69 protein-coding genes and 7 tRNA genes (2 of these 76 running past the window's edge) are annotated in these 56133 nt (G+C 40.0%); 19 read left to right on the forward strand and 57 right to left on the reverse strand.

Annotation, left to right across the window (positions count from 1 at the left end):
• On the reverse strand, positions 1-2251 hold the 5' portion of the coding sequence (locus DPC56_RS02060) for a cobaltochelatase subunit CobN (RefSeq protein WP_281267916.1). It extends 2861 nt beyond the left edge of the window; the window shows 2251 of its 5112 coding nt (coding positions 1-2251); the start codon lies at positions 2249-2251; its stop codon lies beyond the left edge, outside the window.
• Positions 2252-2426: 175 nt separating this feature from the next.
• On the opposite strand from DPC56_RS02060, the gene DPC56_RS02065 reads away from it, so the two are divergent.
• Positions 2427-3263: an MBL fold metallo-hydrolase gene (locus DPC56_RS02065; protein WP_112093416.1), complete on the forward strand. Its 837-nt coding sequence runs from the start codon at positions 2427-2429 to the stop codon at positions 3261-3263.
• A 7-nt stretch (positions 3264-3270) separates the two neighbouring features.
• Here DPC56_RS02065 and DPC56_RS02070 read toward each other — a convergent pair whose 3' ends face one another.
• From DPC56_RS02070 to DPC56_RS02080, 3 genes are read right to left on the reverse strand one after another with little or no spacing between them, the layout of a single operon-like run.
• Positions 3271-4290: an AI-2E family transporter gene (locus DPC56_RS02070; RefSeq protein WP_112093417.1), complete on the reverse strand. Its 1020-nt coding sequence runs from the start codon at positions 4288-4290 to the stop codon at positions 3271-3273.
• A 6-nt stretch (positions 4291-4296) separates the two neighbouring features.
• A complete protein-coding gene (locus tag DPC56_RS02075) occupies positions 4297-5088 on the reverse strand; it encodes a dihydroorotate dehydrogenase electron transfer subunit (protein ID WP_112093418.1) in 792 nt (263 codons plus the stop codon).
• A gap of 15 nt (positions 5089-5103) precedes the next feature.
• Positions 5104-6006 (reverse strand): dihydroorotate dehydrogenase, encoded by a 903-nt coding sequence (locus DPC56_RS02080; protein ID WP_112093419.1) that lies wholly within the window; start codon positions 6004-6006, stop codon positions 5104-5106.
• A 52-nt stretch (positions 6007-6058) separates the two neighbouring features.
• On the opposite strand from DPC56_RS02080, the gene DPC56_RS02085 reads away from it, so the two are divergent.
• Together DPC56_RS02085 and DPC56_RS02090 are read left to right on the forward strand one after the other, a co-directional pair.
• Complete coding sequence (locus DPC56_RS02085) at positions 6059-7153, forward strand: NOP5/NOP56 family protein (protein ID WP_112093529.1); 1095 nt, start codon at positions 6059-6061, stop codon at positions 7151-7153.
• Positions 7154-7189: 36 nt separating this feature from the next.
• On the forward strand, positions 7190-7855 hold the full coding sequence (locus DPC56_RS02090; protein WP_112093420.1) for a fibrillarin-like rRNA/tRNA 2'-O-methyltransferase: 666 nt from the start codon (positions 7190-7192) through the stop codon (positions 7853-7855).
• Here the strand turns inward: DPC56_RS02090 and DPC56_RS02095 are convergent.
• The 3 genes from DPC56_RS02095 to DPC56_RS02105 form a co-directional block, all read right to left on the reverse strand.
• Positions 7852-8244, reverse strand: a complete 393-nt coding sequence (locus DPC56_RS02095) for a helix-turn-helix domain-containing protein (RefSeq protein ID WP_112093421.1) — start codon at positions 8242-8244, stop codon at positions 7852-7854. The two genes, DPC56_RS02090 and DPC56_RS02095, sit on opposite strands and share 4 nt — an antisense overlap.
• Before the next feature lie 115 nt (positions 8245-8359).
• Positions 8360-9496, reverse strand: a complete 1137-nt coding sequence (coaBC, locus tag DPC56_RS02100) for a bifunctional phosphopantothenoylcysteine decarboxylase/phosphopantothenate--cysteine ligase CoaBC (RefSeq protein ID WP_112093530.1) — start codon at positions 9494-9496, stop codon at positions 8360-8362.
• A gap of 10 nt (positions 9497-9506) precedes the next feature.
• Complete coding sequence (locus tag DPC56_RS02105) at positions 9507-10007, reverse strand: KH domain-containing protein (protein ID WP_348638829.1); 501 nt, start codon at positions 10005-10007, stop codon at positions 9507-9509.
• Positions 10008-11028: 1021 nt separating this feature from the next.
• Here DPC56_RS02105 and DPC56_RS02110 point away from each other — a divergent pair.
• The gene (locus tag DPC56_RS02110; RefSeq protein ID WP_220084804.1) at positions 11029-11223 is read left to right on the forward strand and encodes a hypothetical protein; all 195 of its coding nucleotides are present in this window, start codon (positions 11029-11031) and stop codon (positions 11221-11223) included.
• Positions 11224-11422: 199 nt separating this feature from the next.
• Here DPC56_RS02110 and DPC56_RS02115 read toward each other — a convergent pair whose 3' ends face one another.
• From DPC56_RS02115 to DPC56_RS02175, 13 genes are all read right to left on the reverse strand, one after another.
• Entirely contained in the window at positions 11423-11947 is a 525-nt protein-coding gene (locus tag DPC56_RS02115) for a PsbP-related protein (RefSeq protein WP_112093423.1), read from the reverse strand.
• 29 nt (positions 11948-11976) lie between these two features.
• A complete protein-coding gene (locus DPC56_RS02120) occupies positions 11977-12558 on the reverse strand; it encodes a hypothetical protein (protein ID WP_245923827.1) in 582 nt (193 codons plus the stop codon).
• A gap of 61 nt (positions 12559-12619) precedes the next feature.
• Positions 12620-13444, reverse strand: a complete 825-nt coding sequence (gene pheA, locus DPC56_RS02125; protein WP_112093532.1) for a prephenate dehydratase — start codon at positions 13442-13444, stop codon at positions 12620-12622.
• A gap of 11 nt (positions 13445-13455) precedes the next feature.
• A complete protein-coding gene (locus DPC56_RS02130) occupies positions 13456-14664 on the reverse strand; it encodes an RNA ligase (protein ID WP_112093425.1) in 1209 nt (402 codons plus the stop codon).
• Positions 14665-14715: 51 nt separating this feature from the next.
• Complete coding sequence (locus DPC56_RS02135; RefSeq protein WP_112093426.1) at positions 14716-15537, reverse strand: CBS domain-containing protein; 822 nt, start codon at positions 15535-15537, stop codon at positions 14716-14718.
• 16 nt (positions 15538-15553) lie between these two features.
• A complete protein-coding gene (locus DPC56_RS02140) occupies positions 15554-16393 on the reverse strand; it encodes a CBS domain-containing protein (RefSeq protein WP_112093427.1) in 840 nt (279 codons plus the stop codon).
• 25 nt (positions 16394-16418) lie between these two features.
• The gene (locus DPC56_RS02145) at positions 16419-17360 is read right to left on the reverse strand and encodes a CBS domain-containing protein (protein ID WP_112093428.1); all 942 of its coding nucleotides are present in this window, start codon (positions 17358-17360) and stop codon (positions 16419-16421) included.
• Between the two features lie 100 nt (positions 17361-17460).
• The gene (locus tag DPC56_RS02150) at positions 17461-18267 is read right to left on the reverse strand and encodes a CBS domain-containing protein (RefSeq protein WP_348638831.1); all 807 of its coding nucleotides are present in this window, start codon (positions 18265-18267) and stop codon (positions 17461-17463) included.
• 7 nt (positions 18268-18274) lie between these two features.
• Positions 18275-18838: a CBS domain-containing protein gene (locus DPC56_RS02155; RefSeq protein WP_112093430.1), complete on the reverse strand. Its 564-nt coding sequence runs from the start codon at positions 18836-18838 to the stop codon at positions 18275-18277.
• A 12-nt stretch (positions 18839-18850) separates the two neighbouring features.
• Positions 18851-19543, reverse strand: a complete 693-nt coding sequence (locus DPC56_RS02160; protein WP_112093431.1) for a 7-carboxy-7-deazaguanine synthase QueE — start codon at positions 19541-19543, stop codon at positions 18851-18853.
• A complete protein-coding gene (locus DPC56_RS02165; protein WP_112093432.1) occupies positions 19540-20031 on the reverse strand; it encodes a 6-carboxytetrahydropterin synthase in 492 nt (163 codons plus the stop codon). Before DPC56_RS02165 ends, DPC56_RS02160 begins: the two co-directional genes overlap by 4 nt.
• A 6-nt stretch (positions 20032-20037) precedes the next feature.
• Positions 20038-20601, reverse strand: coding sequence for a DUF366 family protein (locus DPC56_RS02170; protein ID WP_112093433.1), 564 nt, complete (start codon positions 20599-20601; stop codon positions 20038-20040).
• On the reverse strand, positions 20601-20969 hold the full coding sequence (locus tag DPC56_RS02175) for a PPC domain-containing DNA-binding protein (RefSeq protein ID WP_112093434.1): 369 nt from the start codon (positions 20967-20969) through the stop codon (positions 20601-20603). The genes DPC56_RS02170 and DPC56_RS02175 overlap by 1 nt, the downstream gene beginning before the upstream one ends.
• A gap of 59 nt (positions 20970-21028) precedes the next feature.
• Here DPC56_RS02175 and DPC56_RS02180 point away from each other — a divergent pair, with 59 nt between their 5' ends.
• From DPC56_RS02180 to DPC56_RS02190, 3 genes are all read left to right on the forward strand, one after another.
• Entirely contained in the window at positions 21029-22045 is a 1017-nt protein-coding gene (locus DPC56_RS02180) for a DNA polymerase subunit beta (protein ID WP_112093435.1), read from the forward strand.
• Positions 22046-22114: 69 nt separating this feature from the next.
• Positions 22115-22852 (forward strand): CRISPR-associated protein Cas4, encoded by a 738-nt coding sequence (locus DPC56_RS02185; protein ID WP_181454361.1) that lies wholly within the window; start codon positions 22115-22117, stop codon positions 22850-22852.
• 46 nt (positions 22853-22898) lie between these two features.
• A complete protein-coding gene (locus DPC56_RS02190) occupies positions 22899-23168 on the forward strand; it encodes a hypothetical protein (protein WP_112093437.1) in 270 nt (89 codons plus the stop codon).
• On the opposite strand, the gene DPC56_RS02195 is transcribed toward DPC56_RS02190, so the two are convergent.
• The 21 genes from DPC56_RS02195 to DPC56_RS02290 all read right to left on the reverse strand — a co-directional run bounded on the left by DPC56_RS02195 (position 23165) and on the right by DPC56_RS02290 (position 36155).
• Complete coding sequence (locus DPC56_RS02195; RefSeq protein ID WP_112093438.1) at positions 23165-23821, reverse strand: DUF5612 domain-containing protein; 657 nt, start codon at positions 23819-23821, stop codon at positions 23165-23167. The genes DPC56_RS02190 and DPC56_RS02195 overlap by 4 nt on opposite strands.
• 7 nt (positions 23822-23828) lie before the next feature.
• Positions 23829-24071, reverse strand: coding sequence for an energy-converting hydrogenase B subunit P (locus DPC56_RS02200; RefSeq protein WP_112093439.1), 243 nt, complete (start codon positions 24069-24071; stop codon positions 23829-23831).
• Positions 24072-24094: 23 nt separating this feature from the next.
• Complete coding sequence (locus tag DPC56_RS02205) at positions 24095-25078, reverse strand: respiratory chain complex I subunit 1 family protein (protein ID WP_245923830.1); 984 nt, start codon at positions 25076-25078, stop codon at positions 24095-24097.
• A 5-nt stretch (positions 25079-25083) separates the two neighbouring features.
• On the reverse strand, positions 25084-26169 hold the full coding sequence (locus DPC56_RS02210) for a hydrogenase large subunit (RefSeq protein ID WP_112093534.1): 1086 nt from the start codon (positions 26167-26169) through the stop codon (positions 25084-25086).
• A 52-nt stretch (positions 26170-26221) separates the two neighbouring features.
• A complete protein-coding gene (locus DPC56_RS02215) occupies positions 26222-26668 on the reverse strand; it encodes an NADH-quinone oxidoreductase subunit B family protein (protein WP_112093440.1) in 447 nt (148 codons plus the stop codon).
• Between the two features lie 11 nt (positions 26669-26679).
• Positions 26680-27174 carry a 4Fe-4S binding protein gene (locus DPC56_RS02220; RefSeq protein ID WP_112093441.1) on the reverse strand — a complete coding sequence of 165 codons (495 nt, stop codon included), beginning with the start codon at positions 27172-27174 and terminating at the stop codon, positions 26680-26682.
• Between the two features lie 15 nt (positions 27175-27189).
• Positions 27190-28539 (reverse strand): 4Fe-4S binding protein, encoded by a 1350-nt coding sequence (locus DPC56_RS02225; RefSeq protein WP_112093442.1) that lies wholly within the window; start codon positions 28537-28539, stop codon positions 27190-27192.
• A gap of 15 nt (positions 28540-28554) precedes the next feature.
• A complete protein-coding gene (locus DPC56_RS02230; RefSeq protein ID WP_112093443.1) occupies positions 28555-28791 on the reverse strand; it encodes an energy-converting hydrogenase B subunit J in 237 nt (78 codons plus the stop codon).
• Between the two features lie 11 nt (positions 28792-28802).
• Positions 28803-29252 carry an MnhB domain-containing protein gene (locus tag DPC56_RS02235; RefSeq protein WP_112093444.1) on the reverse strand — a complete coding sequence of 150 codons (450 nt, stop codon included), beginning with the start codon at positions 29250-29252 and terminating at the stop codon, positions 28803-28805.
• A gap of 2 nt (positions 29253-29254) precedes the next feature.
• The gene (locus tag DPC56_RS02240) at positions 29255-29533 is read right to left on the reverse strand and encodes an EhbH (RefSeq protein ID WP_112093445.1); all 279 of its coding nucleotides are present in this window, start codon (positions 29531-29533) and stop codon (positions 29255-29257) included.
• Positions 29526-29864, reverse strand: a complete 339-nt coding sequence (locus DPC56_RS02245; RefSeq protein WP_112093446.1) for an energy-converting hydrogenase B subunit G, EhbG — start codon at positions 29862-29864, stop codon at positions 29526-29528. Before DPC56_RS02245 ends, DPC56_RS02240 begins: the two co-directional genes overlap by 8 nt.
• A 15-nt stretch (positions 29865-29879) precedes the next feature.
• On the reverse strand, positions 29880-31376 hold the full coding sequence (ehbF, locus tag DPC56_RS02250) for an energy conserving hydrogenase EhbF (protein WP_112093447.1): 1497 nt from the start codon (positions 31374-31376) through the stop codon (positions 29880-29882).
• A gap of 17 nt (positions 31377-31393) precedes the next feature.
• Positions 31394-31750 carry a cation:proton antiporter subunit C gene (locus DPC56_RS02255; protein WP_112093448.1) on the reverse strand — a complete coding sequence of 119 codons (357 nt, stop codon included), beginning with the start codon at positions 31748-31750 and terminating at the stop codon, positions 31394-31396.
• Positions 31747-31980, reverse strand: a complete 234-nt coding sequence (locus DPC56_RS02260; RefSeq protein WP_112093449.1) for a DUF4040 domain-containing protein — start codon at positions 31978-31980, stop codon at positions 31747-31749. The genes DPC56_RS02255 and DPC56_RS02260 overlap by 4 nt, the downstream gene beginning before the upstream one ends.
• Positions 31973-32245, reverse strand: coding sequence for a monovalent cation/H(+) antiporter subunit G (locus tag DPC56_RS02265; protein ID WP_112093450.1), 273 nt, complete (start codon positions 32243-32245; stop codon positions 31973-31975). Before DPC56_RS02265 ends, DPC56_RS02260 begins: the two co-directional genes overlap by 8 nt.
• A 6-nt stretch (positions 32246-32251) precedes the next feature.
• A complete protein-coding gene (locus DPC56_RS02270; protein WP_112093451.1) occupies positions 32252-32509 on the reverse strand; it encodes a monovalent cation/H+ antiporter complex subunit F in 258 nt (85 codons plus the stop codon).
• A 12-nt stretch (positions 32510-32521) separates the two neighbouring features.
• Entirely contained in the window at positions 32522-32833 is a 312-nt protein-coding gene (locus DPC56_RS02275; RefSeq protein WP_112093452.1) for a Na+/H+ antiporter subunit E, read from the reverse strand.
• A gap of 400 nt (positions 32834-33233) precedes the next feature.
• Positions 33234-34394, reverse strand: coding sequence for a GMC family oxidoreductase N-terminal domain-containing protein (locus DPC56_RS02280; protein ID WP_245923833.1), 1161 nt, complete (start codon positions 34392-34394; stop codon positions 33234-33236).
• Positions 34391-34591, reverse strand: coding sequence for an NAD(P)-binding protein (locus DPC56_RS08390; RefSeq protein WP_245923834.1), 201 nt, complete (start codon positions 34589-34591; stop codon positions 34391-34393). The genes DPC56_RS02280 and DPC56_RS08390 overlap by 4 nt, the downstream gene beginning before the upstream one ends.
• Before the next feature lie 143 nt (positions 34592-34734).
• A complete protein-coding gene (locus DPC56_RS02285) occupies positions 34735-35373 on the reverse strand; it encodes a metal-dependent hydrolase (RefSeq protein ID WP_245923836.1) in 639 nt (212 codons plus the stop codon).
• Positions 35374-35417: 44 nt separating this feature from the next.
• Positions 35418-36155 (reverse strand): succinylglutamate desuccinylase/aspartoacylase family protein, encoded by a 738-nt coding sequence (locus DPC56_RS02290; protein WP_348638830.1) that lies wholly within the window; start codon positions 36153-36155, stop codon positions 35418-35420.
• An 80-nt stretch (positions 36156-36235) separates the two neighbouring features.
• On the opposite strand from DPC56_RS02290, the gene DPC56_RS02295 reads away from it, so the two are divergent.
• Positions 36236-37414, forward strand: a complete 1179-nt coding sequence (locus DPC56_RS02295) for an argininosuccinate synthase (protein WP_112093455.1) — start codon at positions 36236-36238, stop codon at positions 37412-37414.
• Here DPC56_RS02295 and DPC56_RS02300 read toward each other — a convergent pair.
• Positions 37383-38930: an NAD(P)H-hydrate dehydratase gene (locus DPC56_RS02300; protein WP_245923837.1), complete on the reverse strand. Its 1548-nt coding sequence runs from the start codon at positions 38928-38930 to the stop codon at positions 37383-37385. The two genes, DPC56_RS02295 and DPC56_RS02300, sit on opposite strands and share 32 nt — an antisense overlap.
• Positions 38931-38987: 57 nt before the next feature.
• Between DPC56_RS02300 and DPC56_RS02305 the strand changes: the two genes are divergently transcribed.
• Complete coding sequence (locus tag DPC56_RS02305) at positions 38988-40937, forward strand: 3H domain-containing protein (RefSeq protein ID WP_112093456.1); 1950 nt, start codon at positions 38988-38990, stop codon at positions 40935-40937.
• On the opposite strand, the gene fhcD is transcribed toward DPC56_RS02305, so the two are convergent.
• Genes fhcD through DPC56_RS02320 form a run of 3 tightly spaced genes read right to left on the reverse strand, consistent with a single transcriptional unit; the run spans position 40934 to position 43384 of the window.
• Complete coding sequence (gene fhcD / locus DPC56_RS02310) at positions 40934-41827, reverse strand: formylmethanofuran--tetrahydromethanopterin N-formyltransferase (RefSeq protein ID WP_112093457.1); 894 nt, start codon at positions 41825-41827, stop codon at positions 40934-40936. The genes DPC56_RS02305 and fhcD overlap by 4 nt on opposite strands.
• Positions 41828-41882: 55 nt before the next feature.
• Positions 41883-42896 (reverse strand): UPF0104 family protein, encoded by a 1014-nt coding sequence (locus DPC56_RS02315; RefSeq protein ID WP_112093536.1) that lies wholly within the window; start codon positions 42894-42896, stop codon positions 41883-41885.
• A gap of 5 nt (positions 42897-42901) precedes the next feature.
• Positions 42902-43384 (reverse strand): metallophosphoesterase, encoded by a 483-nt coding sequence (locus DPC56_RS02320; RefSeq protein WP_112093458.1) that lies wholly within the window; start codon positions 43382-43384, stop codon positions 42902-42904.
• A 158-nt stretch (positions 43385-43542) separates the two neighbouring features.
• Here DPC56_RS02320 and DPC56_RS02325 point away from each other — a divergent pair, with 158 nt between their 5' ends.
• The 3 genes from DPC56_RS02325 to DPC56_RS02335 all read left to right on the forward strand — a co-directional run bounded on the left by DPC56_RS02325 (position 43543) and on the right by DPC56_RS02335 (position 46005).
• Positions 43543-43761 carry a TRAM domain-containing protein gene (locus tag DPC56_RS02325; protein ID WP_112093459.1) on the forward strand — a complete coding sequence of 73 codons (219 nt, stop codon included), beginning with the start codon at positions 43543-43545 and terminating at the stop codon, positions 43759-43761.
• A gap of 91 nt (positions 43762-43852) precedes the next feature.
• A complete protein-coding gene (locus DPC56_RS02330; protein ID WP_112093460.1) occupies positions 43853-45295 on the forward strand; it encodes a TrkH family potassium uptake protein in 1443 nt (480 codons plus the stop codon).
• Positions 45296-45354: 59 nt separating this feature from the next.
• Complete coding sequence (locus DPC56_RS02335) at positions 45355-46005, forward strand: potassium channel family protein (protein WP_112093461.1); 651 nt, start codon at positions 45355-45357, stop codon at positions 46003-46005.
• On the opposite strand, the gene DPC56_RS02340 is transcribed toward DPC56_RS02335, so the two are convergent.
• The 10 genes from DPC56_RS02340 to DPC56_RS02380 form a co-directional block, all read right to left on the reverse strand.
• Complete coding sequence (locus tag DPC56_RS02340; RefSeq protein WP_112093537.1) at positions 46002-46613, reverse strand: MBL fold metallo-hydrolase; 612 nt, start codon at positions 46611-46613, stop codon at positions 46002-46004. The genes DPC56_RS02335 and DPC56_RS02340 overlap by 4 nt on opposite strands.
• A 36-nt stretch (positions 46614-46649) precedes the next feature.
• Positions 46650-46791, reverse strand: a tRNA-Trp gene (locus DPC56_RS08160).
• Positions 46792-46819: 28 nt separating this feature from the next.
• Positions 46820-46893: transfer RNA gene (locus tag DPC56_RS02345), tRNA-Cys, on the reverse strand.
• A 116-nt stretch (positions 46894-47009) separates the two neighbouring features.
• On the reverse strand, positions 47010-47417 hold the full coding sequence (gene hjc / locus DPC56_RS02350) for a Holliday junction resolvase Hjc (protein ID WP_112093462.1): 408 nt from the start codon (positions 47415-47417) through the stop codon (positions 47010-47012).
• Between the two features lie 45 nt (positions 47418-47462).
• Positions 47463-47538, reverse strand: a tRNA-His gene (locus tag DPC56_RS02355).
• Between the two features lie 24 nt (positions 47539-47562).
• Positions 47563-47646: transfer RNA gene (locus DPC56_RS02360), tRNA-Leu, on the reverse strand.
• 44 nt (positions 47647-47690) lie between these two features.
• Positions 47691-47765, reverse strand: a tRNA-Glu gene (locus tag DPC56_RS02365).
• Between the two features lie 5 nt (positions 47766-47770).
• Positions 47771-47844: transfer RNA gene (locus DPC56_RS02370), tRNA-Ile, on the reverse strand.
• Between the two features lie 4 nt (positions 47845-47848).
• A tRNA-Asn gene (locus DPC56_RS02375) sits at positions 47849-47921 on the reverse strand.
• Between the two features lie 161 nt (positions 47922-48082).
• On the reverse strand, positions 48083-48451 hold the full coding sequence (locus DPC56_RS02380) for a zinc ribbon domain-containing protein (protein WP_112093463.1): 369 nt from the start codon (positions 48449-48451) through the stop codon (positions 48083-48085).
• 81 nt (positions 48452-48532) lie between these two features.
• Between DPC56_RS02380 and DPC56_RS02385 the strand changes: the two genes are divergently transcribed.
• The 5 genes from DPC56_RS02385 to hisE are packed head-to-tail and all read left to right on the forward strand — an operon-like array spanning position 48533 to position 52277.
• The gene (locus DPC56_RS02385; RefSeq protein WP_112093464.1) at positions 48533-49540 is read left to right on the forward strand and encodes a radical SAM protein; all 1008 of its coding nucleotides are present in this window, start codon (positions 48533-48535) and stop codon (positions 49538-49540) included.
• A gap of 36 nt (positions 49541-49576) precedes the next feature.
• Positions 49577-50926 carry an Asp-tRNA(Asn)/Glu-tRNA(Gln) amidotransferase subunit GatB gene (gene gatB, locus DPC56_RS02390; protein ID WP_112093465.1) on the forward strand — a complete coding sequence of 450 codons (1350 nt, stop codon included), beginning with the start codon at positions 49577-49579 and terminating at the stop codon, positions 50924-50926.
• Positions 50927-50942: 16 nt separating this feature from the next.
• On the forward strand, positions 50943-51182 hold the full coding sequence (locus DPC56_RS02395; protein WP_112093466.1) for a DUF504 domain-containing protein: 240 nt from the start codon (positions 50943-50945) through the stop codon (positions 51180-51182).
• Position 51183: 1 nt separating this feature from the next.
• Positions 51184-51987, forward strand: coding sequence for a CBS domain-containing ParB/RepB/Spo0J family partition protein (locus tag DPC56_RS02400; protein ID WP_112093467.1), 804 nt, complete (start codon positions 51184-51186; stop codon positions 51985-51987).
• Positions 51984-52277, forward strand: coding sequence for a phosphoribosyl-ATP diphosphatase (gene hisE / locus DPC56_RS02405; RefSeq protein ID WP_112093468.1), 294 nt, complete (start codon positions 51984-51986; stop codon positions 52275-52277). Before DPC56_RS02400 ends, hisE begins: the two co-directional genes overlap by 4 nt.
• Here the strand turns inward: hisE and larB are convergent, their stop codons facing one another.
• Positions 52278-53039 (reverse strand): nickel pincer cofactor biosynthesis protein LarB, encoded by a 762-nt coding sequence (gene larB / locus DPC56_RS02410; protein ID WP_112093538.1) that lies wholly within the window; start codon positions 53037-53039, stop codon positions 52278-52280.
• A gap of 75 nt (positions 53040-53114) precedes the next feature.
• Between larB and hypF the strand changes: the two genes are divergently transcribed.
• Positions 53115-55412, forward strand: coding sequence for a carbamoyltransferase HypF (gene hypF, locus DPC56_RS02415; protein WP_112093469.1), 2298 nt, complete (start codon positions 53115-53117; stop codon positions 55410-55412).
• Here the strand turns inward: hypF and DPC56_RS02420 are convergent.
• Positions 55407-55874, reverse strand: coding sequence for an ArsR/SmtB family transcription factor (locus DPC56_RS02420; RefSeq protein WP_245923838.1), 468 nt, complete (start codon positions 55872-55874; stop codon positions 55407-55409). The genes hypF and DPC56_RS02420 overlap by 6 nt on opposite strands.
• A 99-nt stretch (positions 55875-55973) precedes the next feature.
• Here DPC56_RS02420 and DPC56_RS02425 point away from each other — a divergent pair, with 99 nt between their 5' ends.
• A protein-coding gene (locus DPC56_RS02425) for a nucleotide exchange factor GrpE (RefSeq protein WP_112093470.1) crosses the window boundary here: on the forward strand, positions 55974-56133 show its start. 356 nt of this gene lie beyond the right edge of the window; 160 of the gene's 516 nt are visible here — the first part of the coding sequence; the start codon lies at positions 55974-55976; its stop codon lies off the right edge, out of view.

Genomic DNA, 56133 nt, shown 5'->3' on the forward strand with positions numbered 1-56133 from the left:
TGTATTTTTTACCATTTTTTTCTATTGTCATGATGTTTCCTGGTGGTTCACCCCAGCCTGTCATCCCTGAAAGGTTGAGTGCAAGGAATTGTCCCTTGTAATTGTAGAATAGGTTCCATAGACTGTCATTTAATGGATCGTCGAGTATCTTTTGGAGTGTATTGCTCATTTCTTGTATTAGTTCCTTTGCCCTGTCTGCCACTGTTGGGTAAGTGTTTGCATTTGATATCATTTCTTGGGTCCATCGGGTTAGTGTTTTGAGCATTTCATCTTTTACGCGTGGATCGCCCTTTTTAATGTATTCTATTGCAGCCTTTGTCAATTCTTCGATGTAGCCTACTGGCCCTTCTATCACTTCTTTTTTGGCTATTGGATCTAGGTTGTTGAACCATGCAATGTACTCTTCGACCGGCCATAGGATAACATTTGTGTTGTTAACGAGTTTTTCTAGTTCTCCAGGGGCCCAGTTTGCCACGTTTATGCCCCTTTCGATCATGAGTTGGATTAATGTAGTATTTGTTGGGATTTCACCGACATTATAGCCTTCAGTTTTGAGTCTCTTGAGTATTTCTAGTATGGTTTCCGGGACATTCAAGTAGCTTGCTCCTATGTTTTGTTTACCTGGTGGATAATTGTAGTATACTATGGCTATTTTTTTGTCCCTGTTTTGGAGTGTTTGGAGTTGAGCCCAATTGTGTGCGCGATCTGCAAGCCTTTGGATCCTGTCCGGTAATGTCACTGTTGTATCCCATTGCGCCCCTGTTTCTGGGTCATATCCGATGTCCCCGACACCTACTGCTATAGGTTCTATTTGGCCTTGCATTTCTGGTTGTGCGCACTGCCAGTAGACTGCCATCCAACTGAATCCTTCCTCTGACACTAGCCATTGGCCTGGCGTTCTATAAGTGGAGCTTGTTATCATCGCCCTTAAAACTGGGACATTAGCTTGGTCGAAGAATCTGTTAACTTGTGCACCTGAAACTGTTGAACCTGTGGTGAATGTTAGAAGGTCTATTATAACATTAACTTTACATGGATACCTTTGAGGGTCTGCCTCGTATTGTACTATGTTTTTTGCGTCTGTAAAGAATTTTACCATGGCAGAGTAGACATTAGCTGGTTGTGACGAGCTTATATTGACAGTCTTTATGGTTTTCCCGTTTTCGATGATTGCAATCTCATATACTAGAGCTTTTGAATTGCTTGTGACGCCGAGTATAGAACTCGTGTCTGTGTAGTTGCCTATGCCCTTAATTGATAGTATTTGGATTGCTTGGTTTGGTTGGCATAATGTCATGGCAAGTTCAATTACTTGATCCTTTTTTAGGTCGATATAATTTGACCATGTGCCCACTGCTGGTATGACGTTCATCCCTTTTGCTACCAGTGCATCGATAATTTCCTGAAAAGCGTCAGCATAGGATACTTCACCAGTACTTCCTACATAGGTGAGCACGCCAACTGTTGGTTTCGCCGGGTCGAGAGGATATTTTTCAAAGTATTGCTCCTTTGTGAATCTTTGACCGTCACGGTACAAGAATTCCATTGATAATGGCGATGCGGGTTCTGGAGGCGCTGGATCCCATTGGCTTGGCCATGTTTTCCCTGTGAGTTCCGCATATTTTTTAAGGGCCCATTTGAATTGGTTTTTGAGGTTGGTTTTTCCACCAGCTGCATAATAGATTGCACAGTCTATCCAGTCGTGTAATGCCTTGTTACTGGGATATTTTTGTTTGTATGATAGTAGTGTGTTTATGTCCCCGTCATGGCAGGCCCCTATGATTGTCCCTGGTCTGTCCCATGTACCTATGTCATTTTCATCCACGCCATCGAATACGTTCCTGTTGCCTATTTTGCTCAATTTTACGAGTGTTGGCCCACTTTCGAAGACGAAAAATATCTTGTTTTCGATAATTGATGGGTTTGCCTTTATTACTCCTTCGAGTGAACCATTACCTGCAAGTTGCGTCCCCCATTCTGCCAGTATTATATCGGAGCTATTCACAAGACTTTTTATCTCGTCACTGGTCATGTTTCCGATCTGGCTCGTTGACCTTATCTGAAATTTAACTACTGTATCTTGGTTGTTCAATTCATCCATCACTTCATGTGCAACCTTGTTGTAATCTTTGACAGCAGCAGACGACCCAATAACCAATATGGAAGTCGAATTCGTTTCGGCAGCTGATACTGTTCCTGTGATCATCAGCAAGAGGAGAACCAATAGAACACCGAAAATTTTTTTAATCAATATTTCCCCCCTATTAACCTTTTTTTCTACAATTTAAGATCAATCAAAACTGTAATATAAAAGTAATTATTTTATTACTAATTCTTCGATAAGATAAGGTATGGTAATAATATATTGTTATATGTTAAATTCATATAAAGGCAGATTCATTAAAAAATGATGGGATGGTAACCCTATGAAGATTATCCCACTTGCATCTGAAAGTTTAGGCGTGAGAAGTTTAGCAGTATACATAAAAACCGAAGAAAATAATATACTAATAGATCCAGGAGCTGCCCTAGGCCCTAAAAGATATTCATTACCCCCGGCAAAGGTCGAAATAGAAAGATTAAAACATGCACGGAAAAAAATTTTAGAATTTTTAGCAATAACAGATACAATAATCATATCCCATTATCATTACGACCATTATATTCCCGGGGCAAACTATGATGGGAAACATTTATTTCTAAAGGATCCTATCAAGAATATTAATAAAAGCCAAAAGAGTAGAGCATCAAAATTCCTAAAGGACAAAAGAGAGTATGAATATGCTGATGGGAAGATAATAACCAAAGATTTTAGGATGGAATTTTCACCAGCATTACCCCATGGAGAAAAAGGAACCAAACTAGGATTTGTCATAATGACCTTGATAGACCACAAAAAGAGGATGATACATGCCAGCGACACCCAACTATTAAATAAAGAAAGCGTAAAATGGATAATAGAGAAGATGCCAGATCTTATAATCACAAGCGGCCCCCCAACCTATATAGGATACATGAAAGACTCTTGGAAAACCGGGACAAAGAACATCAACCAGATAATCAGAGAAACAGACGCGAAGATAATATTAGACCATCACATAATAAGGGATAAAAGATATCCTAGATTCTTCGAAGGATTAGAAAAAGAGCCACTAACCTTCGCAGGATATCTAGGAGTGGATGAAACGCCACTTGAAGCCTACAGAAGAGAATTACATAAAATAGAAAATGGTGAGAGAATCAGACTACCATTCAACATATAATAATCTCTCAAGCCGCTTTTTCTTCCCTGTAAACATTTAAAGCCGCATATGCAACCCCCAAGATCAAGGGTCCTATTATGAAACCTGCCAATCCCCAGACTAAAGGCCCTCCCAGGAATCCCACTAGGAAAAGCAATGGGTGTATATCAGCATATTTACCCGACAATTTCGGGCGTAGATAAACATCAATACTACTTAAGAAAGCGCCGAATATTAGGACTATCACACCCCGGACTATATTACCAGAGATGAAGTCATATATGGCAAGTATAGTATACGTGGGCCATGGTCCTATCACTGGTATTAATTGGAAGAATCCGGCGAGCAAGCCTAAGAATATCGCATATGGGTATCCAAGGATTTGAAATCCTATTATCGCCATTAAACCTATTATAAATGCTGTTAGAAAATGGCCATAGAATATGCCCTTTATAACCTTTTCTGTTTCAATGATCAGATGCCCCATAAAATCCTTTCTTTCTTCTGGTATAAATGAAGACACATAGGATACTATCTGTTCACCATCCCTTGTAAAATAGAATGCTGAAGCGAACAATATGAATAATTGGAGGGCTATCATAGGCACGCTCTTGATAAGATCCAAAAAATAATCTACTATCATCTTTAGAAGATTGTTGATAAGATCCTTTAAAGCATTGAATAGAATATCCGCCGATGGCATGAACTCAGACGGTACATAAGATCTTAATATTTTATCCATCGAATCCAAGTTTATCTTCTGGGCCGTGGAAAGTAATGCGGGAGCTGAATGGAATAAAGTGTCAACTAGCATGGCCAAGACCCCGATTAATGGTAGAAGAATTACTATCATTACAATGCATATGGAGACTGACTTATAAGGTACATATTTAGTGAGTTTATCTGCTATTGGACGTATACCATAGGCAAATATAGCCCCAAGAAATAGCATAGTCCAAATGGGATAAAGTACTATAACTGATAATATCAAAAGGACAAGTATGATGAAAAATGATGATGTTATAGTACCCTTTATCTTATATAACAATGCATTTCACCCTAATGGTCTTATTGCACCTGTCGCATCCCTCTTGTATTCTCCAAATTCTTTCACCATTTTAAGCTCATGACTCCAGAATACCGGCCCTTCTACACAGACTCTCCAACCAGTATCGTCAAGACAACAATGTCCACAGAGGCCCATGGCACATTTCATATACCTCTCAAGAGAGAATTGGCCTGGTATACCCCTCTTTTCTAATTCTAGGAATATGCCCTTCATCATCGCCTCAGGACCGCAAACCATGGCCATATCATATGATTCGTTGAGAGTTTTTAGACGGTCGATGGCCAATCCCTTGAATCCGCAACTTCCATCATCGGTACATGTGAATATCCTGGCACCAGTCTTTTTGAGACGATCCAAGAATAGTAGCTCATCATAGGTTCTGGCGGCGACTATAACATCGACTTCAAAATCCCTTGCCCTAGCTTCTTCTACCAGGGCTACTATTGGAGCCATGCCAACACCTCCACCTATGGCTAATATCCTATAACCTTCAATGCTGAATCCTCGCCCATATGGTCCCCTTACTCCGAGCTGATCCCCTTTTCCGAGTTTGTGGACTCTTGAAGTGAATGGACCGACTTTCCTTATTGAAATTCCAATTTCATTGTTTGTTTTGTCGATTAATGAAACTGACATGGGTTTTTCATCCTTGAAGTCCCAGATCATCATGAATTGTCCAGGTACTGGGGATCTCCCATCCCATGGGAATATAAATGTCTTGACATCTGGCGATTCTTTGATGATCCTTTTGATTTTCAAAATTTTTGGAACATGCAATCTTATGCCCCCATATTATTCGTGGGCTAATCCAACCATTTCATTTATACTTTTGAACCCTTCTCTTTTCATGAAAACTTTAAGATCATCACAGATTCTCTTGAATACTCCAAGGCCCTTGTAGAATATGGCGCTGCCTATTTGGGTTGCGCTGGCCCCTGCATATAAGAACTCCACAACATCCTTGTAATCTGTTATTCCACCAACACCGATCAAGGGAACCTCAACTACTTCATATACTTCATATACGCATCTGATGGCTATTGGTTTTATCGCGGGGCCTGAGAGTCCTCCGAATTTATTGGAGAGTATTGGTTTGCCTGTTTTCAAGTCTATTTTCATGGCGGGTCCTAGGGAATTTATGAGGGTTATGGCGTCGCATCCTGCTTCTTCAGCTTTTAAAGCTATCTCCTTGATATCTGTAACATTCGGTGTTAATTTAGCGGCTACAGGCACTTTACATGCTTTTTTAACGGCTTCAACCACTTTGAATGTTAATTGTGGGTCTTGTCCTATTGTCGCCCCATATCCCTCCATTGCATGGGGGCATGAAACGTTCAATTCGATCATGTCCACTATGTCCTGGACTTCTAGTGCGACTTTCACAAATTCCTCAGGAGAAGAACCATAGATAGACGCAACTACAGGTATCCTATCCTCTATTTTATATAATTCTTTTTTGAACGATTTAACACCCGGGTTGGATAGGCCCATAGCATTTATCAACCCATAGGGGGCCTCCACTATAGTTGGGTTTTTGTAGCCCATATTGGGTTCAAGAGAGAAGGATTTTGTGACAACAGCCCCTGCTCCATGATGGTAAACGCGATTTAATGATGATGCTGTTATCCCGAGAACGCCTGCTGCAAGCATTGTAGGGTTTCGCATTTTAACCCCGCAGAGATTAACATCTAACAAATTGATTTCCCTCCATAAGATTATAATAATGGCCGAATACAAACCTACCCATATGAAGTGTTATCTCGTACCATGTGTTGCTGGTTTCATAGCATTTAATGAAAATTTGGATATTGTAGATTATGAACTTTTCCCCAGAAGATCTATAATTTCAAAATTGCTAGAATTCGAAAAAGGATTAACCGCTGAAGAGGAGAAGATCATAAAAAGACTCCTTAAAGATTATGGGAAGATCTCCATAGAATCAGTGCATAGATGGAAGTATGGGAAATTTAAAGGAGTTATTTTAGAGTCTCCGAACATTGGGGGTGAATATCTCCGAGAAAATTTGAGGGAAATCCTTAAGGAGATTGGATTCATCAAGGATGGTGAATTCCAGGAGATCATATATGAGATACACATGGGAATGACCATAAAAAGATTGGAAGAATCATTCAGAGAACAGGATAAATTGATTATACAAGCTGTGAGTACATTAGATGATCTTGATGAAAGCATAGGCAAGTTTGTTGAAAGGATAAGGGAATGGTACTCTATATATTTCCCAGAATTGGAGTCTGTAAAAGATCATGAACATTATGTTAAACTCATAACAGAACATCCAAGAAGAGAGGATATAATAAAATTGAAAAAATTGCCAAGAGAGAGTATGGGGGCGGAACTCGAAGAAGAGGACATAGAGATTATAAGAGAATTTGCAAGGGCCATCAGATCATTACAGTTGCTGAGAAAATCCATAGAAGGGTATATAGAATCAAAAATGGGGTATTTAGCCCCTAATTTGCGGGATGTTGCCGGAACGACACTGGGGGCGAAATTAATAGCACATGCAGGAAGTATGAAAAAATTAGCACTTTTACCTTCTTCAACCATCCAAGTGATGGGAGCTGAAAAAGCCCTATTCAGACACCTTAGAAGGGGCTCTAAACCCCCAAAACATGGGCTAATATATCAACACCCCCTTGTTAGAGGATCAAATTGGCGAGTTCGTGGCAAAATCGCGCGTGTACTAGCCTCAAAGATCTCCCTTGCAGTAAGGAAGGATGTATTCACGGGAGAATATGATCCTAATATAAAGGAAGATTTATATAAACGTGTAAGTATCATAAGAGAAAAGCCAAAGAAAAAGGGAAAAAAGAGAAGATAATCCCCCCACAATATTGTATTTTGGAGAGTGTAATCCATGAAGAAGATCAAAGGGATAGAAGGTGTATATCTCCATGAAAATTTTCTTTTAACAATTAACCTTACAAAGCGCATGCAAGTTTATGGTGAAAAATTATTCAAGTGGGGTGGACGAGAATATCGTGTATGGGATCCTTATAGGTCTAAGCTAGCGGCTGCCATAGTTAACGGTCTTAAAAGCCTCAAGATTAAGAAAGATTCTAGAATATTATACTTGGGGGCATCAGCGGGTACTACTGCTTCGCATTTCTCTGATATGGTCCCTGATGGTATCATATATTGTGTAGAATTTTCCCCAAGGATGATGAGGGAACTAGTAAAGGTGTGTGAAACCCGGAAAAATATGATACCATTGCTTAAGGATGCTACTCGTCCAAGGGATTACCTACATCTTATAGAAAAGGTGGATTTTCTCTATTGTGACGTGGCACAACCAATACAAAGTCAACTTTTCATAGAAAACATGAAATTATTCCTTAAGAAGGAGGGTCAGGGTTTGTTGATGATAAAAGCAAGAAGCATAGATGTTACAAGAAAACCTTCTATAATCTTTAAAGAGGAAGAAGAGAGGATAAAAGGTTCTGGTTTCAAGGTTAGAGAGAGGATTAGATTAGAACCTTATGAGAAGGATCATATGGCTTTACTTGTTGAATTTAGTGACTAGGAATGGCTTGCTATTCTACCTTTATCTGTTATTTTGATGAAGTCCTCGTCTAGTTTCCCTATTAATTTGTACAATTCTGTTGGTGGCATTTCTTTTATTTCAGAGGTTTTTATTCCCTTTTCTTTGGATAAGCCCCTGAGGAAGTATTTGAAATAATTGCCTAGGAAGTCTTTTATCCTGTAGCCTCTTCCAATGGCTTCAAGTTCTTTTTCGTCCAATCCCCTTGTAAGTCTTTTGATCTTTGAAAGCAGTGTAGGAGTGGGGTGTTTGATTTCACCACTTTCAAGACCCTCTACAACCGTCTTAGGTACTTCTAGTTCTTTTGCAAGTTCATCAAGGCTTTTTCCCGTGATTTTTCTATAACCTAGTATAAGGTTTTTTAATGCCATTTTACCACCTGTAATATTTTTGTGGGTAATATTATGTAGTAGGATATATAAATAATTTGTTATTAACATGTGGAAATAGTGTTTAAAAAATATAATACAAATTTTCCTAAGATTATTATAAACTTTGGGATACAATTTGTATTATTATCTTTGAAAGTTCCCTTTTATCCATACGAGGAAGTTTTTCAACCTTATCAGAAACTAATATTGGTTTTATTTTATCTGAGCCGAAACTTTCAACTGCAAGATCATTAGCAACAACCAAATCTGCACCTGACCTTTCTCTCTGTTCCCTAGCCAATTCTATAAGCTCATCCTCACTAACATTATATTCAGCCTTAAAACCAACGAGATAAACATTAGGATTTAAAGTCTTCACAGTATCAATTATCTTAGGATTAGGCTCCAATTTTAAAGTATGCTCCCTAGAAGATGATATCTTATTTCTGGTATACTCTGGTCTGAAATCTGCCACAGCAGCAGCTGAAATAAAAACATCAAAATCTCCAATTAAATCCTGAACCTTATCAAACATTTCAGCAGCTGATACAACATTAACCATACCTATACATGAAGGCACATCCAAGGATAAATTAGCCCCAAGGAGTGTGACATCTGCCCCTTGTATAAAAGCTTCCTTGGCTAATTCCAAACCCATTTTACCAGAACTCAGATTACAAACACCCCTCACAGGATCTATAGCCTCATAGGTTCCACCAGCGCTTACAAGAACCCTCTTACCCTTCAGAGTGCCAAAAGATGTTCCTCTTAAAACCGTAAGCACTATATCATCAAGATGAGGGAACTTAGCTTTCCCCTCCTCCACCTTTGGGGGTACGAAGATCACTCCCTCCCGGGCAAGTTTTTCTATATTATCTTTTATCGCCCGATACATTGAAAAGTTCATCGAAGGTACCATTACAATAGGGGTTCCATAACCCATGGCTGCGATTAAAAGCGCGTTTATCGGATTATCAGCTATTTTACATGCAAACTTGCTTATAACGTTAGCCGTGGCCGGGGCAACAAGGATTAGATCGGCGTCGGCATATTTAACATGTTCTATTTCGCCTGTGAGCTCTAATATAACATCATTTCCTGTTGCAAATTCCATGGCATAGGGATGGATAATATTACAAGCGCCATCACTCATGAAACACTTTATAGTCGCTCCGTGCCTTCTAAGCTCTCGCGCAAGTTTAACAGCTTCTATAGCCGCGACACTACCAGTTACACATAATATAATATCCATGGAAACCCCATTAATACTCATCAACTACTATAGTTGTATCCTCACCAGTTAATCGCTTTATTATCTTATTAAGAACATCAAGGCTGGCTGGTATTCTTCTAGCATCCTCTTTGATAACCCTTATCTTGAACTTTTCTTTACCATCCTTACCATAAACAATATTTATACCAGAAATCCTAGCAGGTGCAAGAACATCCTCTGCAACTGATTTAAGATCAGAATCCTCACCAACAACTCTTACACGTTTACCTATAGCCCTTGAAATGGTCCTCACAATCTTACCACCTTTACCTATAAGTTTACCCACCTGATCCCTATCGGTGATGATAATAACAACATCACCCATATCTATCGCCCTCTTGAACCCTAGCTTGCCCTCAGCTAACTTGTAGAGAACTTTTGAAATTTCCAATTCTAATTCCGTCACCTCACCACTTTTAAGTTTATCCTCACAACCTTGACATAAAATTCCACTCTTTAAACAAACATCACATATCGGTAATCCCATCATTAACTCCTCCTCTCGTTATATGATAAACTGATAAGCATTATAGGCCACAATAAGGAACAATTAGCACTTTTTACCAGCAAGTGCAAAAATAAAAAATCCCCTTTGATTACCGTGAACATATTCCTATTGTGACCCTTAATCATAGATTTTAATTATTATAATATAAATTTATAGCCTCTAAAACTTCAATAATCATATTCTAATAGAAATTATTATCAACAGGTTTACATGATAATTAGAAATCCCCACATACCATATACATGATGGGGGGTTGTCTCCCATTTTTACAAGCTTAGGATGGATATAATGGATCAGTCCATAGGAAGAGAAGCAAGGTGCAAAGTTTGTGGCGGAACTGCTGCTCGGATCTTAAACCATATTTGTGGAAATTGTCTGAAAAAGGGAACCTGAAAAGATAATCCAAGATATTATGAGAAAGGCTTATAGTGAAAGTCGCATTATACCACCAAGTCTACCCTCAAAGGATCCTAAAGGCGTCACTTGCCATGAATGCGCCAACCTATGCGGGATAAAAGAATGAGAATATGGTTTCTACCGCTTGCGCAAAGCGAAAAAAGATAAGATACACTCCAAGTTAGACACAAGTCAAGAAGCTGTCGGTATTTTCCATTTTGACCCCTTACCCACCAATTGCGTGGCTGATTGGGTCTGTCCAGTGGGGTGGAGGAGCCGGTTATCTACGATATGCCTATTCACCAAGGCCAGAATATGGTTATAATCTTGCCATATTTTTTGGGGGGGGTTGTTCATTTGATTGCTTATTCTGTCAAAACAGTTCATATCGTGAAACGGCCCTTAGACTAGAGTCTTTTTTTACAGTTGAAGATATCAAAATCCTAGATGATAAAAGCGCTTGTATATGTTTTTTTGGGGTGACCCGTCACTGCAGATGTCATTCGCATTATCAGCTGATAGAGGGGCTTTGAAGGAAAAAAGGGCGAGATTTTGAGGATTTGTTGGGGAGACTAATGGTAATGTTCACCCAAAGTATTTAGATGAAATGGCAATGACAAGCTTATCATCTGGTGGTATAATAAAATTTGACCTTAAAGCATGGGATGAAAAACTTCACAGACAAGTTGTAAGTAACCGGCAAACCTTTAAAATCTTAAATTACATTTACGAAGGCTATTTTGATAAGAGGAGTGAACCACCCTTACTTGTTGCAAGCACCCTCTTAATACAGGGTATGTAGGTGAAAATGAAGTGAAGAATATAGCCAATTTTCTAGTGAAACTTGACCCCCCCGGATAACCCTATATACTCGCATTTTTCCCCTCAACACATATAAAAGATCTTCCACTATTGGCTTGGAAAGAAGCAAATGTTTAGAAGCGGCCCAAGAAGCTGGATTAAAGAGGGTGCGATTAGGGAACACCCACCTACTCATTTGTTTATCCTATGAATTTGAAACTGTTGAGTATAATATCAAAATTTGATTTTTCCTTGTCGAATTCGCTGGCTAGGGCGCTGCAGAGTATCACATACACTTCATCCCCCTTTTGTATCCATATTGCCATCTGTTTCTTTTTCACATCACCTTCCGTTACAATGTAAGTGTTTTCAAGCGCCTGAAGGGATCCTATTGTTATGTTACCTTCAGAAATCCTCTGATAACTTGAATTATTAAATAAGGTTGCATAATTTTCATTATACATTTGATAAAAGTCACCTTCTAATCCCCTCTTCTGTATTACCACAACGGTCTGAGCATAACCTGTTTGTGGATTTACAGATTTAGGATCTGCTACAGCCACTATAGTATCATTTGCCTGCGAATTTGCTATAACCCAATCTGGGGGATACTCAAATGTTATATTATCCCCTTTGAATATTTTATTCTCTACATTTGATTGGGAAGTGCAACCCGCAACACTTACAATGGCCATGATAAATAGAATAACTAGACTCTTTTTCATGATGGAGCTACCCCCCAATAAACTTGATTTTATCCTGAAGTATTTGTTGGTGTTGATGGTGTAGTTGGTGTGGTTGGTGTGGTTGGTGTTGTCGGTTCATAATATCTTGTGGTGTTCTCATAAGTCTGGGGCACATAATTAGGAGTTGTAGTAGTGGTATTGTTGATTGTGAATGTCGGGAAGGCGCTCTCATTAACAAGAACCGTACCTGTCTGATCCTGGCTTAAATTTAATAAGTAGAGGCCAAAACCACTACCTATAAAGAATGCTAATGCCAATAATATGATCCCCACCACTTTGAAAACGGCTTGTGGCTTTTCTGTCTTTTTCACAGTGGCTGGTTTTTTAACATATTTCTTCACGAGCTCCTCTTTTTCACGGGCTTCCTCTTCCTCCTTGGCCTTTTCAATCCAATGGTCCAAAGGTTTTTCAGAAGTGGAACGGCCCTGCATCCTCTTTATCCTCTCAGCAACTTCTATAGCCTCCAGTTCCCTCTGATATTCTTTTTTTAGCATTCTATATTTGCTCTCGGATATTCTGCCTTCTTGCCAATCTTTTTCCAAGTCCCTTAGACGACGGAGGAGCTCTTTTCCCCTTTTGATCATCTCCATCTCCCTTATAATTTTATTCATCTGTTGGAAAGCAATTCTCTTTTCATATTTAAATAATTACCTATCTTTTCTTGTACCATTCATCCATTGGATATGAACCTAGGATCTTCATGAATGGTGTCCTATCTTTAATCTCCTTTAATATTATACTTATATTCTTTTCTTTTCTATGTCCCTCAAAATCTAGGAAGAATATGTACCTTCCAAGACCCATCTTTGAAGGTCTAGATTCTATCTTGGTCAAATTTACATTTGCATATGCAAATAATCCTAAGATCTCATATAAGCCTCCTGGCCTATCCTCTGCAAGTGTGAATAATATTGAAGTCTTATCAGAGCCTGTGAACTCATGGTCGTGTAAGGCTATAACGATGAATCGTGTCATATTGGGAGTATAATCTTGAATAGCCTCAGCCACAATCTCTAGGTCATATAATCTGGCTGCTCTTAGGGTGCCTATAGCGCAAGCTCCACTTTTACCTTTTATAATCTTCGCCGCAGCAGCAGTACTAGATGTTGAATGTGCCCTAAGACCCATCTTCTCTATGAATTTGTGGCATTGGGCGAGTGATTGGGGATGTGAATAAACATCTGTGAGTTCCTCTAATCTGACGCCTTTATTAGCGAGAAGATAATGATCAACTTTTAATACTATCTCCCTTTCTATGCAAAGGTCGTACTCATGGGCCAGAAGATCTAATGTGGCGCCTACAGGACCCTCAATCGAATTTTCGATAGGTACAACACCCTTATCGACCTTCCCATTTTTCACAGCATCTAAGATATCTATAATGGAATCGAATGGTATTAACTTCTTTGATAATCTATGGGCCGCTTCTTCTGTAAAAGTTCCTTCTGGTCCAAGATATGCTATAACATCCAAAATGGGCACCCCCACTAGTATAGGCCACCTTCTAGGAAATTTTTTGTCCTATCAGTAGTTGCTTGGTGGAAACGTCTTATAACGGCTTTACCATCTTTATATTCCAGAATGGTTGCTGATACGCCTAATGCGTGCAAGTGTTTTATGAATTCCATGGCCTCTTTTCTACTTGACACGTTAATGGTGGTGTCTTCGTGTGCTACTCCACCTTCAGCTATCTCTTTTATCGTCTTTACCATAGGGTAGATTATGGCCTCACCGAGTCTGTGGGCTCTTTCACGCAGTTCATCTTCGGATTCTTTCATCTCATATGCTTGAAATCCTTCTCTTATCACTCTACTGAAGAAGAACGCTCTCCCAAAATCGAATGGATAATTGAAGGCGTATTTTATTTCGTTTGCGTGTGCTTGAGATGCTGTATATTTTATGGGTGGCAATTCCATCTGCGGATCCTTTATTACAACCCCTTCTCTCCCTTCTTCTCCCAATCTTTTCACGATCTTTTTTATTTTTTCAGCGGCTTTCTCCACTGGGAAAGTTCCAAGTAGACGGACCATTGGAAGATCATAATCTTTAAGTAATTTTCTCTTCTCTTTAATAGGTAATGGCCTATTCGTGGTTTTTTCTCTCACATCGAATATTCTGAATCCTAGTTTTCCTATCTCAGGATAATAGTGTGAAACGTATGGGTTGGCCGTGCCTAACATTTCCCCGCAGATTACAAAGTTTGGGTTGTCCTTGAAAAACCTCTCTAAGTCCATGAATTCTTGGACTTTGCGTGTTGTGAAAGGACAAAGGTATCCACCCCTTGTAAGGGCTATTATCTTTGAGTCGACTGATGCTATTCTTACATTGTAGCCGTTCATTTTTTCCTCGACTGCTACCTTGTCCTTGAAGTGTTTTTCTATGGTTGGGGATAAAATTAGGGTTCTTCGAATTTTTGGGAAGCCCCTTATAATTTCTAGTTTATCATCTGTGATATAAACTACTGTACCAGATTCTATGTGCATGAGATCCTTTTTGAATAGTAGAACCGGTCTTATTGACTTGTAGAATTTAACTCCACGTCTTCTAATGGCCCTTTCTAGTCTTTCATGGCTTATTCCTAGGGCTTTTGCTATCTTCTTTTCTAGGAAGTTTTCGACGTATAATCTCCCTGTGAAAGCGCATTTTTCGCAAGTGAAAAAGAAATTTTTGAGGGAGTTGTTCCTTCTCCAGTCCACCTCAAGGCTTGATCCGCATTTAGGACATTTTATGGTGGGTAAAATTATTAGTTAACCCCCCTCCATTTCAACTATAAGATCTAATATGTCGCTTTTGGTTATTATGCCCACTACTGTGCCATTATCATCTAATACTGGGAAGCCTCCGTATCCTGTTTCTATCATCTTTGATGCTGTTTTTGATATGGTATCTGTTGTTTTCACTGTTTTAACGTTTTGTGTCATGAGATCCTCCACGAGTAGGTTTCTTATCCTCGCACTTTTGTATTTGTCAGGGACTATTTTTCTAAAGGCTATCATTGAACGTGCTATATCCTTTGATGTGATGATTCCTACTAGTTCTCCGTCTTCCATGACTGGTAGTCTTCCTATGTTCGCGTCTATCATTAATCTCCTGGCGTGTATCATCCTCTCTGTTGGTTCTATGGTTATGAGCTCTGAACTCATCACATCTTCCACTAGCGGTTTTTCATAGGGTTTGCCTTTGCATATTTCGAGTATGTCTGTTTTGGTGAGTATGCCAACTAATTTATCATCTTCTATGACGGGTAGGCTCCCTATATGATTTTCTAGCATTATATCAGCTGCTGTGCTCACGTCCATGTTAACATCTGCTGTTATGAGATTTGAGCTCATGACAGTTGATACATGGAAATGTGATGGGGCTAGGTTCCCATATCTTGAAGATCCAAGTTTTTCGGCTATATCCTTCTCAGTTATTATCCCAACAACCTCTTTTATATGCTCATTGTTGGTGTTTATGACCACGAGGCGTGAAATATTATTCTTTTTCATTATCCTTAGAGCATCGCAAATGTTTTGATCCTTATCAATACAAGTGACGTTCTGATTCATGAGATATTTTATTTTCATATGATCCCCCCAGAGTTTATTGTATGCCCTTTATGATGTCTGTCTTTGTTATTATACCCTTAAGTTGGTTTTTTTCGTCCACTATGGGTATTCCGCTAATTTTCTCCTTTAACATTATGTTAGCGGCTTTGGCAGCATCAGCATTCTCTTCTAATTTTATAAGATCCTCTGTCATGATATCTCCAGCTGTTAACATGGAAACTAATCTGACCTTCTTTTTCTTTTTTGAGGCTCTCCCTATGAAATAGATCTTCTCAAGGGGCACCCCAGTCTCAGGATCTTCAAGTTGGGCAAATGATATGTTCTCTGATGTTATGATACCCACTGGTTCCCCGTCTTTAATTACAATAATCCTCCCTATCCTATTTTCTTCCATTAAGCTTGTTACATGGGCTATCGTGTGATTTTCTGTGACCGTGATAACATTCTTTGTCATGAGATCAGAAACTTTCCATCTGCCTTTACATTTTTCATTATAAACTCTGAGAAGGTCTGTTTTTGTTATTATACCGACAAGTTTCCCATCCTCCACTACAGGTAGGGAGCTTATATTATTCCTCAGCATGATATCTACAGCCTCTCTTATGTCTGCAGTGGCCGGTACACTTATAAGGTCTTTACTCATCACCCTCTTTATGGATATTTTATCTATCGGCCTTCTTCGCCATGTTGGCCCGGCCACTCTCAATTTGCGGGTTATGTCCTTTTCTGTTACTATCCCGACTGGTTTTCTTTCGCTGTCTACCACGACTATGTGACTTATTCCATGTTTCAGCATTAGGTTTCTGGCATAGGAAACCTGTTGAGTGTCTGGCATTACCTTTACTGTTGTGGTCATCACATCTTCGACTTTCATATTCTCTCACCTGGTAAAAAATAGTTTAGCGGGCTATGGCCTTTAATAGGTCGCTTTCGGTTATTATACCTAGAAGTTCATCGTAGTCAACTACTGGCACTCCCCCGATACCGTTTTTGGCCATTATCTCGTATAATTGTCCTAGTGTGCTTGTTGAGTTTATCGTGACTACTTTTTTCTCCATTATTTCACTTACTGGGGTGTTAAGGGCTTCTTCTGCGCTATTTGTTTTTATGGTGTCGAATACTTTGTTGGATCCTAAAAATTCTAGTATGTCGGTGGATGTTACAATCCCTACAAGTTTTTCTTTTTCTGGGTGGGGTGTTTTTCTTTCTTCTCCAACTATTGGTAATCTTCTGAATTTGTTTCTTACCATTATCTTGGAAGCTCCCTCTATTGGGGTGCCTGGGGTTGTTGTTATGAGATTTTCTGTCATGTGATCTGCTACTATTTCATCATTTAGGATTCCTGCCATTAGAAATACGAAGTCTCTTTCTGAGACTATCCCTACTAGTTTTTTTTCATGGTTGACAACTGGTAATGCTCCAATATTATATTTGAGCATCTTTTCAACCGCGTCTGTTATTGAATCCTTTAGGGTTATGTATTTAACGTTACGGGTCATTATTTTCCTTACGGGTTCGTTTATGGCTGCGAGAAAGTTATCATCATATTTTTCTTCGAGTATTTTGGATTTGTCTCCTCCTCCTAAAAAGTCTAGGATGTCCATTGATGTTATTATCCCCAAGAGTTTCCCTGTGCCCGGGTCCGTTATTGGAAGCCTTCTGAACTTGTTTTTAACCATTATTTCAGCGGCCTCTTTAATATTTATAGTGGGTGGTATTGAGACCACTTCTTTTTGGGCGACGCTCATAACATCGCCTTCATGTTCAAAATTTCTGCTTTCAAACTCCACTGGACCCCGGTCCAAGGATTTTACTATGTTTATGGTGTCTTTTTTCCTCATCAACACACCTCACAGTTTTATTAATAATCGTGAAAATTTTATTAAAAAATTGTTTGGGTGGGTAGAAACCCTAAAATCCCAAGGTAGCATCGCCACACCTTTAAGAATAAATATAAGCCTTCAATATATCCTCTCTTGAAACTATGCCGACGAGTTTTCCCTCTTTAGCCCTTTGAGGGTCGCTTTTAACATATATTGGGTCTTCAACTACTGGGAGTCTCCCCACATCCCTATTTACCATTATCGTGGCCGCTTCATCAATGGGCATGTCCCTTGTAGCCACTATGGGTGGGGTTTGCATTATCTTCTCCACGGGCACGGCTCTAACGTCCCCTGATTCTTTCACTATACGAGCATGACCATATTTTATAAGATCTTTTCTCGTTATTATGCCAATTAGTTTACCCTCTTTCATTACAGGTAATCCTGAATAGCCTGATTCATCCATCTTGTTCCAAACCTTGGAGAGTGGGTCCTTTATATCACATACTACGACCTTTTCTGTTAAAACTTCACCCACTTTTTCCTTTTTTGGTGGGATCCTCCTTTCAATAAAACCTGCCAATATATCATAGACGCTTAATATCCCTATTAGTTTCATATTATCAGTGGATTCCACTACAGGGGCTTGTATCTCCTTGGCCCTTATTAGGAGGTCGGCAGCTTTGTATACATCCATTTCTGGGAGGAGTATGACATCTGGCTTCTCCATCATCCCCCTTGCTTCAATGTTGGATTTTGTGGATGAAATATGGAGTACATCACCTCTTGTGATTAATCCTTCAAGGTGTTCTCCGTTTACAACAGGAACGCATCTAAAATCCTCATCGCGGAGTATGGATCTCACACGGGTAATTGTCATGTCAACTGGGACAGTCACTGGATTGGGGGTCATTAAATCTTTCACTTTCAAATTATTCACCCTCTAATTCCTCTTTACACTCCTCACATACATACTTACCGTCATATTCTTCTAAATATTCGGCGAAAGTTCCGCAAATTTCACAGATACCTGGTAGGGGTCTTTCTTCTTCAGTGTATGTTGTTGTATTCTCTTCAAAACGTGCGCTTTCAACTAATATCTCGGTGAGTTCAGGTGATACTGCCATCACATCTGTGGATGTTAATATGCCTACTAATGAGCCGTCCTTCACGACTAGTAGTCTTCTTATATTGTTTCTGGCCATTAATCTGGCGGCTTCATTCAATTCTTTTTCAGGTTCTATGGTGATAAGGTCTTTGGTCATGACTTCCCCTATGGTAACCTTGCTTGCCTTCAAATCCTTGGAGACAACCTTTTGGATTATGTCGCTTTCTGTTATTAACCCTTCTGGTTCTGCATTACTCTTCACGATTAGGCTCCCTACCTTTTCCTTTGTCATTATATATGCTGCCTCGGCGACACTGATACTCGGATCTACAGTTACCACGTTTGTTGTCATGGCATCATGGACAGTCATCTTTGTTTCTACATCCATCACCTAAACCTCCTATCTTAGATCTAAAATTTTGTGAACCTGGGGTATTAACCGTACTTTAAAGTGCTTTCCAATTTCCTCCGAAATCCTTAACAGTCGATGAGCGCTCCCAATCCAATAATCTAACGGGCTGATTGGCTGGATCACTATGGGAGTCTTAGAGGGTTCTGAAATCTCTTCTCGAAGTTTTTGGGCTAATTGTCCCATGTAGAGTGGGGAGATAGTTGGTAAGATCACTACCTTGAGATATGTATTTACACCTCTTTTTATTAATATGTTTATGGACTTGATTTCTTTTTCTATAATTTCCTCAGTATCAACATGTTCTGGTAATTTTATATCAACAGATGCATAATCTATGAGATGGGCTATTTTTTTGATCTCACTTGGTAAAGATCCGTTAGTTTCTAACAGCGACTTATAATTGGTTTCATGCAAGAGATTTTTTATAAAATCGGCGTAAAGTAGGGGTTCGCCCCCTGTTAAACTGATTGAATGGAGATCAGGAGTTTCAAGTCCTTTTATTTTAAATTTAAGATCATTTATGGTGATTAATTCTCCCCTTTGAGGGTCTCTGCTCTCGGGAGTGTCACAGTATCTGCAGTTGAGGTTACATCCTGCGAATCGTATGAATATTTGCCTGCACCCAACTAGGAGCCCCTCTCCTTGGATGCTGGAAAAGACCTCCATTATAGGGGCTCTCATATCCTATCAACTCCAGGGTAGGTGAAGATAGCACCTTGTCCTATTCCCTCATTCACACAAACTTTGACATTCTTTATCATCTTATTATATTCTTTCAGCTCCTTATAGAGTTTCTTGGCGAAGTATTTTGCAAGTCCTTCTGCAGAAGTGGATTCTATGGGTAATAGGCAGCAATCTTCCTTTGGGATTTTATATTTTTTATCTGCAACTTGAAATTCTACCTCCTCGTCACTTACTTGCACGTCCATTAGCGGACTTTTCAATGGCACTAGTAGACGGTGATCCAATCTTTTACAGATTCTCCGCATTATACCCTTAACATCTTTGAAGTCGACTATGAAACCATGTTTTCCTGTTGGTTCGCCTTCCACTTCTACATTAACTATATAGGAATGTCCATGGATGACGCCACATGTTTCATGCTCAGGTATCATATGTGCTGCTGAAAATCTCAAATTAGCATGTATCCCCTCTATTATTATCTTCAACGCATATCACCCTGTTCTCGTCTTTGTAATGTCCTCTTCTATTAATCTGATCTCTTGGATGTACTTCTTGGCCACATTACTCACGATTTTTATTATATCATCTTCCCCCAAGCTCTTATAATCTAGTATCCCCACTGTTTCAACATCCTCTGGGGTCCCCTTGCTTGTTATGTTCATTCCAAGGTGTATTTTCATGCTTGAGACCGCTGCCGTGGCCACTGACACGGTAAGTTTACCAGTGCCTATGTAGAGGTCGTCACCTTCCCTCTTTGTGGGTATGTCATGTTCCCATAATTCTTCTTGGAGTATCATCACAAGTATCCTCTGACGATGATAACATAACCTTAGATTCGCTGGTTGTTCATCAAAATGTTCTACTATGAAATGGGCCATCTTCTCGGCCTTTATCTCGAGGTTTTTGTCCTCGTAGTCTATGATATCTTTTATGTTCATGGGCCCGATCCAAGTTATTATACTTGGGCCTTTGATATTGAGTTCATTAAGGGCCCAGTTGGGTCTTATTTGGGTGCCATCATATAATATTCTATCCTTGAGGTGTTCATGTATCATCAGAATCCTCCTATGTCTAATTCCATGAAACCAGTTTTTTCATCCTTTGATCTTTTTAGAGTCCCATTGTATGGTAAAATTGCGATTTCTACGGTTGTGTGGACCTTGCATCCCCCTTTTAGGTGTCCTCCTATTATTTTCCCGTCTTTGTTGGCTATTGCTATGTGTACATGTATGCCATCTGCTGTGATTGTACCTTGCATGGATATTATCTCAAGGGGGCCTTCGATTTCCACTATTTTTTCATCTGCTAACCTTAAAGTGGCTCTTTTAAGACTCCCAATACCTGATATTATTATGCCACTCTCTTCTATTTTTAAAAGCTCTTCTTTCAGGTCCTTGGATGGTTTTATTCTTTTGACTATCATGGCATTAAGACTCAATTTTTGGGTAAATTATTTATTAGTTTTCGCATTTATTTTATCCTATGATGTCAAGGCCAAGGGATTTTGTATATACTGTGGATGATCTTTTCTTCGCAACTACTTCTTATTTGCACCCTGAGGATCGTATAATTGCATTTTTAAGATACATACCTGATCCAGAGGGTGAAAGGTCAAGGGATGGTAGAAGATATTCTAAGGTGGATTCAAAAGGGGCCTACCATTTCCTTGAAGAGAATTATCCAACCTATTTATATGAAGCTGAAAATCTTAGGAAGATCATTTTAGCGGTTCCTGATGAGCTTATAGAAGAGATTCTAACACCAACAAGGCGATTAAGGGAAATTATGGAAGAAGGTCCTTCTGATGAGCTTCTCGAGAAGGTTCTGATAATAGCTGACGCTTTCCATGAGGAAGCATCAATATCATATAATGATATGGGGGTTTCTGGTTCTATTCTACCATCACTACATGATCCTAAAAATTCGGATATTGATTTCGTTATTTATGGCCTTGAGAATCATAGGAAGGCGCTTGAAACATTCGCCCAACTTAAAGATCAAGGACCATTTAAGAGTCTGAGTGGAGATTATTGGTTAAAGGTTTATAAAAAGCGTATCAAGGATGATAGTTTGAGTTTCGAGGAGTTTTGTTGGTATGAGGAGCGTAAAAATAATAGGGGCCTTGTTAACGGCACATTATTCGATATACTTGCGACTCGCAGCTGGGATGAAATAGAGGGCTCATGGGCTGACACAGTATATGAGCCCATTGGTAAGATAAAAATAGAGGCTAGGGTCTATGATGCCATGGCAGCATTCGACAACCCGGCTATTTATAAAGTGGAGGATGTTCGCATCATAGAGGGTCCAAATGTGGATATAGATGAGGTTGTTTCTTTTACCCATACATATGCTGGCCAGGCAAAAGAGGGTGAAAGAATAATAGCTAAGGGGGAACTGGAAAAATATACCGGTGCAAGGGAAGGCTACAGGGTGGTTGTGGGAACCACAAGAGAAGCCCTCAATGAATATATAAAGGTAAAATATCCCCTCTTCTAGTTTTAAAGGTTTACTATCGATAAGTTTAAATAGTACCCTAATTTTTGTAATATTATGGTGGTGCTTTTTATGAATATGAGGGTTTCTTTGATATCAGAGTATCTTTTCTGTCCCTTCAAATTATACATAGAGGAAGTCGATGAAAGGAGTATACAAAAGATCAAACTGATTAGGGGGGCCTATAACGATTTTAAGGATCTGATAGGGGATGTATTACCACTAATCCATAAAGGAATGGGAGTTAATGAGATAAGAGATATTCTAAAAAGGGGAGTTGAAAGATTAGCACCTCCAAGTGAAATTGAAAAGATCCTTGAAATGGAGGCTGAAGTGGAGTCAATAAAAATTAAAAGATTTATGGATGTAACCGGAAAAGATGGATATGAGATCAGAAGATTCATAGCAAATCCAAGTCTAAGCAATTATAGGATCTATGATGATAGTCTAGAACTTTATGGGAATGTTCACAGGATTGAGATCATCAAGGGAAAATATCATCCAATTAAGATTAAAACAGGACTACCACCATATAAGGGTGTTTGGGATTCAGACGCTCTGGAAGTAGCCGCGTATGCACTATTAATAGAAAAAGAGTTTAAAAGCGAAGTCCTCCTAGGATTCGTAGATTACATCCTCGTAGGTGAAAGAAGACCGGTTACCATAGACCAAGCCCTTAGAGAAGACCTCCTTACCATAATAGGGGAAATAAAAGGGATTCTAATGGGAGAACATGCACCATCAGCAAATCTAAACCCTCGAAAATGTGAAAAATGCAACTGCAATGATATCTGCCCAGAAAAACTATAAGATTTTTATAAAACGAAAATAATAATATTATTACGGTGATTAAAAAATGAAAGAAGAACTTCTAAAAAAATGTGAGAATATAGACGACCCAGATATCCTCAATACATGTAAAGTCCTACTAGAATTGATGGAAAAGAAGAAGGTAAAAATAGAGGAAAAAGAGGAAAGTTACCTCGAAATGGCTGAAAAGATAAAACCATCAGACGTCCCCAGAGTACTAGAACTTGCCCTGCGAATAAGGGAAAGCAAAGACATAAAAGATCCCGAAGTAAAAAACACTGCAAGTAAACTTATAAGAGCCATAGAAATGAGCTAAAACTTCCTACCCCGCACCTTCTTTATATCAAATATGGCAGTATCAGCCACGGCCATAACAGCCATAACACCTGCTTGTATAGGATCAGTAACTACAAGATCCGCCTTTTCAGTAACACTACCAGGCATGTTAAGACTTATCACAATAATATTCTGTTCCCTTTTTATTTTTTCTACTGCCTTGCTTATTTCACCACCCATAAGAGAACCTGCAAGCACCAGCGCGCCAACCCTTGGGAGCCGTCCAACAGCCCTAACAGCTTCTGCAAGTTCTTTCTCCCCAACAAGCGGTATTGTGTCGACGCTTATCCTCTCACCCCTAATGTTATGTCTGTCAGCCTCACTTATAGCCCCCATGGCAACTTGTGAAACCTGCGCCCCACCCCCAATGATTATTATTCGTTTTCCATAAATATCCTCAAGTGGCCTGTGAACATCAACATCCAAAACGCTTTCAAAAGATCTTAAATCAGTGATAAGCTCTTCTATATCCTTAACATCTTCTAATTCCATGTATATTGAGCCAATCCCATCCTCTTCCACGTAAAGATAAGCATAGCTTATATTTATACCTTTCCGGGCTATCATTTCAGCTATCTCACTGAGAACACCCGGCCTTTCAACAGTCTTTATACTAATAGCCGTTATAGCCATAATATCCTTACTCTAACTTGGATTTCTCCCTCTTCCATAGGCTGAGATAATTATCCTCATATCTCACAGGGGTTATTCTAAGTCCAAGTTTTCTGTGCTCTTCAATCCACTCCTCATCAAAGACTGGGACCTCTATCTTTATGTGCTCATCAGTTGGATTCACAACTATAAGATTCCTGTATGGGAAATCCCATTCCACTATATATCCTCCAAGGCTTATAATATGATGAGGTCTTATAACCATCTTCATCTATAATCAGCCCCCCTACATTTTTATATGAATGCTGCCAAGAGTGCTACAACCCCAAGTATCGTCACCCCAAATGTAACAGGATAAAATTGTTTAAATGTGAAGATCGGGGCGAAAGCACTGAAAGAAGCCATTAACATGGGGAACAACACCGCCACCAGGATATTAACAAGTATGCCCCAACTGAATATGCTTGGCGGCACACCCAAAAACAATACCGAGAATAGCATGGCAAGTGTGAACATGAGAAAACCCCTCATTATATAAACTAATGCACGCCACTTAGCAGCATACTCCATATACGGGCCCTCGATGACATCTGCCTTCGCCTTTAAGATGACAAATGGATACTCATTAAGAAGTATCATGTATCCTAAAAAGAATACTATGGCCCCTATCACACCAGCTACTGAGAAGAGTATTGGACCATGGAGTTTCTGATAAGCCACTATATCCCCTAGGAATATGCTCTTGGAGATGACTACTGGGATGAACATTGCGATATATAATGGGAATGACCCGAATGCTATTAATCTGAATGCTCTCATGGCACTTATATCCTCTAGGAAGCTCCTCTGCACATTAGGATGCTTAGCACCCTTGGCAAGATCTGGGAATGGCATCCTAAGAGACATGACAGACTTTGAAAGGGACCCCATGAAAACATATATAACCTCCTCTATCTTCAAGAAACCCACAATTGCAACTATACTCGCAAGAGCCCCCAGATGATAAGTTTCAGGGACTGAGAATAAGAAAATAAGAAACACTGATAATAATCCGATAAGTGGTAATGAATTATATAATCTTGGCAATGGCGAATATGGTCTTATGGTTTGTTTAAAGAAGAATTTCAATGGGGCCATTATACCCGGACTAGAAATTGGCGGGCCTATTCTCTGCTGGATTCGCGCATGTATCATTTTCCTTTCAAGGCCGGGAAGCCATAGGCTGATTATGAATCCGATGATGATGGTCCCAATGGCACTTATTATAGAATATTCCATTATGATCACCTTTTTAGATTGACTATCTCTATTGCACGATCTGTACAAGTGAAGCAAGGATCGCATTGCACTATCCCAAGTTGGGCGTCTGTTATATGATGGCCTATAAGCGCATATTGCATGGCACCTATATTAGCCATTGAAGGTGTTCTGATAACAACATTCCTAACCCTACCATCTTCGAGGGCATAAGAATGGTATAATGTGCCCCTTGGAGCTTCAACATAACTTTTTGTTATATTAGTGTCCTGCATTTCCCAGCTTCTGTCCACGATAGCCCCCTCTGGGAGGTTATCCAGGGCCTGTCTTATTATCTTAACAGATTCGAAGATTTCGAAGACTCTGACGAGGAGATTGGATTTCACGTCCCCATCATTTTCTGTGATAATATCAAATTCAAAGGGGTCATAGCATTCCATTTCCCTGCGCATGTCAAATTCCACCCCTGTCGCCCTTAAAGTCGGCCCTGTTACCGCTAGTCTAAGGGCGTCCTTTCTGCTAAGCGGACACACCCCAGTTATGCGTGACATTATCATGGGGTCTGAGGTGAAACGATCTGCAAACCCTTTCACTTTTTCTTCTATGTAATCTAGGCCTTCTCTTATTTTCTGGATTTTCATCTCATCTAATTCTGCCCTTGGCCTTATCCCACCTATGATGGGAACACCATATTGGACTCTGTTGCCCCCTATCATCCTTAGAAGTTCCATCACAGTCTCTCTTATATAAAATAATCTCATTGAAAATGTTTCATGTCCTAGGACCTCGTTACCATGGGCCAAGTATAGGAGGTGGCTATGTATCCTTTCAAGTTCCCCTACTATTATCCTTATATAACTGGCCCTTTCAGGTATTTCGATCTCTAATCCTTTCTCAGCGACTAGGACTGAATTCCACAAGTGAACACCAGAACATATACCACATATTTTCTCTGTGAGACTGTTAGCTTTCTCTACGGGGAGACCTTCCATTATACGCTCCACTCCTCTATGATTGACGCCTACTGTTATCTCGGCATCCTTCACTATCTCATCTTCCACAAAGAGTCTGACGCGGTATGGTTCTATAGCTGCTGAATGGACTGTCCCCATTGTGATCTCAGCTTCTATAATATTTCTATCCAAATTTTGTCACCCCTCACGATTATTTGGCTTCTAGAAGTTTTGGTAGTGCAGATATGGCGCCGGCTAATACGTCTTCTGGTCTCACTGCGCATCCTGGGACTTTGGCATCTACTGGTATTACTTCCTCAACTGGTCCAGCGATCTCTTCTGATGGTATGTCCCCATGGATGTTCTTATAAACGCCCCCCATGAGAGCGCATGCACCCGCTGCTATGACAATTTTTGGCTCGGGTATTGCCTTATAAATCTCTTCTAATGGCTTTTTGTTTTGTTTGGTTACTGGTCCTGTTACTATGAGTACATCTGCTTCCCTGGGATTCCATGTTAGGAATATTTTATATTGTTCAGCGTCATATTTTGGGGAGAACACTGCATTCACGATTTCTATGTCGCAGCCATTGCAGCCACCTGTATATACTAGCATTGCATGGATGGCTCTGGCCCTTGCATATGATTTGATTCCCATTAAACTCCCCCCTACTCCCTTGAAGTTTTTTCACGTTCTATGATGCTTTTATCTGAGAGGAATTGTGTTATGAATTTCAGTTTTTCTTCGGGTATTTTAACGGGTTTTTCGATGGCTTCTTTAACATCAAATTCTACGATGCCCACATCATTTGGGTGTATTGTCCCAGGTTCCCCGAATAGAGCATATAATGGGCAGAAATCATGACAATAATAACAGTAGACGCACTTTTCAGAATCTAGTGTTGGTATTTGCCTTTTTATGAGGCCTTCTGCTATTTCGATTGGTTCTTCAAGGTCCTTCATTTGGATGGCTCCTGTGGGGCAAGCATTTGAGCATCCTCCACAGCCAATACATGGGGTTTCAGCTACTTTAGGTGTTGGTTCAACTTTTCCTGTGAGTATTTTCTTTCTAAGTTCCATGTCTGTGACCCTATCAGCGGCGAAGAATATCCTTTTGATGTTGGTGTAGGCGCCTTCCAATAGTATCCTTAACAAGTTTTTCATAGTGTGGTCCTCCTTTTATTTGGAGAGGCTGAATTCTCTCTCGAATAGTATGGCTTTGGCTGGGCATATGTTGTTGCATGCTCCGCAGTAGATGCACTTGTCTTCATCCACTACCATTATATTCTCTGGTGTTTTTGTTATAGCATCTTCTGGGCATGTTTCCATACAGAGACCGCATTTTATACATAATCTGTCGTCTATTAGGGTGAATCCATCCTTTATTGACTTTTTGCGCATTGTGGTTTTTGGTATGGCGTCTGTGGGGCAATGTATCCCACATTTTTCGCATAATATGCATCTATCGAAGTCTACTTCGATGGAACCCTTCTTAAGGGTTATAGTATCCTTTGGACAGACCTCTGCACAGGTACCGCAGGATATACAATCTTCAGATACCGTACCGTCCCATTTAACTTCTTGGAAGCTTCGTGCTTCATAAATGTCACAAGATTCTACACATTTTCCACAAGATACGCAATATCCTTTTAGTCTTCCATCAGATCCGAGTCTGAGGGTGCCTACTGGGCAGGCATCTAAGCATGGTTTTTCTTCGCATTCTTCACATAATGATGGATCATAGCGCATTTTACCATCTATCATTCTAAGGGCGCCGGTTTCACATGCACTTGCACATAATCCACAATTTAGACAAGAAACTATTACCCCTTCTAGTTCTTTTTCGGGTTTCCTTATTTTGACAGTGAAATCATCAGTATAGATTGCATTGTTTGGGCATTCTTCCATGCATTTGAGGCATAATGTACACTTTTCAGGGTCTATGGTTGTGTCCTTTATAGCCCCAACTGGGCAAACATCCTCACATATTCTACATTCACTACAGAAGCCTTCTTCTTCCAAATCTACAATTATGGCTCCTGTGGGACAATAATATTGGCATCTTCTACATTTGATGCATTCTTCGGGGTCTGTTATCACGTTTGTCCTTTTAACCTCCTTTTTTAGGGGTTTTCGCTTTTTGGGTATTTTAACAGCAAAATCTAGGGCCTCGAGGAACTTTAGTTGACGTTCTTCTATGAGGTCGAATGCGTCTATGCGCGCGTTAACAGGACAAGCCTCTTCACATAATCCGCACCTGGCACATATACCCTTCACTGTATCGTCTTCTATTTTTATACTGTTAACTGGGCATATGTATTCGCATATACCACATAGGTTACATTTTGCCCTGTCAACAACGAATCCACCATACTTATTTTGTTGTATTGCCTTATTCGGGCATTCATCAGCGCATGCACCACAAGTGATGCAGCTGAATGCTTTCCCATCAATTAATCTTATAGCATCTGTTGGACACGCCTTTACACATTCGCCTATCCCTTCACATTTTGCTGTTGTGATGAACATGATCCTACTCTCCGTCTAGCCTCTTATGATCCTCCCTGCTATTATACCAATGAATGCTGCTATGAAACCGCTTGCTAATGGCAGATCATGATAGTATGGGAATGGGCCTAGCTGCCATGCCATTAAAATTGCAGCTATTAAGATCACAATATAAGATGATAGGGGAAATCTCAGTTCTTCATCTTCTTTTATTCTTGTTCCGAGGATGAAACCTATTAGGAATCCGAAAAGGCTCGGACCAGCGTACAACATTTGTTTCCACCTTATTCTCCTTTAAATTCTAGGAAGGTTATAACAACAGCGCTTAAACCCACCAGCACCTTCAATCCTATTAATATGTTCAAGTATGGTATTATACCCGCATGTACCGCGTCAGGATAATTGAAAACACTACTTACACCCGGTAAGAGATTATACAAGTCCACTCCTATATTGTAGAGGAAGTAACCTGAAAATAGGATTCCGACCAATCCTAGGATTATGTAGCCTATGGCCCCTATACTCTCTAATGCTGCCATGAATCTGTGCGTGAATTTGAATGGTGTCTTCTCAGATCCATAGACTATCGCACAGAATATGAATCCTGCTGCTATGATCGCACCACCCTGGAAACCTCCTCCAGGGGTTATATGACCCCCTAATATTGTTGAAATTCCAAGACATATTATGAGTATTGATGCTGGGAATGCGAATATTTTAAGTATGGTGCTCATACCTATTTCCCTCCAAGTTCTACTTTCCCTCTTCCAAAGATGAGTAATGTTACAATAACCGCTGTAACTAATATTAGAGCTTCACCTAAGGTATCATATCCTCTCCAATCGAACACAACAATTGTAACCATGTTGGGGGCTATCCTTGTACCTACATAATTGTATATCCAACTTATACCCGGATTAAGGACTTTATAAAGGCCTATTATGGTGTCAAAAAGCGTGACCCCGAAGATAACTAATGAGAATGTTACTATAAGGCTTCTAATCCCTTCAGACATTTATATTCCCCCAGTAGAGTAATGTTATTAAAACTCCGAAGGTTAAAATGACATAGAATATCATTTTATGGAATGAATCAGTTTGCTCTCTCCGTAGGATAACCGTAATAGGGGTCATTGAAATTAACATGAACCCCATTAATAAAAGGACAAGGACCATTATGTAAATATTCACTTTCCTTATCATCAATATCACTAGGAATATCGTGGATACAATGGTGAGTTCAGCTGTTAAGACAGCAGAGGTGGATATATTCGTTACTCGCGCCTCCTTCTTAGTCTTCTCTTCTATCTCCCTTATCTTCTCGATTATACTATCATATAATGTCATGATCTCCTCCTCTCATCATAGCATGAGTGCATGGATTATGCTCCCAAATTGTGAAGTTGCAAGTTGTGGGAGAATACCAAGGATTGTGCAGATCACCAACAATATTATCATGGAAAATATCGTGGAAGAGGGTATCCTCTCAGTTTTAACTTCAAGTCCCATTGGCTCCGGTTTCAAATAGATTGAATAGTATGCCTTCATAAAGGTCATGAATGTAATTATACTCAACAATATCATTATAATGGCAAGTTCAGGGAACCCAGCGCTTATAGCAGATTCTATGAGCATCAATTTGCTCTGGAAGACATTAAATGGTGGTATGCCAGCCATTATAAAACCTGCCAAAATCATGAGCCCGGCCACGCCAGGTTTATACTTTAAAAGACCTCCCAGTTTATCTATTTCACTTGTACCCGTCTGGTAGAGTATTGTCCCAAAGCCTAAGAAAAGGCAAGCAGTTACTATGGCCTCGTTCACTGCCTGGAAAAGACCTGCTGTTATGCTCATAGCAGTCCCTAATCCCAGTCCTATCCCAATATAGCCTAATTCTCCAACTGCAAGGAAACCTATCAAACGTTTGAAGTCTGTCTGCATGATGGCCATGCTAATACCAAGGGCCATGGCTGCAATAGAAAATATGATAATAGCCCATCTCACAACTGGGATATAGTAGAATAATCTGAGTATGATCACGCCCAAGGCTACAAGGGTGAATACTGAGAATGCTTGGATGAGGGAGGCTGCATGTGGAAGGGCCTTACTGTACAATCCTGACTTTATTGTGTGGAATGGTGGCAAGCCTGACCCATAAAGCCATCCAAAGAATATTAGTCCCGCAGCTGTTAAAAATATTGGATTACTCTGGTCTATTAGCCCGTTCTTCATGGCGAATATCATGTCTGATATGTTAACATTCCCTATAGCACCTAATAGTAGGGCCACGCCCAAGAGCAGCATTGGCGCTGCAACACCTCCAAGGAAAAGGTACCTTAGGGCCATTTTATAACTTCCCTTGATATTGGAAGAGAGTATTATGCCTGCTTGTGAAATTGCAGCTATCTCAAAGAAAACATACAAGTTGAATATGTCATCTGCCAATATAATAGCTGTTACAGCTGCGGTGGCCATGAACATTAGGAAGGAGTAGACCCCTGATGGTCTTTTAACCTCGTTTAGTGATGTGAAGATCGCGAGGAAAGCTACGATTCCAAGTATGAAGATGAATATTCTCTGGGCGCTGTTGAAGATGTAGGTTATCGCGGGGTGGAATTTGGCTAAATACGATCCTGTAATATATGCTGGCAGATACTTTGCAAGGGTGGGGTTTTCCACGATTGGTGGGTATCCTCCAAAATAATAGGCTCCATAACTTGCGATTAAAGGGATTATTGGGAGTACTATCGCAACGGTCAATGCTAATATTTTGATTGTTCTATCCTTTTTATGGAGTAGGTTCAAGAGTAGACCGCATAGGATTGGTAGTATCACCATCAGGGCAATAAGGGATTTCATATGCTAATCCTCTCCTTTTAGTCTTCAAGTATTTTTGATGAAAGGCTACCATGTCTATGGTATAATACGATTATTATAGCTAGCATGACTGCTAGGGTGCTTGCACCGATAACTATACTTGTAAGTACGAGAGCAAATGGCAAGGGATATGATGCGTTCTGGGCAAACCATGAACTTGGCATTCCTGGCATGTGAATATATACTATGCCACCGGGCTTGTAGCCTAGGGTCACCAGGAAAAGGTTAACACCGTCACTTATAAATGAGAGTGCTATCACCTTCTTTATGAGGTTGTCAATGAAGAAGACGCCTATAATCCCGATTAGGATTAGGCTTGCTGCTGTGAAGAATGATGCTAATTGTACTGGTATCATTCCTCCATCCTCCTTGTCTTATAGACTGCGAGTGCGAAGAATACCGGTATTATTGCGGATCCTACGATTGCTTGTGTCAATGCGACATCCGGGGCGAGTAGAAACTGGTAAAGGAATGCCATGGACGCTCCTGGGACACCTGTCAATATAGCTGCCTTTAGAAGGTCCCTTTGGATCAATGCTAATATAGCTCCTAGTACTATTATGATCATTATCAAGTATTCAATCATGGTCCTCCTCTCCATAATAGTATGCGTTTGCGATTGCATGGGCTGCGAATGGTGCTAATATGAAGTATGTGATTGCGAGAAGTGGCTCATATAATGTTAAAAGGGCGATGATACATGCGATATCGGCCACGCCGAGGATGTGTATTCTTGCGTATAGTACCCTTGGGATGTTATCCTTGAATCTTAGGATGCCTGCGGCGCTTATCAATAATAGGATTGATGAGATTAATAGTATGGCTGATCTGATTATTATTATGGGATTCAATCTTATTCACCCCTTTAGGACCTTTGCAAATGCTATTGTGCCTACGGGTCCGAGTAGTACGAGTGCATAGGCAATGTCTCGGCAGAATCCTATACCATGGATTTTATTTATGAGTATGAGTATTGTTGCCACTGCGATAGTTAATGCTGAAACTCCTACAAGGCCCATTGCTATTGTTTTTCTTGTTGCTATTCTGACAGCTGCTATTATGAATATTGCGAGGGATGCGAGTAGAATATATTCTGAGATTAGGAGTAGGTTCATTTTCCCCCCCTCTTATTCGAGCATTTTTTTGATGTAAGATTCAAATGGTATTATTTCCTTTTTTTCTTTTGGTATTATTGTGGCGACTTTTAGTAGTCTTTTTTCTGAATCGAGATCTATTGATAGTGTTCCAGGTGTTAGTGTTATGCTGTTTGCGAGTATGGTCTGTGATATTGGACGCTCTAGTATTGTTTCAATTTCAACCACTACCGGTTTTATATTCCCTGTTAAGACCATTTTAGCCACGTTTAGGGCTGATTTAAGGATATTGTATATTAATATGATGAAGTAGGCGATTCCATAACCGATTCTTGCTATGGACATTGTCTTTACTCCTAACTAATCCGATAATTAACATGATTATTTATGATAATATAAATTTTTCTATCTTTTACCTAACAAAAGAATTTTTAAAAGTAACTCTTTTTGTAACATCCTATAAATTCCAATATATATAATCTAGAAAGTTCTATATGCTGGATCTTCCACACACCTAATATAACCCCCATTAATCCAAATTGGAAAGTTTATAATCTTTTTCAATATCCTTGAATGAACGTTTACAAAATCCCAGATAATGTGAAAATATTCGCCACTGGCCCGTGAAAATTTAACAAAAAAACCAATCAAACCCTCTAGACCCTATAATTTCAAAAATGTATCCACAAACACAGAATATTGTACAATTTCAACCGTATTTTACTGATCAAAGAACCATGAAAAATTATATAAATTTGAACGAATTTACCCGGACAAATTTCTTCTGATCATCCAATAGAATGTTTATTTTCCTTTCCAACGTTCTATTATTTTTTCTTGATACTTTAAGTGCAAGGGCTGCGGCGAGCAATATTGTGGGTAAACCTTGTGAACGAGGTGCTAATGAAAGATCGGCCACCCATAACCTTCTAGGCAACCATGAAGGCTTCATTGAATCCACATCTTCAGCCTTAAGAGGAACAGTACCTCCAAGGTGCCCACCATTATACATCCCCTTAATATATGGGCCTGAAACCCCTGCTGATTCCATGATTTTTGCGGCTTCATTAATTGCCTTATCTAGGCGCAGATTATCCTCCCTTTTTATAATTTTTTCCACTTTTCCATCTGCAAAGACTGTTCCTTTCTCTATATCGGCAAGTTTTACCATCATGCCAACTCTATCGGTTATATGAACGCCTCTCCATGGTTTATGGAACCAGTGGGAGAGAATATCAAAATATGGGGAAAGGATATAATCCTCATGTTTTGTATACCATGCCATTGGAGGTTCCTTGAGCTGATTAGCCCCTTTAAGAACACCCCCTAATGTAAGGACGATGTCAACCCATAAATTGTCTTTGGCAGGTAAACCTGATGCCTTCAGTATCTGGGCCGTGCCTATTCCTCCAGCAGCTAAAACCACAATATCTGCTTTTAAAGTTTTTGATTTGAACCTTGATTTCAATTTAACTCCTTTAACAGTTCCATTTTCTACTATAAGTTTTTTAACTGGTGATGATGTATGTATTATGGCGCCTCCACGAATCGCATCATCTAAAAAATTTCTAGAGTCCCATTTCGCGCCATTAGCGCATCCAAGCTCGCATAATCCACAACATATGCACTTTTCAGGGTCTATAGCCTTGTTTACAAGTTTTGGTTTCAATCCGAGTTCTTCTGCAACTTCAAACATTTTCTTTGTTATTGGCCTCCATTTTTCCCTTGAAAATTCTCTTATACCAATACTTTCTTCAATTTCTTCAAATTCTGGTGTGAGGTCAAGTCCAATTTCTTTTAGTCCGTGTTCAGCACGCGCTATATTGCCACAGGAAAGTACCGTGGAGCCGCCCATTGTCATGCCCCTTAAGAGTACAAGTTCATTTGATGAACGTGTGGCATTCATTGGAGGAAATATGTGGCTAATATTCTTTCATCACCTAAAAGGCCTGTTTTTCTTAATGGTGTTGCCAATGATAAAAGTCTTCTGAATGGCTTGAATGTCCCTCCCGCCTCTAATATTGTTACTTTGAAGCCTTGGGCTGATAATTCACGTGCAGCTGTCGCTCCTCCTGCCCCGGTTCCCACAACTATTGCTTTCATCTTTTTACCTTTATATGAGCTATACATTCAAGTGAGCCGCTAGTAATCCTCTGTTTAAATTGCATGTTCATATTTTCATTGAGCCCATGAACTACGTTTTTATTATTTATCTTTTTTCACCACCTCAAATAATAGGATGAGAATCAGAAAAAGGTGTGCATAATGCTATATCCTGCGCATATGATCCATATTATTATTAGAAAGCCGCCAAGGCCTTTTTTAAATGTTCTGGTTGAGAATGGTCTTAAAAATTTAACCCCACTATGCGTATATAAATCAAGGATAACATGACTTACAAATCCTAGTAAAAACGGCCCCATGATATTATAAAGGTTCAAACCAGGAAACGGTGTGAACAAAACACCTAAAATGCCTAGAAGCGTGAATGGGATTAATATTTTCCTGTTAATGAACATTAACCCTGAAAAGGCCAATATCAAGGCGAGGGATTCCCTTTCATCAGCCCCAAAATCCCTGAAAAGAAAATAAGAACTTATAACAAGAAGTGTCAGTAAAATTGACAAAATAAAAATGCCAAGTATTGAATGGCTAAAACCCCTATGCCTCGAAAAATAAAATATCATCGCCAAAATCATCAAAAGAACCCCAATGAGATATGGCAGGCCAAGCAAATAAAAAATTATCAAAATTAAAACTCCAATAAGGAATATGAGTGAAACTCTCCTACCTTTAATTGGATGATCCAAGTCTGGAATTGAAGACCCTAAAACGCTAAGTGCAAGGGCAAATATGTTCTGGAAAAAGAATGGTAAAGCAAACACTAAAGAAAATATCACATGCTTTTTATAAGAGGACATGGCAATCACTAGATTATATTAAAGTATTTGAGGAAGGCTTTCATTTGAAGGAGCGACCTTTCAAGGCTTCCAAGGGTTAATGAACCATTCTTCGACACAACCTCACAAGTAACCGCGCCTACACCAGCAAGATTGCATTCATCCTCAAGAGCGCCTTTATAATGTGAAGCCGCATTCTCATAAACTATAACATCTGATGAGCCCATTCTACTTATATACTTTGCTATTAGATAACTTCTCCTACAAGGTTTCTTGGAACAGAAGACACTCTCCCGCCCAGGGTTACTCCTTGGCGCGGTTGAATGGAAATCTCCAAGAGCATCCACATTCAAATCAACAGCAACCTTAAATATAGTATTTGTCACAGAACCCGGAGCATGGGAAGAACGGTTAAGATCAACACCCTTGAACCAGCGAGTATTATTCATAGTCGACCATGGCGCGGCAAATGGTATAATATATACTGTCCCAGTAATATCTAAAGGAGCAAGAGACTTAATAAGTTCAAGAGTTGCAAGCTGCGGTGGAATCTCATTACCATGAACACCTGCAGTTATCATGACACGGGGTCTTCCCTCTCCCAAAGCCACGAAGGGAGTTCCCCTCCTAGAATACTCAAATAATCCCTTAAATGAGGGATTAACCCTAAGATACTCCCCCATAATAACATTCTTCTCCAAATGGCCGCCTGAGCCCCTATATATAATTTTAATATCTAGTGGGTCTAACACCATCCACACCCACATAAAAATATTGTTAGGCCCATAAAATATAATATCATACTAACGACAGACTCACCTCTACAAAAAAAATCTAGGGTGATCTAATGGATAAAGTTGTCCTTGCATTTAGTGGAGGCCTTGACACATCAGTATGTATCAAGTTACTCGAAGAAAAGTATAACATGGAGGTTATCACGGCATGCGTAGATGTGGGACAACCACGTGAAGAAATCAAAAGACCAGCCCAAGTCTCCAAGGAACTAGGCAATTATAAACATTATACGATAGATGCAAGGGAAGAATTTGCAGAAGATTACATTTTCAGGGCCATAAAAGCCAACGCATCATATGAAGGCTACCCGTTAAGCACAGCCCTTGCAAGGCCGCTTATAGCCACTAAGATAGTTGAAGTTGCCGAGGAGGAAGGAGCATCCGCGATAGCCCATGGTTGCACTGGCAAAGGGAATGACCAGTTCAGATTCGAGGCCATTATAAGGTCCATGTGTGACTGTGATGTTATAGCACCCATAAGAGATCTTAACCTTACAAGATCCGAGGAAATAGAGTATGCAAAGTCTTGTGGAATACCATTACCACCAAAGAAACAATATAGTATAGATGAAAATTTATGGGGAAGGGCCATTGAAGGGGACATACTAGAAGATCCTATAATGGAACCCCCAGAGGATGCCTTTAGTTGGACAAAAGCACCAGATGAAACCCCAGATGATCCTGAGATTATCCAGATAGGATTCAGGGATGGAATCCCCCAGGAGATTAATGGAGAAGAAATGGAACCTGTTGAACTTATAAAGAAGGCTAATTTTATCGCGGGAGAACATGGGATCGGCCGAGTAGACATAATAGAAGATCGTATTATAGGAATGAAAAGCCGTGAAGTCTATGAGACGCCAGCTGCTCTGCTCCTAATAGAGGCTCACAAGGCCCTTGAACAGTTAACACTAACTAGGAATGAGCTTAAATTTGCGGATATGATAAGTGGCATTTACTCAGAATTGGTATATAATGGTTTGTGGCATGAACCCCTTAGGGAGGATCTTGACAAGGCCATTGACCATATGCAACGTCGTGTTACAGGTAGAGTTAATGTGAAATTACATAAGGGTAATATGAGAATCATTGGAAGGGAATCACCTTACAGCTTGTATAGTGAAAAGATTGTCTCATTTGAGGATAAAAGCTTTGATCAGCGGGAAATGAAGGGTATGGTTAAAAATTATGGGTTACAGGCTAGGTTATACCAGAAGTTATGGTGGGAATAGACATGGCCTTGGGGATGAAATTGATCATCTCAGAAGCTGTGAAACCATAACCATATTCTTTTTCAGCCATTTCCCCTGCTCTACCATTTATGAAAGCTGCCAGTGCAGCTGCATCCATTGGTGTTAATCCTTGGGCCCATAAGGATGCTGTGATACCTGCAAGACAATCCCCAGTACCGCCTACTGTCATCCCTGGAGTCCCTGTACTGTTTAATCGCACTTTTTCGCCTTGGAATATCATGTCAACTGGCCCTTTTAACAATACAACTCCCTTTATATTATTTGCTATTGAATGGTAGGCTGTGACTTTCTCTTTAAAATCTTCGATGATAATTGGAGATTTTAGTGAAAAGAATTCTCTGAATTCTCCCTCATGTGGTGTTATAATAAGATTAGGGTAATCTTTGATGGTGTCCTTTTTTATTAGTTTTAGTCCGTCAGCATCTATTACAAGGGGTTTTTCCATTTTCATGATTTCCTGGACGAGGAGGTTGAACGCATCCCCTGTATCGGGTTCTAAGCCTCCTCCGCAGCCTATTAGGATGCAATCAACCCTCTCTATTATTTTAAGCGCTTTTTTTATCATTCTGGGGTTAATGTGGTCTCCTGGGAATCCTTTGACGATGAGGTCTGGTGAATATGATTTTATAGGGAGCATGGCAGACTCTGAGCATGCGATTGTCACAATATCTGCGCCGGCTTTGAGAGCGGCTAAACCTGCAAGTGCAGGAGCCCCAGCATATTTAGCACTCCCCCCTACTATTAGTATTCTGCCGTTTTCTCCTTTATGACTTGAGCCTTTCCTCTTGGGTAATCTTAGAAGATCTCCCGGTCCTGTGAATACTTCACAAATAATAGGTATCCCAATATCAGATACTATTATCTCCCCTGTGAATGTGGGATCCGCCATTTTTAGGCCATCTTTTATCCTATGGAATGTCACAGTATAATCTGCCTCAACCGCAACATCTAATACTTCCCCTGTTCCAGGATCTACACCACTTGGAATGTCTACAGCGATTTTAAGCGCTTCAGATTCGTTCATGATTTTTATGGCTGATCTTATAGGCTCTCTTAACCTCCCCTTTATGCCTGTACCTAGGATAGCGTCAACTATCACAGCACTATATGGTGGTTCAAGTTGGGATGAATCCTCAATTATTCTAAGCTCCAAGGGGGCTGGGGAAATCCTCATCTTCTCTAGGACTTCCCAGTTTTTTTTAGCCTCCTTTGATCTTATCTTTGAAGGGTGGGCTAATAGTATAACCTCCACTTTAAAGCCCATGTTTAGAAGGTGTCGTGCAGCCACAAAACCATCACCCCCATTGCCCCCGGTACCTGCAAAGATTGTTACACGTCCACTATCCACTATTTTATTCACTTGTTGAGCAACAGCCTTCCCAGCATTCTCCATTAATGAAAGTCGGGGGATTCCAAGATATTCTGCATTTAAATCCGTGACCATCATGTCAATAGGCCTCATATTTATCAACATCCTAAAAAGGGTTATATTCATTAATAGTGATATAATAGTTTTAAAGAGGATTAAGTTTTTCATTTGAGGTTTTGTCCCATGCCTCCACAAGAACCTAAGATTTCACGATGGGAATCTGCTGTCGAATACATACAGACCGTACCAACATCCATATTCTATTATGGGATATTAGCACTCATAATATTACTCATATATGGCATCATAGGTTCTCTTTTTATTATGGGCCTCAGCTTCTATGATGCCATCTATTTTACCATAGTCACGCTCGCGACTGTAGGCTATGGAGACATCGTACCCCATACCATTGGACAGAAACTTTTCAGCGTGACCTTGGCACTTGGTGGTGTAGGTCTTATAGCATATGTTTTTAGTGTCGGTGTGGCGGTGGTTGCCATGACATTAGAAGAAACAATCTCTGGTGCAAAGATCCGTAGGATTATGAGGGCTATGCAAAACCATTTTATATTATGTGGTTTTGGCAGGGTTGGATCAGCCACATTTAAAGAATTGAGAAAGAGGAACCATAAAGTTATCATAATCGAAAAGGATAGGACGCTCGTTGAAAAAGAATTATGGGAGGACCCTAACATCCTCGCGATCCCAGGTGATGCCACAGATGAGGAACTATTAAAAGATGCCGGGATTAAGAGGGCGAGGGGCATCATCATAACAACTGGTGATGATGTGGATAATCTCTTTATTACGCTCACCTCAAGGGAGCTCAACCCTGATATATGGATAGTTACAAGGGCAAGTAAAAGAGAAAACATAAAGAGATTATACAGGGCAGGGGCTAACCGTGTCATCTCCCCAGAGATAAGTGGGGGAGAAGACATTTATTTCGCGGCCATGGAACCCACAATGGTGAAGATAACTGTAAAACATGAAGTCAAGGACATAGAAAAGGAAACTGAGATCATAATAAAGAATGGTTGCACCATCGAAGACATAGAATATCATCTCCCAGAATTTAAAAGGCCCCTCATACGGAAAGTTGAAGTTTCAAGAAGAAGACAATTAGAAAAGTTCCTAAAAAGTCTCGAAGAGGATGTTCACCGACGAAGATCCCTTGAAAGGATCTATGAGTCGGTGAGTGGCATACACTCCCACTGGATTTCAGGACCCGATAAAAAAACCATGGAAAAAGTGGTCAAGGAATTAGAAGAGGAAGGATTACTACTAGGAGTGAACCTTTCAGAGGATGAAATAAAAGAAGTAGCACGTAAACATGGCCGCCTCGTGGAGGTCATAATAAAACCAGAAATGACAATAGTAGAAAACCATGGTGTTGAGGATATAAAAAAGGAAGCAGAGGTCATAATAAAGAATGGTTGCACCCTTGAAGACATAGAATATTATCTACCAGGCTTCAGAGAACCATTAAAACGGGAAATACACGTAGATGACATAGAAGACGTGGAAAGATTCGTTGAAGCTTTGAAAAATAATCCTTCAAAGTATGAAGCCCTTGACAGACTTTACATGCTCTCGGGTGGGGGCGTGCACAGCCACCGTATTTCAGCGCCTGATACAAAAAGCCTTGAAAAGGTGGAAGATGAGCTCAAAGAGTGCGGATTCCTCCTAGGTGTTAATCTCAGTCAAAAGGAGATAAAAGATCTCATCCAAAGATCTGGTAGGGTTGCTCAGATCCTAGTAAAACATGATGTTGGAGTCGTTGATGATAAGAGGATAATAGTGGAAAATGGTGGTAGGATACTTGACTCATCCCATTATCTCCCTGGGGTAAAGCAAATTGTAACAAGGAAACTGAACATTAAAAATTTTGAGGATCTTAGAAGTTGTGAAAAGGAACTTGAAAATCCGGATGCTAGAAGATCTCTCACAGCACTTTATAAAATATCCCGTAATATACATTCACATACAGTGGCAGCCCCGGATGTGAAGATCATCAAGAAAATAGAAACTGAATTAAAAAAGAAGGGTCTGCTTTTAGGCGTGAATCTTTCAGAGGATGAAGTATGGGATATTATAGAAAAAGAAATGATTGAGAAGTTCTGTATAGACTAGAATAGTTCATGGAGTTTTATCTGATAGGCTCCAAGTTTTCCACCATAGTTTCCTGCACTGATCTTCTTGACACCTGGCACTTTACACGCTGCTTCTATACCAGCCCTTGTAGCCTCCTTTACGGCTTCTTCGTCGACACCATCAATGACTATCTCATAGACTCCGTTTACATCCGCTGGTATCTGGCTGCCCTCGACCTCGTCTTTTAATGTGACGCACATCTTCTCATTCGTGGAAGCGTCAAGGAATTTATACTTGTTAGACCCGACCTTGGATCCTGAAGCAACTACTCCACCAGGGAATGGTGTTATCACACCCTCAACAGCACTTATCGCATCAACTGCTGCCTGCGCTGCTAATAGTGCTGATCCTTGACTGTCACCTAATATGAAAAAGTTTCCACCAGCAACGCCATCTTTTATTCCTAGGTCGCTTTCGATTAGGAAATCGCCAGACATTATAGGAATGGAATGAATCTTCCTACCGGCTATTTCAAGATCCTTCTCATAACCGTCCCCAAAGAATTTTAATTTGAATCCCACATTCAATTTTTCATCAGGGTCCTCCAGTGCATCGAATACCGCAGTTGTTGGTGCTGTGAGTATACCCATCCCTATCCTCTCAAGTAGTTCATGGTCTAGACCCTTCTTTGTAGGATTGCATATCATTATAGTGTATCCTGGTCTCCCATCAGGTGACTCCCCTGGTGGTATATATGAGTCTATACCTGCCTCGGCCGAACATCCTATAACAGATGTTCCATAGCCTGTTGCCTCTGTAGCGGCTATCTTCGCAAGTTTTTTGGTTGCCGCTGTGACAAGAACCCTTGAAACTTTAATATCGAAGGCTTCTGCAAATGTGTCTTCTATCTCGACTCCATTTATTTCCATAATACATCACCCAGTTCTAGGATTTTTTATATAGACACATTAGTATCTTTCCCTTTTATAATTTTTCTGATAATTTTTTCACCACTGGCGCCCCGAAGTATGGTAAGCATGCGACCCCGAGGATAGATGTCATCCAAAATGAGATTAAACGTTCAACCACAGTTACAGCCGCACTTATGGATGGTGAAATGCCAGCCATAGAATATAATATTATCATCATACCCTCAATGGCCCCTAGGCCACCTGGAAGCAATGGTATCATCCCAATCAATGTCGCTACAATGAATACTTCTGCTATTACTATCATTGTAACATTGGCCCCGAATGCACAGAATATAAAGTAAACCCTTAGAATCTCTAAGAACCAGAGCGAGAATGATAATGGTATACCATAGACAAAAACTTGCCTATTCTTTAACATGAGGCGCATGGAGTCTTGGAATTCCATGATAGCATTTTTTATTTTTGAACTCCATTTCTTATAACCCTTTTTATAGAAAAACTTTAAAATGTTAATTATCCAGTTTGTGAATTTTTCACCAGCCCCGTCATCAATCGAGACATACAATGCCAACACAAATACTATTATTATGATAACAGCCGTTATAAGGGATATTATCCAGATTGGGGAGAGATCAAAATATAATATCATCGATACTATTGTGATGATTGCCAATACTATGAATGGGAATGTGTCAAGTCCCCTATCCGCTATTACTGTGGCTAGTGCGGATTCTATTGATGTACTGGAATACTTTCCTAGAATATAGGCTCTTACAGGTTCCCCACCACCCCTCGCACTGGGTGTTAAATTGTTTATTGCCATGCCAACAAGTAACATTGGGAGAAGATGCCTCTTCTTGATGTTAATACCAACTGCTCGGGTGGTTATCGACCATCTAAGGGTGAAAAGGCCAAATGTTACAAACTGTATAATCACTGCTAATATTAAATAAAATGGGTCTGCTCTCTCAAGGTCCTTGGCGATATCTGCAGGTCCTACAAAGTATATCATTAGGGCTATGATAGCAACCCCTACCAGGAGTAAGAGCAGACCCTTATGTTTCATTTTTATCATAACTCGACTAATTCATGGCTTAGATCATCCAAATCCAAGAGTATGAATGTTTTTTTCCCCGAGACATAGCCACATAATTCCCCGGGGTCTATTATCAAAGATCCTTTTTCTTCCACACTACTTTGGTGGCTGTGACCCCTCACCACCACATCATATTTTCCGCATCTTGCAAGACAATCAACTAATTCTTCTTGGTGGCCGTGGATCATCGCTATACTCACACCATCAACTTCCAAAACCTTAAACTCATCTAAATCACATATATTAGAATATGCGGCTCTTAGACCATCTCTTTCCCCGTCATTGTTCCCGAATATGGCCTCAAATGGCATTTTAAGCTCATTAAAGTCCTTAGCCGTGAAGGGTGATATTAGGTCTCCTGCATGTAATACCATATCCACCCTTTCACGGTTGAGAAAATCTACCGCTTCTTTTATAACCGGGATGTTATCATGTGAATCAGCCATTATAGCAATCATATCCCATCACCCATAATTAGATGTTAGTGACCATAACTTTATATACTATGAAATAAAACCTTTTGTAAGGTAGGGTTTGAGCAAAATTATGATCCTAATTTTTTTTATGAGGATTCAGATTTTGCAATAAACCCCACTATATCATAGGATGTGATGAATTGTTCGGAGATTATAGGAAAGAGAGTTACTCTGCACCTGTTAATGTTGGTGAAGAGTACAAGGTTAAAATAGAGGACCTAGGCCGGGATGGAGATGGAATCGCCCGCGTCGAAGGTTTCGTGATATTCGTCCCTGGTGCGAAGGTCGGTGACGAAGTTAAAATAAGGATCAGCGCAACCAGGAGAAAATTTGCATTCGCAGAATTAGTAGAAGAATAAAAATTTAATCTTACTCTTTTAAAATATTTTTTCCATAATTTTATTCTTTTTTTTTGGAAAAAATTTATATATAGTTGGGCGTATCTCTCATATGATGAGGTATGTTAGAAGACGAGATTTTCTGATTGTTGGAAAGTTCCTAGGGACAATAATGCAAGCCGTGGGCATAATCGTCTTATTAACTATAATAGTCGCGGTCATATACAATGAAGGACATTATCCAAGCTTTATTTTTCCTTCGCTATTATCGATAGCTACAGGGACTCTGATCAGAATTATACTCAAAAGGTATCCTATTAGTGGAGATATAATAAAGCTAAAGCATGGAATGATGATCGCATCCCTTGGATGGCTCTGGGCAACCTTTATAGGTGCACTAATTCTAATGTTATATCTTAACATTGATCTTGTAAACGCCGCCTTTGAGAACATGTCAGGGTGGACGACCACAGGACTTAGCATATTCTCAGACGTCCAATCACTCCCAAAATCAATACTACTTCTAAGAAGCCTAGAACAGTGGATCGGCGGATTAGGGGTGGTTATAGTAGTTATTGGGGTGCTTATTAGGCCAGGCACTGCCGCGTCAAGACTTTACAAGTCAGAAGCCCGGGATGAGAGGATCAAGCCAAGTATTGTGAATACTGTTAAAACGATCTGGTGGATCTATATAACATACACCATCATGGGTATAATATTATACTGTATCAGTGGAATGCCCGTATTCGACGCTGTAAATCACACCTTTTCCGCCCTCTCCACTGGAGGATTCTCCATAAAAAATGATAATATCGGATATTACCACAATAACATAATATACTTGATATCAATGCTCCTCATGACCCTTGGGGGTACAAGTTTCATAGTCCACTATCAACTACTAAAAGGGAATATAAAAAACGTCCTAAAGGATGTTCAACTCCAAGCTGCCATCACCTTTATAATACTCTTCTCGATCCTTATAATATACCTTGGAAGGCTAGCCCCCATGGAAGGCATCTTCCATGTAGTGTCAAGTCTCAGCACAACAGGATTCAACATCAGCCCCACCAATACAATGATAGCATGGCCAGCATACGTGAAAATAATCCTAATAGCATGTATGATGATAGGTATGGCTACAGGTTCCACAGGTGGTGGTATAAAACTATTAAGGATAATAACCATTATCAAGGGGATCTACTGGGAGATAATCAGGATACTCGCACCTGAAGGTTCAGTCATCCCTAGGGAAATATCAGGCAAAAGTATAGGCGATGTAGAGATAAAAGAAGCCGGATCCTATCTAAACCTCTATCTTGTCTTCATGTTTATAAGCTGGTCAATCCTACTATTATATGGGTATGAACCACTAAATTCACTTTTTGAAGTTGCCTCTGCACAGGGAAACGTGGGACTCAGTATGGGCATAACATCTGCCACACTCCCCACAATCCCCAAAATAGCCTTAATATTTAATATGTGGATTGGCAGACTAGAGATCATACCCATACTCGTCCTAATCAGGGGCATAATAGAAGCCTTTAAAAGATAAAAGTTTATTAATAATAAAGTTAGACCTTTGAAATGGAAATTTACTTCTCAGGTGTAGATATGTATGTTGTTATAATGGGTGGTGGAAGAGTAGGACTAACCTTGGCAAGTCTCTTAATATCGGATGGACATGATGTAACGCTCATAGAAAGCGACGAATCATTATGTGCCGATGCCGCTGTTGAACTTGACGCCCTCGTAATCTGCGGTAACGGTACAGATACAAAAACCCTCGAAGAGGCCAACATAAAGGATGCTGATGTTTTTGTCGCGGCCACAGGAAATGATGAGGCTAACCTCTTAAGTTGCATACTTGCAAGGGAGTATCATGTCCCCAAGATCATCGCAAGGGTTAGTAACCCAGATCATGAGGACGCATTCCACAAGGTAGGCATACAATATGTTATAAGCCCTGAGAGGACCGCGGCAGGATACCTTGAAAAACTCATAACCAGGCCTAAGGTGGCCGATCTTATAGTTCTCGGTCATGGAGATGCTGAGATCCTTGACATGACCGTGAAAAACCATGAGGTAGTCGGTAAGAGGATAGGGGATATCTCACCCACAGAAGAGTATATAATAATCGCAATTCATACCAATGGTGAGATTAAAATACCCCAACCAGACATGATATTAGAAGAAGATACTAAGATATCTGTCCTCGTGAAGATGGACGCGGTCCAGAAGGTTACTAATCTCTTCGCAGGCTAAAATAGTATATTATATGCTAGTTCTAGGTGTCTGTTCCCATCCTCCACCCAGGGTCCGTGTCCTGGGAGAAGGTACTTGACATCTAATTTTATGAGCTTTTTGAGGGACTTTTTCATTTCCTTGATGCTCCCACCAATGTCAAGCCTGCCAAAACCACCATATGCAAATATAGTGTCACCCGAGATGAGAGTTTCCCCATCATAAAGGCATATACTACCCCTAGTGTGACCCGGCGTATGTATAATTTCAAAGTCCCCTATATTGTCTCCTTCCTCGAATTTCAAGTCCACTTTCATTGGTTCGATTGAAGCTCCGAATAAGTATGCTGCTGTGGCTATACTATCGCCTTCTTCGAGTGGGGGGGCATCCATTCTATGTATGGCTATATCAGCATTTGGGAATAGCCTGTTGCCTCCTGAATGATCGAAATGGCAGTGCGTATTCATAACTAGTCTTATATCAGCTGGGCTGATATTAACTTTTTTTAAAGCTGATAATAGATGGTTATTGAGTCCTGTTCCTGTGTCAATTATAGTATCATCGAGGATGTAACTGTTACAATCATAGACTGAACCTTCGATAAAAATAATATCCTTTATCCTCTGGATCAAAGTAATCAACCCTAAAAAAGGATGAATTAATGATGGGGTCACTGGGATTTGAACCCAGATCCTAGGATTTCTCTTGCCTCAGCACTCCAGTTGTTCATCATCTAAAGTGTCAGGAGCGCGCTTTCTTCAAAGACAACTGGAGTCCTAGATGATAGCCTGGTTACACCATGACCCCCATATAATATAAGGAAAATTTTTTTGGAAGCCAAGGGTGAGATTTGAACTCACGTATAGTGGATCTGCAGTCCACCGCCTCACCAGACTAGGCTACCTTGGCTAGGATCCTCCTATCAGCTGCTTTCAACTTGGGGCAATTCATACTATCATTGGTAATCTTATAAATATTTTTCGCCCACCCCCTAGGCGGGGGGTTCTACTCATCAAAGAAGGGGATTATTTAAATTTGATTTGTTTTTCTTTACCAATAACCTCATAGATGTCTAATCCTTTACTGAGTGCAAGTTTAAGGTCTATCTTATAACTCTTTTTTGTCTTTTCAAGGTCATCTAATGGTAGGAAAAACCATTTTTTATATTTGAATTTGATTCCAATGTATGGTTCGGCTCCGAATATTCTCGAGAATTTACGCAAACCTTCAACCCTATTAGATGATATATAAATCTTGTCCTTGGATGTCGTTTTAACTTCGATTGCAAGGTATCTGTCCCCATTACCCGCTATTACATCAGGCAATGGTTTTTTAGTCGCCCCCCCAGAAGCTGGTGCTCTTATAGCGGCAAAATTGTTATCCCATAATATCTTAACAAGATCTATCTCTTCTTTATAACCTTTTCTCGCCATCTAAAACCCCAAAAAATCCACTATGAACAAATGATATGATGAAAATGGGGCCGGGGCCGAGATTTGAACCCGAGTCGCGGGATCCACAGTCCCGAAGGATAACCAACTACCCCACCCCGGCTCTATTCACCTCCTTCTTTAACAGTGCGGGGGCAGGGATTCGAACCCTGGTAGGCCTACGCCAACAGGTCCTAAGCCTGTCCCCTTTGGCCAGCTCGGGCACCCCCGCAATCCTAAAAGAGGAAAAAGATGAAACAATTAATGGGTTTTTGATGCTCCGGCCGGGATTTGAACCCGAGTCTTCGGCTCGAAAGGCCGAAATGATTGGCCGGACTACACTACCGGAGCATGGATGGGCCCAATGGGATTCGAACCCATGACCGCCCGGTTATGAGCCGGGCGCTCTACCTGGCTAAGCTATGGGCCCGTGACGCCGCCGACAGGACTCGAACCTGTGACCATTCGGTTAACAGCCGAACGCTCTACCTACTGAGCTACGGCGGCAGATCAAAATCTTTTAATCATATCGGGCCACTAAAAATATATGCTCACCTAATGAGAGTTATATCCCAGCGTAGGATTAGTTTTAATATTATGATATATAAAATTTTTGGTAAAGTATTGGGGGTCCACAGTGCAAAGTTTAATATTATGGTGGTGGTTTTCTATAGGCCTATGAATGCTTTTATATTAACGGCTATGAGTAATGTTATGATTATCAGTAGGGGAATCGATGCTTTTTTCTTGGTGGCTGATAACAAGTATAATATTGAAAATGCCGCTGCTAACCATGGGGCTATTGGGGGTGATATTATCCCTAAAATCTTATATGATATTAGGAATATTAAAGCTGCTATTATGGCCACATCCCATTCAAAGGAACTTTTAACTGTCTCCCCCATGGGATGAATGGATTCTCCTGGTAAATGGTGACTTGTAGGCTTATTTTCGATTTCTGGTAATCGTTTACCACATTTTTTACAGAAGGTGGCATTATCCTTGTTTTTTTCACCACAATATGGACAATAAACCATAAAGAATCATCCCAATAAACTTTTAATATCAATATTATAGTCTAAGATTATAAAATATATTTTTTGAGGTGAAAATCTAACATGGACGTTATCAGATGCTTAAAAGATCAAAGAATACTTAAATTGTTCGAAAAGGCTAATAAGATCACCCTTAGCGAACATGGGGATATTATAACCCTTGAAAGGGCTATATTCCTCTCTTGGTGGTGTGAGATGGGGGACTGCGCATTCTGTTATATGAGCACTCAAAAGCCCCTTATAAAAGACCCCAAGAAAGCAAGAAGAAATGTTAATGCGATACTCGCCGAGGCAGAAATATGCAAGCGCATAGGATGGAACATCGAATTCCTCTCAGGAGGCTACAAATCATTCACAACCACTGAGATAAAACACATTGCTAAATCAATAAAAGATATAACAGGATCCCCAGTTTGGCTCAACATAGGCATAACAAAAGACCTAGAAGAATATGGAGACGAAATTGAAGGTATAACAGGGGCTATAGAAACAGCCAACCCCAGATTACAGGAAAAGTTATGTCCAAGCAAACCTATAAACCAAATAGTGGAAATGCTAGAACTGGCAGAAGAACTAGGATTTAAAAAGGCCATCACGATAATACTTGGCGTTGGAGAAACCATCGAAGATTTGGAACATCTTTTCAAGCTCATAGATAACCTAAAATTGGACCGAATAATATTCTATTCACTCAACCCACACAAGGGCACAATATTCGAGGACACACCACAACCACCATCATTGTATTATGCCGGTATAGTCGCCGCCACAAGAATAAAATTTCCAAAAATTAAAATCATCACAGGCACCTGGATTGACAACCTAGCCAACATAGGACCATTAATACTCGCAGGAGCTAATGGACTTACAAAATTCCCATTATTTAAAATGTTCGGGACAAGATACGGTAAAAGGGTTGAAGAAGAAGTGAAATGGAGTGGGAGAAAACTTAAAGGCACGTTCACAGACCATCAAAAGCTCCTTAAAGGGGAAGCAGATGAAAAATTAAAACCCTTTATAAAAAGATATATTGATATGTGCCTAAAAAAATCATATACACTAACCCAATGATCCTTACATTGATAAAATGGGGGAATAACCATTAAGATGAAATGCGGCCTCGAAATTCACGTTCAACTCGAAACAGAATCCAAACTGTTCTGTGATTGTCCAACAAATTACCAGGAAGTATCAGCAAATGAAAACATTTGCCCAGTATGCTTAAACCAGCCAGGGGCTAAACCATATCCACCAAATGAAAAGGCAATCGAAGGGGCTATTAAAATCGCCCTCATGTTAGACTGTAAAATAAACCCAGAGACAACATACTTCCTACGTAAACACTATGACTACCCAGACCTCCCATCAGGCTACCAGCGCACTTCAGTCCCCATAGGTTACAACGGTGAATTAAACAATGTCAGGATAAGAGAAGTGCACCTCGAAGAAGACCCAGGACAATACAAACCAGACCTAGGAGTAGTGGACTTCAACCGTTCAGGGATACCACTCATCGAAATAGTAACAGAACCAGACATAAAATCGCCAGAAGAAGCTAGAAACTTCCTCAAAGAACTAATAAGAGTACTAGAGTATAGTAAATGTGCAAGGGGCGAAGGTACCATGAGAGCCGACGTAAACATATCCCTAGAAGGGGGTAAACGCGTTGAAATAAAAAACATAAATTCCATCAAAGGAGCATACAAAGCCCTGAAATTTGAGATGATAAGACAAAAAAACCTCCTAAAGAGGGGAGTCGAAGTTAAACAGGAAACGAGAGCATTCCTAGAATCTCAGATGATCACAGTCCCCATGAGACTCAAAGAAGAAGCAGAAGATTACCGTTACATACCAGACCCTGACCTTCCACCCATGAAATTCCAAGAAAAACTATTGAAAAAAATAAAAGAAACAATCCCAGAACCCCCACATATAAAAGTTAAACGTTTCATGAGAGAATACAACCTAGAAGAAGAACACGCCAGGGTCCTCACATCAGAAATAGAACTAGCAGACGCATTCGAGGAAGTGGCCAAGGAGATAGACCCAGAATTCGCAGCCCTTTGGATGAGGGATGAAGTAAAAAGAGTACTCTACTATAATAAGATGAGCTTCAAAGAAAGTAAAATAACAGCCCAAAACCTCATAGAATTACTCAAAATGATAAAAAACAAGGAAATCACAGTAAAGGCAGGTCAGAGGATAATAGAAAAAATGCCGCACACAAGAAAGAACCCCCGTAAAATAGCAGAAGAACTCGGATTAATCGGGATAATAGACGAATCAGATATTATAAAAGCCGTTGAAAAAGCCATAAAAGAGAATCCACAAGCCGTTAAGGACTATCATGATGGTAAGGAAGCTGCGATCAACTTCCTCGTTGGACAAGTAATGCGATTAACCCAGGGAAAAGCTGACCCCACAAAGACACTCCAACTCATAAAAGAAAGAATTTGAGAGGAGCCTACATGCAATGGCTAGGAAAGTCATTGATCTGATGATATGGCACCCAAAGGGCGATATCAGAAAATGTAAGATAAGTTACCTTCACAGAGGAGCCCATAAAAATTTGAAAACTATTAAAGGCACGGATATAAAGAAACTTGAAAAAGGGTTCCTGATCCTTAAAAAAGGAACAGCCATACCATATCATAGGATAGTGAAAATAGAATGCGGGGAAAAATTAATATGGAAAAAAGGTGAAAAGGGGTAAAATGGCCAAGAAAGCACTAGTAAAAGATTACATGACGAGAGAAGTTATCTCAGTAACTCCTGACACTTCAACTGCTGAGATAATCAGGTTAATGAAAGAAACAGGACATGATGGGTTCCCGGTGAGAGATAATGATAGTGTTATCGGTATCATAACCGCATTCGACCTTCTAATAAAACCTTGGGTAAAAACTGTCAAGGAGATAATGTCCACCGATGTTGTGGTGGCAGACCAGGACATGTCATTAAATGATGCCGCTAGAGTAATGTTCAGAATGGGAATATCACGCCTCCCAGTTATTGACAAGAACGGAAAGCTCGTGGGTATAATCACCAACACTGACATAGTGCGTTCACATATTGAAAGATCAACACCAATGAAAGTCAATTATTTTAAAAAGACGCTAGAACAGCTATATAATGTTAAACCAGAAGTTAAGCGGATGAAAATACCGATATCAAAGCTCAGACCCACACAGAGTAAAATATACGCTGATGAACTCGAAGGAAGAATATACGAGATCAGAAAGGGACTTGCAGAACCCACAATAGTCGTTAAAACAGGAGACCGTTACATCTTGGTTGATGGGCACCATAGAGCCGTGGCATCATATAAACTAGGCTATAAAGAAATAGACTCCTATGTAATAGACATGAAAAAAGATCTTAAACTTGGAATGGAAAAAACCGCAGATATTAACAAGATATACACCCTAGACGATATTGAAATAATCGATGACGCCCAACATCCTCTTATAGCCATCACAACCAGTATGAAAAAAGCAAAATCGAGGAAAAAAAGATGAAAAATGATATATTAAGGGAAATCTACATGGTCCTCGAAACACGCAGAGACAAACCAATAGACTCTTACACCTCCAATCTAATGAAAGATGATAACAAAACCGGAGAGGATAAAATACTTGAAAAGATTGGGGAGGAAGCAGCAGAACTTATAATAGCATCAAAAAATGATGAACACGTCCTAGAAGAGGCTGTAGACCTCCTATTTCACACTTTTTTACTCCTCGTCTATAAAGGTATAAAATTTGATGAAATCCTCGATGAATTCTCAAAAAGGAGAAAACCCCACTAATCATTCAAATGCTCTTATAATTTTAATTGCCAGGGCCGCTGCTCCAAAACCATTATCAATATTCACAACCCCGATACCTGGTGTGCAGGATTGCAACATTGAATAGAGGGCTGAGAACCCACCTTCACCCACACCATATCCAATGGAAGTTGGGACTCCAATAACGGGCACATCCACTAAACCAGCAACAACTGATGGTAGGGCGCCCTCCATCCCAGCCACCACAATTATAATCTTAACATCGTCTTCAAGCATATCATATAAAGGTTGTACAAGCCTATGAATCCCAGCAACACCCACATCATAGGCTCTGATAACCTGACAACCATATTCCTCCAAGATAGTCCTAGCTTCTTCTGCAACTGGTATATCCGCAGTACCAGCAGTTATTATACCCACCTTAGAATCCAGAGAAATTTTATCATCCCTCTTCACAACAAGAATATGAGCTCTCTTATTATATTTGATTGAAAATCCCCTCTCTTCAAGCGAACTTATCTCTTCCCTGATATTCTCAAATCTCTCAGGACTGAGACGTGTTACGATCATAGGATCTGTTGGAGAAGACAAGAGAATCTGCACAATATCATCATCATCTTTACCCAATGCTAATATAGCTTCTGGAAATCCTGTTCTTAACTTTCTCCCAATATCGAACCTAGCCACTTCTCTAATATCCAAAAACTGACTCTTTATAAGCTTTTCAGCCTCCTCGATTGAAATCTTACCATCCTTAAGATCTTTAAGTATGGGTCTTACGATGAAGACCACCCCCCAATATGATAATATAATAAAGTTTACAATATACACTTTAAAAGGTAACCGGTGAGGTGTGAAATGTACAGGGCCCACATTTTCGTCCAAGGGATAGTACAAGGCGTAGGTTTCAGGCCAACGGTCTACAGGTTAGCGAATGATCTCGAACTTAAAGGTTATGTTAGGAATCTTGGAAACATTGTAGAAATAGTCGTTGAAGGGGAAAAAGAAATCATAAGAAAATTTATCAATGATCTGAAATTGAAAAAGCCCCCAATATCGAAAATATCTAACATAGAAGTTGAATGGGATGAAATAAACCATCTAAGTTTCACAAATTTCGAAATCAAAGGGAGTTCCTCAGAATTTAAAGGAAGATCTGTAATACCTGCTGATGTTGCAACTTGTGAAGCATGCCTATCTGACATGAACAATCCAAAGGATCGAAGATACCTTTACCCATTCACCGCATGTACAGATTGTGGGCCAAGATTTACCGTAATCGAGGAAATACCCTATGACAGAGAAAGGACAAGTATGAAGGAGTTCCCGCTCTGTGAAGAATGTCAAAGGGAATACAATAACCCATCAGATCGAAGATATCATGCGGAGGCAACATGCTGTCCAGTATGCGGGCCAAAACTCTCGTTATACGATGATAGACCCATCCTTGTCGATGATCCGTTAAAAGAGGCTGCTAAGATATTAGATGAAGGTTATATTGTCGCCATGAAGGGTATAGGTGGCACGCACCTTGTATGTGACGCTACAAACGAAGAAACAGTTAAAATGTTAAGAGAAAGATTAGGAAGACCATATCAGCCCTTTGCTTGCATGTCACCCGACATCGAGACAATAAAAACCTTCGCGATAGTATCAAGTGCAGAGGAAAGAGTTTTAAAGTCAAGAAGACGGCCGATTGTCGTGTTAAAAAAAAGTGACCAATATTATCTAGCTCCATCAGTTGCTCCAAGTTTACATAATATTGGTATAATGCTCCCTTATTCAGGCATACATCATATGCTCTTTAAATATGCTGAAAGGCCCGCTTATGTGATGACATCTGCTAACAAGCCTGGAGAACCCATGATAATTAGAAACAAGGAAATACTTGGAAGACTTAAAGGCATAGCTGACTATTTCTTAATCCATAACAGGAAGATAGTGAATCGATGTGACGATTCTGTTGTCCGCTTCAGAGGGGATGACATGGCATTCATACGCCGGTCCCGTGGCTACACACCAGAACCTTATGACCTTTCAAATTTATCATCAGATTCTAATGTTATAGCATTGGGGCCTGAGATAGATGTGACATTCGCTATTTTAAACCATGGAGAATGTTATCTTTCCCAATATATTGGTAATACTACAAAATATGATACTACAAGGTTTCTGGAAGATGCCCTTAGGCATCTTATGAAAATAACTGGAATTGAGGAGGTAGATGCGGTAGCTTGTGATTTGCATCCTAGATTTTTCACGACTAAACTTGCGGAAGAGTTAAGCAGAGAATATTCAGCCCGATTATTTAAGGTTCAGCATCATCATGCCCATGCAGCCGCCCTTGCGGTAGATTCTGGAGTAGATGAATTTGTATGCATCGCGGCTGATGGTGTAGGGTATGGAGATGATGGTACGGCATGGGGTGGTGAAATACTTTATTGTTTTGATGATCAATATAAGAGACTTGGGAGCTTAGCCCCCCAGAAAATGCCGGGTGGAGACTTATGCGCCATATATCCTGCTAGGATGCTTTTTTCAATCCTTGGAAGTTATTATACTCTTGATTATCTTGAAGAACTTTTCAAGGATGAATACAAGCAATATTTCCCCCATGGCGAGAAGGAGATACAATTGGTGAGAAGACAATTGGAAAGGGATATTAATGTTGGTATAACCACAAGTACTGGGAGGATCCTGGATTCTATCGCAACAGCACTCCATATATGTTCTAAGAGGACATATGAGGGGGAGTGTGCGATGAAACTTGAATCAGCCGCTTATAAGTCCTCAAATTATCTTGATATACCCTATAGGGTGGACAAGTACGAAGGTAGGTATGTTCTTGACACAACAGATCTTTTATTAAAAGTGATGGAGCTTAAAAATGCGGGTGAAAAAATAGTGGATATAGCGGCAGCAGCTCAAAGATCTCTCTCAAGGGGTTTGGCTGAGATAGCTGTTAGGGTTGCGGAGGATGTTGGCACAGATATAATCGGTGGATCAGGGGGTGTGTTCTATAATGAGGCCATAAGTCTCACGGTCAAGGATTATGTGGAGGATATGGGTTATAGGTTTATACAACATAAAAATTCGTGTGCAGGTGATGGTTCAGTATCCCTTGGACAAGCTGTGATCGCCACTATGCGACTATAGCGGATTTTCTTCTAGGATCTTTTCTGCTTTCCTTTTGAGTGATTCATAGACTTTTATCAACTTCTCTAATTCTTTCACCGCCCCCTCATCACCTTTTTTTATTCTTGTTTCTATTTTCATGAGCCTTGACCATTCACTGGTGAAAAATTCTTCATCTTCTTCTATAAGGTCTATTTTGAAGGTGTTCTTGTTTATTATGATGCTAAGGTGGATGTCATTAGAAATATTATAATATTTACGTGGTCTTCCACGTTCTATTTTCTTAAAGAAGGAATCTAGTATACCTACTTCTTCCATTGCTCTCAGATGTTCTATTATGGCTTTCTGGCCTATCTTTAACTCCTTTGATATTTGGCTTACGAATCTTGGCTCTTCCCTTAATAGGTTTATGATTTCGCGTCTTGTCCTGCATCCCATAACATCTAGTAAGGCTTCCATGTCCATGTTGTTTATCCTTGTCATTGTTATAATCATTTGACGAAAGATTTATATAACCTTTTGTAACTATAACTTTCTTGAACCTAAAATTATAACCTTTTGTAACTTTAATAGGGTGACTCAATGCCAAAACCAAAAAAGGAAAAATCCGAAAAAGAACTTGAAAAATGCACAAAAAAATTAAAAGAACTCAAAAAAGAGTTATCAAAAAAGGAAGATGAAATAGAAGAATACATTTCACATTTGCAAAGATTACAAGCTGACTTCGAAAACTATAAAAAAC

The sequence above is a fragment of the Methanothermobacter tenebrarum genome, assembly GCF_003264935.1.
In the GTDB taxonomy this organism is placed as follows: Archaea; Methanobacteriota; Methanobacteria; order Methanobacteriales; family DSM-23052; genus Methanothermobacter_A; species Methanothermobacter_A tenebrarum_A.

Coding starts and splice junctions, on each gene's coding strand:
- DPC56_RS02105 (WP_348638829.1), bottom strand. CDS start 10,007: ATGATGGGATTACCGATATGTGATGTTTGTTTAAAGAGTGGAATTTTA.
- DPC56_RS02220 (WP_112093441.1), bottom strand. CDS start 27,174: ATGAAAAACTTGTTAAGGATACTATTGGAAGGCGCCTACACCAACATC.
- DPC56_RS02380 (WP_112093463.1), bottom strand. CDS start 48,451: ATGGTTTATTGTCCATATTGTGGTGAAAAAAACAAGGATAATGCCACC.
- DPC56_RS02200 (WP_112093439.1), bottom strand. CDS start 24,071: ATGAAGATGGTTATAAGACCTCATCATATTATAAGCCTTGGAGGATAT.
- DPC56_RS02305 (WP_112093456.1), top strand. CDS start 38,988: ATGCCTCCACAAGAACCTAAGATTTCACGATGGGAATCTGCTGTCGAA.
- DPC56_RS02255 (WP_112093448.1), bottom strand. CDS start 31,750: ATGATACCAGTACAATTAGCATCATTCTTCACAGCAGCAAGCCTAATC.
- DPC56_RS02215 (WP_112093440.1), bottom strand. CDS start 26,668: ATGGGAATCAAATCATATGCAAGGGCCAGAGCCATCCATGCAATGCTA.
- DPC56_RS02280 (WP_245923833.1), bottom strand. CDS start 34,394: ATGAATGCCACACGTTCATCAAATGAACTTGTACTCTTAAGGGGCATG.
- DPC56_RS02085 (WP_112093529.1), top strand. CDS start 6,059: ATGAAGTGTTATCTCGTACCATGTGTTGCTGGTTTCATAGCATTTAAT.
- DPC56_RS02175 (WP_112093434.1), bottom strand. CDS start 20,969: ATGATAGTCAAAAGAATAAAACCATCCAAGGACCTGAAAGAAGAGCTT.
- DPC56_RS02315 (WP_112093536.1), bottom strand. CDS start 42,896: ATGAAACATAAGGGTCTGCTCTTACTCCTGGTAGGGGTTGCTATCATA.
- DPC56_RS02190 (WP_112093437.1), top strand. CDS start 22,899: ATGAAAGAAGAACTTCTAAAAAAATGTGAGAATATAGACGACCCAGAT.
- DPC56_RS02095 (WP_112093421.1), bottom strand. CDS start 8,244: ATGGCATTAAAAAACCTTATACTAGGTTATAGAAAAATCACGGGAAAA.
- DPC56_RS02090 (WP_112093420.1), top strand. CDS start 7,190: ATGAAGAAGATCAAAGGGATAGAAGGTGTATATCTCCATGAAAATTTT.
- DPC56_RS08390 (WP_245923834.1), bottom strand. CDS start 34,591: ATGAAAGCAATAGTTGTGGGAACCGGGGCAGGAGGAGCGACAGCTGCA.
- DPC56_RS02240 (WP_112093445.1), bottom strand. CDS start 29,533: ATGTCTGAAGGGATTAGAAGCCTTATAGTAACATTCTCATTAGTTATC.
- DPC56_RS02145 (WP_112093428.1), bottom strand. CDS start 17,360: ATGAGGAAAAAAGACACCATAAACATAGTAAAATCCTTGGACCGGGGT.
- DPC56_RS02120 (WP_245923827.1), bottom strand. CDS start 12,558: ATGGAGATGATCAAAAGGGGAAAAGAGCTCCTCCGTCGTCTAAGGGAC.
- hypF (WP_112093469.1), top strand. CDS start 53,115: ATGTACAGGGCCCACATTTTCGTCCAAGGGATAGTACAAGGCGTAGGT.
- DPC56_RS02400 (WP_112093467.1), top strand. CDS start 51,184: ATGGCCAAGAAAGCACTAGTAAAAGATTACATGACGAGAGAAGTTATC.
- DPC56_RS02210 (WP_112093534.1), bottom strand. CDS start 26,169: ATGGGGACAGTCCATTCAGCAGCTATAGAACCATACCGCGTCAGACTC.
- ehbF (WP_112093447.1), bottom strand. CDS start 31,376: ATGAAATCCCTTATTGCCCTGATGGTGATACTACCAATCCTATGCGGT.
- DPC56_RS02155 (WP_112093430.1), bottom strand. CDS start 18,838: ATGGATGTAGAAACAAAGATGACTGTCCATGATGCCATGACAACAAAC.
- DPC56_RS02245 (WP_112093446.1), bottom strand. CDS start 29,864: ATGACATTATATGATAGTATAATCGAGAAGATAAGGGAGATAGAAGAG.
- fhcD (WP_112093457.1), bottom strand. CDS start 41,827: ATGGAAATAAATGGAGTCGAGATAGAAGACACATTTGCAGAAGCCTTC.
- DPC56_RS02180 (WP_112093435.1), top strand. CDS start 21,029: ATGATGTCAAGGCCAAGGGATTTTGTATATACTGTGGATGATCTTTTC.
- DPC56_RS02110 (WP_220084804.1), top strand. CDS start 11,029: ATGGCAATGACAAGCTTATCATCTGGTGGTATAATAAAATTTGACCTT.
- DPC56_RS02395 (WP_112093466.1), top strand. CDS start 50,943: ATGGCTAGGAAAGTCATTGATCTGATGATATGGCACCCAAAGGGCGAT.
- hisE (WP_112093468.1), top strand. CDS start 51,984: ATGAAAAATGATATATTAAGGGAAATCTACATGGTCCTCGAAACACGC.
- DPC56_RS02275 (WP_112093452.1), bottom strand. CDS start 32,833: ATGTCCATAGCAAGAATCGGTTATGGAATCGCCTACTTCATCATATTA.
- DPC56_RS02185 (WP_181454361.1), top strand. CDS start 22,115: ATGAATATGAGGGTTTCTTTGATATCAGAGTATCTTTTCTGTCCCTTC.
- DPC56_RS02140 (WP_112093427.1), bottom strand. CDS start 16,393: ATGAAAGTCGAAGATGTGATGACCACAACAGTAAAGGTAATGCCAGAC.
- DPC56_RS02260 (WP_112093449.1), bottom strand. CDS start 31,980: ATGATTGAATACTTGATAATGATCATAATAGTACTAGGAGCTATATTA.
- DPC56_RS02205 (WP_245923830.1), bottom strand. CDS start 25,078: ATGGAATATTCTATAATAAGTGCCATTGGGACCATCATCATCGGATTC.
- DPC56_RS02300 (WP_245923837.1), bottom strand. CDS start 38,930: ATGAATATAACCCTTTTTAGGATGTTGATAAATATGAGGCCTATTGAC.
- DPC56_RS02225 (WP_112093442.1), bottom strand. CDS start 28,539: ATGTTCATCACAACAGCAAAATGTGAAGGGATAGGCGAATGTGTAAAG.
- DPC56_RS02295 (WP_112093455.1), top strand. CDS start 36,236: ATGGATAAAGTTGTCCTTGCATTTAGTGGAGGCCTTGACACATCAGTA.
- DPC56_RS02160 (WP_112093431.1), bottom strand. CDS start 19,543: ATGAGAGCCCCTATAATGGAGGTCTTTTCCAGCATCCAAGGAGAGGGG.
- hjc (WP_112093462.1), bottom strand. CDS start 47,417: ATGGCGAGAAAAGGTTATAAAGAAGAGATAGATCTTGTTAAGATATTA.
- DPC56_RS02320 (WP_112093458.1), bottom strand. CDS start 43,384: ATGATTGCTATAATGGCTGATTCACATGATAACATCCCGGTTATAAAA.
- DPC56_RS02170 (WP_112093433.1), bottom strand. CDS start 20,601: ATGATACATGAACACCTCAAGGATAGAATATTATATGATGGCACCCAA.
- DPC56_RS02230 (WP_112093443.1), bottom strand. CDS start 28,791: ATGTTGTACGCTGGTCCGAGCCTTTTCGGATTCCTAATAGGTTTCATC.
- DPC56_RS02335 (WP_112093461.1), top strand. CDS start 45,355: ATGTATGTTGTTATAATGGGTGGTGGAAGAGTAGGACTAACCTTGGCA.
- DPC56_RS02195 (WP_112093438.1), bottom strand. CDS start 23,821: ATGGCTATAACGGCTATTAGTATAAAGACTGTTGAAAGGCCGGGTGTT.
- coaBC (WP_112093530.1), bottom strand. CDS start 9,496: ATGGATATTATATTATGTGTAACTGGTAGTGTCGCGGCTATAGAAGCT.
- DPC56_RS02385 (WP_112093464.1), top strand. CDS start 48,533: ATGGACGTTATCAGATGCTTAAAAGATCAAAGAATACTTAAATTGTTC.
- DPC56_RS02135 (WP_112093426.1), bottom strand. CDS start 15,537: ATGAAAATAAAATATCTCATGAATCAGAACGTCACTTGTATTGATAAG.
- DPC56_RS02420 (WP_245923838.1), bottom strand. CDS start 55,874: ATGACAAGGATAAACAACATGGACATGGAAGCCTTACTAGATGTTATG.
- DPC56_RS02270 (WP_112093451.1), bottom strand. CDS start 32,509: ATGAACCTACTCCTAATCTCAGAATATATTCTACTCGCATCCCTCGCA.
- DPC56_RS02290 (WP_348638830.1), bottom strand. CDS start 36,155: ATGTGGGTGTGGATGGTGTTAGACCCACTAGATATTAAAATTATATAT.
- DPC56_RS02115 (WP_112093423.1), bottom strand. CDS start 11,947: ATGAAAAAGAGTCTAGTTATTCTATTTATCATGGCCATTGTAAGTGTT.
- DPC56_RS02065 (WP_112093416.1), top strand. CDS start 2,427: ATGAAGATTATCCCACTTGCATCTGAAAGTTTAGGCGTGAGAAGTTTA.
- DPC56_RS02330 (WP_112093460.1), top strand. CDS start 43,853: ATGATGAGGTATGTTAGAAGACGAGATTTTCTGATTGTTGGAAAGTTC.
- gatB (WP_112093465.1), top strand. CDS start 49,577: ATGAAATGCGGCCTCGAAATTCACGTTCAACTCGAAACAGAATCCAAA.
- DPC56_RS02235 (WP_112093444.1), bottom strand. CDS start 29,252: ATGAGCACCATACTTAAAATATTCGCATTCCCAGCATCAATACTCATA.